The sequence below is a fragment of the Vibrio sp. 1F169 genome, assembly GCF_041439605.1.
Taxonomy (GTDB): Bacteria; Pseudomonadota; Gammaproteobacteria; order Enterobacterales; family Vibrionaceae; genus Vibrio; species Vibrio tasmaniensis_A.
Window position 1 is genome coordinate 1 of sequence record NZ_JBGOOI010000036.1, and the last position, 46,782, is coordinate 46,782.

Consider the following 46,782-nt stretch of genomic DNA (forward strand, 5'->3'; position numbering starts at 1 on the left):
CAGCTGACGCTGTTGGCTTAGTAGAAAAACTGTCAACGTATTTTAGGACGAGACAGGTCAGCTCAACACCAGACCTCGGGTTTCGAGTGTTGTAGGTTTCTTCGATTTAGAACCTGTACGACTTGTCCAAGGGGGAGCGAGCAACTAGTTGGAGTGTTTGAAGCAGAATTGGAAATATGCGCTTTTTCAATTCGTCCCGTGACTTAGTGCTCTTTACTTAGCGTCGTTTTCTTCGTTCACTTTTGCATAGAAGTGCAGCAACTCTGTGAGCTCTTTAACCCAACCAAATGCTTCTGTCGGTGCTTTCGACAAAATCTTCTCGACTTTGTCACAGTGAGTTTCAAGGCTGATCGCTTGCTCAAGGTTGAACGACATTGCATAGAAGTGCCAAAGCAACAGTCGAGTCATGCGCTCGATGTTTTGCTGTGAGTTATCCGACTCACTAAACGCAAGATTCACTTCACTCAGCGCGATTGCTGTCATTCGCAACATCGCATCAAACTTCGCTGATTGCATACGCTCTTCATTGGTCACTTCTTCCTGTTCGAACGTAAACAGTTCCGTCATTGCATCTTCAGGGACAAGGCGATGAATCATTCTTAAACTAAATTCTTCTAGTTCTTCACGAGGCATGTTGTTTAAGCAAGTTAAAGTGTAATCGCGTTGCATGGTGTTCTCTTGGATCTGCAAAAAGGTCAGACAGTTTAATGGAGAAGCGAGTTCAGAAAAAGCAGATTTTAGATAAGCCTACGTTTGTAGGCTTATCTATATACTACAAGCCCTAAAATTGATGTTTAGGGAAACTGTATTTAGGTTTGAACGCAGTATCAGGCTTTGCTATGGCTTGGCGGTTGATATTGCATAGACTGGTCGTTTCTCATGAAAATGTTGCTCGCGACCAGGCTGCCGATGCAAATCGAACCAAGCGCTAACCAAGTCATCGTATCCGGAATTTCGTTGAACAGTGGGATCGCCAACAAGGTTGCAACGGCAGGTGTTGCACTGCCAAAAGCGGCTGAGCGTTCTGCTCCTAGTGTATTAACAGCATATAGATAAGTGAATGCTGCTATTAAGCCTGCACCTACGCCTTGCACCGCAGAATGCACGGCAAGCTCTGCAATTGGCCATTGAGCAATTGGTGTTTCCATTAAATGGCTAGGGAGGGTTCCTGTAAAGATAAGGATCAGCAACAGCAAGGTGGAACAGAATGAAATAAACCCCGCACTGACGAGCGCATTAAGATTGGCAACGCGTGCTGAAATGGTAAACGTCGCCCACATCAAGCTGCCAAACAAAAACAACACGTGACCTTTGGTATATTCAAAGTTGAAGCTGCTTAAGCTACTTCCCAGAAACAACAATATCCCAAGCGAAACCAGACCTAAACCAACGACACGGTGTCGGCTAAGCGGCTGCTTAAAAAAGAGTACCGCGATCCCTGTTACAAATAGAGGAAGCGTTCCCGGAACTAAAGCACTCCCGTGTGATACCGGAACGAACTGCATGGCTGTTCCTGCAACGAGTAAATAAGGTAACCCGCACCCCACAAACATACCGGCCAAGTATCGATTCGGGACAGCAGCGATCGTGCTACGTGCTTTCCACACCAAAGGTAATAGCGCCAATGCTGGTATGAGGAATCGAGTCAGTGCGATGTCTGCAGGTGTTAAATCTGAATTTGCGCCGCCTTTAAGAGAAAGGAAAAAGCTCGCCCAGATGAGCAGAGTGACAGTAATAGATAAATAGCCAAGCTTCATAATAAACAAGGAAAGTGAATGATGATTAATTATGGGGTACTTGGTGTGCCATAGGTTGGCAAGTTTTGTTCTAACTTGAGTTGTAGTTGATGATTTCTGCTAATATCTTGCCAATTGTTAACGAATTTAACCAACAATTGGTATTTGCTATGGATAGGATTGATAGACATCTTCTTGAGTTGCTTCAGAAAGACGGCAGGCTAACCACCGCTGAGTTAGCTGATGAAGTTGGCTTATCGGCTTCACCGTGCGCGAGGCGCATCAAAAGACTGGAAGAAAAAGGAATTATTGATGGTTACCGTGTGAGCCTGTCACGGGAACAGGTCGGCATCGCAATGAGCGTGTTTGTTGAAGTGAGCTTGAACAACCACCAAGAAGTGTCGATCGATAAATTTGAAAGTGCGGTTGTCGAGATGGAAGAGGTCATTAGCTGTCACGTTGTATCCGGAGCTTATGACTATCTTTTAGAAGTTGTCAGCCCAAACCTTATGGCTTATGAAGCATTTACCAGAAAGTTACAGCGACTCTCCAACGTAAAAGACATACATACCCATCTTGCGATTAGGCAAGTGAAAGGCAATGCGCCACTTCCTGTTTATACGGACTGACTGTTTATGCGAGCTAACGGATTATACGAACAAACTGTCTATACGAACTAACAGTTTATACCGACTAAGCCGTAGGTAGGTGACACGCTGCCCGATGACATGAGCTGAAAAAGAAATGATTTTATGACGAATAGGAAGTACGGTCGCTATTAACGGCTATCTGACGAATGCGGATACGCTACAATAAAAAGCGGAGCACCTCGTGAAAGGTACTCCGTATATGATAGGTGCAAAACTTAGTGATACTTAAAGTTAGAGATTGAACAATCCCCGGTTTGAGCGTTGATTCTGAATGAAAAAGCATGTGAATGATAATCCACACCGTCATTCCAAATCGTCTCTCCAAATATCTTACATAGCTCTAGCTCACTTACTGAACCGAACTCTTCCATGTGTTTAGCGACAGATAAAAGTTTACCTCTTATCTCTGCAGTCCCTTCCGTGTTACTCAAGCAGTTGAAAGCCATAGTTTTTTGCATATTACCTAGCCAAAATATTTCTTGTTATTAAGTTATATGAATAATCATGATAACAATTTTCTGGCGTTTGTAAATCTATTTTGTGATGAATATCTCACATAGTCGCTTGCATTGGTCGGAAATTGAACGTCATTGTTGATAGTTACCACATTAGTTTTACAACTTATTGATAAATCTTTGATTGATTATCTTTCTGAATGTGTTGATTTGTTCGAACTATGATTATTGGGATAATCAAGTTGAGCAAGTGAGTAATCATTTTAGTTTTGTACATCGTTTATTGGTTGGTTTGTGTGGCGAGCTTCGTCAATCATCGTCGCTTCTTTACGGTATTTTGAAGAGAGCTGACGAAATTTTTTACTGAGTGTATGAAGATCTTGCGAGAGTGATTGTGAGCTTTGTACGTGTACCTGTGCACTTTCTGTTTGACGGGGTAGTCTTGCTTTAGCGCAGTGTTTAGCTATGGTTTGCCACGAATGCGTTAGAGACTCCGCTCCATCTAGTTCTGTAGACACAATATACGCCTGTTTTAATAGAACCTCAGAGACATCATAAGCGGTATTCATATGACTATTGAGCTGCACATTAAATCTTTGTTCGTACTTTGCCCAAAGCCCAATGATCTGCTTTTCGTTGAAATGTTTAGATAGCAACGTTTGTGATTCATAGGTCGAGAGAACTTGGTTAAATTCTTTAGTGTATTGATTATAGCGTTCTTCAAATGATAGCTGGCGATCTAACAGTGTTTGCCAGTTTTCACGGTCACAATGGTCTGCTAACGCGATATCGGCACTCAGAGGTACACTTATAATGACAACCTTCACCAAAAAATTCATGATTTACCTCTACTTAACTCGCTCTCTATTAAGAGTATAGATGAGCAGCAACATGAGTTGATGTACACTTGAAACATACCTAAAACGGAAGAGCTGGTGGATTTGATGAAAAAAGCGCTGATCGCTTTACTTGTGTTATTAATATTGGGCGGAGGGGGGGCTGCATACTACTTCTTCGTCATGAAAAAAGACCCCACTCCGCCAGAGAAAAAGGAAGCGCCGGCTGTTGAAGTCGCGGCGCAATCTGAATATGACCTTACATCCCTCACTACTCCTCAGCCTGAGCCAGAACAGACTGAGTTCTACGTTTTAGATAGAAAACTTAAAGTAGTCGAGCAGCCCGAAATTGATGGTTTGATAACCGACTATCTTTATAAGGGCGAAAAGGTCGAACTACTAGAGAAGCAAGGTGAATGGGCGCGTATCTCTGACTATATTGTTTTAAAGGAAGGCGGGCCACAGACGGCGGAATGGATTTCAATGTCTGGACTATCTAGTGATGAAGTGATTATCTCTGAGCAAGAAAACAGAGAGATATTAGATTCATACTTGGCTAAATCCGATGATCTGAAGCTCCATCAAGAGAAGTTCCGCAACACGGTAGCTAAGCTTATCTCTGAAGGGGAGTGCGACCCAAGTGATTTTGAAGAGTTAGGCGGTTGGGTTAAATCAGTTAAATACAGCAACCGAGCCGTTTATTTTATTTATTGTGGTGGGTTGTCTCTTGAAAACAAAATTTATCTAGATGTAAATACTAATGAAACATTCACGAAGTATGAGCCGATTCCTATTTAATATGGGTATTCGTCACTGACTTTTAATTACTCTATTTCCCCAAGATATTAACTAAAGCCTACTCATAGATTGAGTGGGCTTTTTTATTCTATCTATAATGCTGGATTTTTCTATTTACCCTGTAATTCATGTTGAATCTTATATATAACCATCATTAAATATTTACTAATGGGTAATAAGATCTTTCCTATTATTCTCATGATCAATCATTTCAAATTCCCACATTGCATTCTTCTTGAAACAAGCTAGGAAGTGTTGGTTTATCTCTAATTAACAAAGGCTTACCTGCTTGTTGATAAAGTTGAAATTAAGTAAAGCTTATTTATTTCAGCGCCTTACGATAATTTACATGTGTGTAATATTTCACTAAAACTGTAAGGCAAGTCACGTTTTTAATCATACTCCCAAATTATTTTCGATTTGTAATAATACTTTTTGATTTTGAGTTGTAGGGTTTAATTAAAGCAAAACGTAAAGTTTAATTATCAACTAAGACATTATCTTATTAACATCATTGTTATTTAATTGCTTGTAAGGGATGGAATCATTAATGAAAAAACTTGCTTTAATTACAGGGTCAAAAGGCGGTATCGGCTCAGCAATTTCCTCTAAGTTAGTTGCAGACGGCTATCGTGTTATCGCGACTTATTTTACTGGGAATTACCAATGTGCCTTGGATTGGTTTAACGAAAAACAATTCACCGAAGATCAAGTGAGATTGTTTGAATTAGATGTTACCAATACTGCGGAATGTGCGCTGAGCTTAAGCAAGTTGTTAGAAGAAGAAGGCACGGTGGATGTGTTGGTCAACAATGCGGGTATAACGCGTGACAGTGTTTTTAAGAAGATGGATGCCGAAGCATGGAAAGACGTGATTGAAACGAACTTAAACAGCCTTTTCAATGTTACTCAACCACTGTTTGCGCCTATGTGTGAAAAGGGCAATTGCCGCGTCATTAATATCTCTTCAGTGAATGGTCTTAAAGGTCAATTCGGACAAACTAACTACTCAGCAGCGAAAGCCGGGATGATTGGTTTTTCAAAAGCGCTTGCCGCTGAAGGCGCTAGGAGTGGTGTGACGGTAAATGTTGTTGCCCCTGGCTACACAGGCACGCCTATGGTTGAACAAATGAAACCTGAAGTCCTTGATTCTATAAAGAATCAAATTCCAATGAAACGGTTAGCGACGCCTGTTGAAATTGCCGATGCAGTGGGCTTTTTAGCGAGTGAGTCTGGGGCGTACATTACAGGCGAAACATTGTCAGTGAATGGCGGCTTGTACATGCACTAATTGGCGAAACTGAAGGGATTGGAATGATGGAAAAAGTATTTATTGTTGCGGCCAAGCGCACTCCTATTGGTGCATTTACTGGGTCGCTAAAAAACGTATCTGCGGGTGAGTTAGCTGGCGTTGCGATCAAAGGCGCACTTGAGTCTGTCGATCTTTCGTTAGATGCGATTGATGAAGTGATCGTCGGCAATGTGGTTTCGACAGGTCAAGGCATGGGGGTTGCTCGTCAGGCTTCCATTTATGCGGGGCTTCCTGAGGAAACGCCAGCATACGGCGTGAACATGATTTGCGGCAGCGGTATGAAATCAGTGATGGACGCAGCGGCGCACATCAAAGCACAAGATGCTGAAGTGGTTATTGCTGCTGGCGTTGAAGTGATGTCCCAAATTCCGTTTGTGGTGCCCGCGAGTGTTCGTAATGGTCACAAAATGGGTGATATCTCAATGAAAGACTTATTGGTTGGTGATGGCTTAACCGATGCGTTTAATCACTACCACATGGGCATGACGGCTGAAAATATCGCCAACACGTTAAATATTTCGCGCCTAGCTCAAGATAACTATGCCCTAGAAAGCCAACAGAAAGCCGTCGCAGCGATTGAAGCGGGTAAGTTTAACGAGCAAATCGTGCCTGTAGAAGTTAAGCAGCGCAGACAAACCGTCATTTTTGATACCGATGAGTATCCGAAGTCAGACGCGACATTCGAAGCTCTGCAAAAGCTTCGCCCAGCCTTTGACCGTGAAGGGTCTGTTACGGCAGGTAACGCTTCGGGCATCAATGATGGCGCAAGTGCAATCATCTTAGCGTCTGAATCGGCGGTCGTGAAATACGGCCTGACACCACTGGTAGAGCTGAGCAGCTACGCGCAATCTGGTTTAGATCCCAAAATTATGGGGTTAGGCCCAGTAGAAGCGGTATCTAAAGCGCTTGATAAAGCGAATCTCACCCTCGAAGAAATAGATTTGTTTGAATTGAATGAAGCGTTTGCAGCACAAGCTCTTGGCGTAATGTACCAATTGTCAGAGCAGCATGATTTACCGCTTGATGCGTTCAAGCCAAAGGTCAATGTGAATGGTGGTGCAATCGCGCTTGGTCACCCTCTAGGTGCGTCTGGCAATCGAATTATTGTTTCACTCATCCATGAAATGCTTGAACAGAAAACGACTTATGGCGTTGCTTCACTCTGCGTGGGTGGAGGAATGGGAACCGCTGTTTTGCTAAAAGGTATTGAAGGTTAGAGCCTAAGGTATCGGTAGCAAGCTTAAACATCGGATCAGCTTTTCAAAGCATCGCGAGCTCATAGATGAATGTTGGCTGAAACGATGATTATACAAATTTATTAAACTATGTATTCATCAGGAGTTACTTATGTACACGGATATTTTCAAAACAATTACTGACCAAACAGAAAAGCAATTTGAACCGTACTTAAAGTTCAACAAGTTGGTTGCTAAGAACATTCAAACGATGACAGAACTGCAAATGAATGCGATGCAGACTTATACGGATATGGGTCTTTCTCAAATGAAGGCAGTAAGCGAAATCAAAGACGTAAACAGCCTGACCGCTTTCAATAGTCAACAACTCACGGCATTAACTCAACTGTCTCAGCAAATGATGAGTGACAGTACAAAATTGCAAGCGGCTGCCAAAGAGTTCAAAGACGATGTTGAAACACTAACAACTGAAAACTTGAAAACAGTCACACCTGCATAAATTTAATCGCCATCGAATGAGGCAGTTTTACTGTGACATTCGGTGGCGATTTTCCGATTATTGGAGTCATGTTATGTTTCAACACTTCTTTTCGGACTACCTTGTTAAACTTCAACAAACAAACCAGCAATGGTGGGATAATTTTGAACAAAACAAGGAAGCCGCGCAATCTCCCCTAAATCAAGCGATGCAAGAATTGAATTTTGATGATGCATCAAAAATCTTCGAGCAAGCCGCCAACCAACCCGCCGTCCTGCTTCAGCTGCAATCTCAATGGTGGGAACAGCAACTGCAAATCTGGCAAAACGCAGCACTGATGGGCAACACTGAAAGTATCATCTCAGAAGAGCGCAGTGATAAGCGCTTTATCGATAATGCATGGAAGAACGACCCTTTCTATAGCTTCATCAAGCAATCCTATTTGTTATTCAGTAAAAGCTACATCGACACCATCAATTCTATCGAAGGCATCGACGAGAAAACCAAAGAGCGTGTGGCGTTCTTTTCTCGTCAGGCAATCAATGCTCTCTCTCCAAGCAACTTTATTGCAACGAATCCAGAGTTGATGAAACTGACGCTTGAGCGAAATGGTGAAAACCTTCTCGATGGGTTAGAGCAGTTACAAGCAGACGTTGAAGCAAGCGCCGATATACTCAAGATCCGCATGACCAACAACAATGCTTTTCGATTAGGTGTGGATGTTGCTAACACCGAAGGTGATGTTGTCTTTCAAAACGAGTTGTTTGAACTGATTCAATATTACCCCAAGACGCCGCAGGTCAATGCGACGCCTCTGCTGATCGTCCCGCCATTCATCAACAAGTACTACATTCTTGACCTTCGTGAGAAGAACTCAATGGTGCGCTGGTTACTTGAGCAAGGACATAGCGTATTCATGATGTCTTGGCGCAACCCAGGTGAAGCGCAGAAGGACACTGAGTTTGGTGACTATGTCACGGAAGGCGTGGTTAAAGCCGTTGCTGCGATTGAAAACATCACAGGCAAAGAACAAATCAATGCGGCAGGTTATTGTATTGGCGGCACGGTACTCGCGTCTACGGTGGCTTACTACGCTGCGAAGCGCATGAAAAAGCGCATCAAAACAGCGACCTTTTTTACCACCTTGTTGGATTTCTCGCAGCCGGGTGAGGTGGGCGCGTACATCAATGAGACAATCATCAATGCTATTGAGAAGCAGAACGATGGCAAGGGCTATATGGATGGTCGTTCGTTGAGCGTGACGTTCAGTTTGCTTCGAGAGAACAGCTTATACTGGAACTACTATATTGATAACTACCTCAAAGGCAGTAGCCCGATGGAGTTTGATCTTCTGTACTGGAACAGTGATAGCACTAACGTGGCGGCTAAATGCCATAACTTCTTGCTGCGAGAGCTTTATCTTGAAAACAAACTGGTTCAAGACAAAGGCGTGAAAGTGGGCGGCGTATGGATTGATTTGAATAAAATTAAGATACCAAGCTACTTCATCTCGACCAAAGAAGACCATATCGCGTTGTGGCAGGGGACTTACCGTGGTGCATTGAACACTGGTGGCAACAAGACGTTTGTTCTGGGCGAGTCTGGTCATATCGCAGGCATTGTTAACCATCCAGAGAAAAAGAAATACGGCTACTGGTTGAACGACAACCTAGACGACTCTGCTGACGAATGGCTAAACAACGCAAGTCACAACGAAGGCTCATGGTGGACACATTGGGATCAATGGTTACAAGGCTTTGAAGCTGACGAGAAAATCGAACCTTTCAATCAAGGTTCCGAGCTACACCCTGTGATTGGCAAGGCTCCGGGTAACTATGTAAAACAGGTACTTCCTATCGTCGATAAAGAAGTCGTTGATGTACAGGCTCCGAAAAGCGACGCTTAGCTTGTTTAACGTGAGTGGTTGATACCTATTTCTACTAGGGTATTAGCCACTTATATCAGAGGTGCACTTATCAAGCGCCTCAATACCCAAACGCCGAATACCACTTGAGGTGTAACAATACAAATCGTCGTAAAAAAAACGGCCGTCTAGAGTTGTTGCATATGCCTTCAGTATGCTCCCACTATGAAATATCTCTATTCACCCTAAATTTACCTTCGAGTTGGCAAACTATTCGCTACTTTCATAAGGAGAAGTAGCGATGAATTACCGCATGTTAATGACTCTAGGGGTTTTGTTTAGTGCAAATGTATTGGCTGAACTTGATGAACCAGGCTGGGGAGGCGAAGTTGGAGTATTGGTCGGCTTTGGTAGTGAAACCGATGACTCAGAGGCTGTAAAAAAAGGCAGCTTGAACAGCAAGGGAGAATCGGATTCGAGTGCGCTTGTTGTACCACTGGGACAGTTGCGCTACACGTTTGGTTCAGATAGCGACCAGCAGGTCTTTATGGGGACCTCGCGTGGCGATATCATTGAAGGTGTTTTTGCTTTTGAATTTGGCTACGCACTGGAATATGGCAATGAATCGGTTGTATCGTTCTCTTACCTTCCAACAATCGCAAATGGTGAAGTATGGGAAGACCCGTTCATAGCCAATACTGCGAGGACTAAAACCGATATCTCTGGTGATACCTTTCGTGTACAACTCGACAACTTATTAGATATTGGTTTATCGGGTGATTTCGCTGTCTACAAGCAAGACATTAAAAATGACAAATCGGGCGTTCACCTAGGAGTGCCAACAGGTGTACTCCAACGTGACGCTAAAGGCTATTATGCAAGCCTATCTATGGAGATGCCTGTTAGTGGGAGCTCTTTTATCGAACCATCGTTGTCTTATCAAAAACATCTTGCAGACGGTGAAGCAGTTTCTTTCTCTTATTACTCTGTCTCGTTGACCTACATAATGATGGTGGATGATCATGCATTCTCGGTCAATGCAGATTACAGCCACCGCTCATATGATGCATCCAATCCAGTATTCAAGAAAACACGTGAAGACAATGGATATAGCGCAACGCTTGGCTATGAATATATGGACGTTATGGGTTGGCAAGACTGGGGATTCAACGCATTAGCGGGTTATTCTAGTAACAATTCCAATATCGCATTCTATGATACCAGCGGATATTTGATGAGTGTTGGTGTTAGCTATCACTTTTAAGTAATTGACTACTTAATCACGATGAGTAGAGGGCTAGCATATTTGTTAGCCCTTTTTACTGTTTACTTTTTCGGCTAGAGGCTGCAACTGAATATGAGTGATGAAGCTTAAATTCAGTCAATGGCGACCAAAAATGTCCGGTCGGATCGCCATGAAGCTTGGTCATTCAACTTAAACGAAGTTAAGCATTGGTATTTGATTTTTCTTCGACCGGCAAATGAAGCCGAGCCAACAAGCCTCCCTCTATTTCCTCTGCTTCAAGATGCCATCCTAGCTTCTTACATATTTTCTCGGTTAAATCCTGCCCAAGGCCAAAGCTATCTTGAAATGGCAGATCAAGTTCCTGTGTGTTTATATTCTTGATGACTATGCTGTTTTCTTCGAAATAGATATGGATAGTGCCGCTATGTGTGTATTGGAAAGCGTTACGAATGAGGTTACCAACGACAATTTTGATTGGAGTCTCTGGAAGTTCCACTGTTGGGGCATGAAGGTAATTGCGGATGATGTCGATCTCTTCACCTTGAATTAAATACTCCAACTCTTCTATCAAATTATCTAATAAAGCGACTACCGAAACTAAGCTCTGATTCGGTGGCGTTTCACTCTTTCGGACTAGCCAGAGCATGGTTTCGGTAATTTGCTGCATGTTGCTGCTCGCGCGGTCGATACGATTGATCGGGCGCTGTAAATCTGAGGGCAGGGAGATGCGCTCTAAGATCTCCATATTTGCTCGTATGATTGCAATAGGCGTTCTCAATTCGTGACTAGCATGAGATAGAAAACGTTGTTCTCTTTCTACCAAATGCGCATTCTTACTGAGTGCCTTTTCTAGATAAAGCGCAACTCGATTGTATTCACTGAATTTAAAGTTGGGAGCGGGGTTCGCCAATAGGTCGTTGGACGCGCTTTCTGACCATTCGACGAGTTGTTCGGTTTTTTTTCCTACTCGGTAACTGTAGAGCCAAAGCGCTAATACAATAAAAAATATATAGCCAAGAGCAATATAGATAATAAGGTTGAAGCGATGATCGAACCACACATCTATTGTGTCACCAATTAGGCGGTAGTCGTACCGAGCGACTCCGAATACCAATCGTCCGTCTTCGAGAGCAAAACGGTAGACACCAAAGACAGCCTCTTTCTTGATGTCGTTGGTCACCGTTTCATCAACGAAGACGACAGTGAACTCATCATTAACAAATGTCACATCCCGAAGTACGTCTTTACCATCGACCTTTATGTTAGGCAATTGGTCATAATAAAATGACACTACGTAAGATTTAGGTAGTTTGGCTTCTGGATTTATAAGGCGTACTTCGTTAAAGCTCAACCATTCACTGGCGAGTCGCATTTTTACTGAATCTTCTATTCCATATTCAAAGTGACGGATTAAAAGTTCTCCGAATAGTAAGGCTGTCAGAAGTGACAAGCCCAAGAAAAAGGTAGTAAGGTGACCCCGTATTGGGAAGCTCTTTTTCATGCTCATGGTTACTCTTTTATCCTCAGACCTTGGCCAACGACGGTTTCAATCAACTTAGATTCAAAAGGCTTATCGATTTTTTGTCTCAGTTGATAAACCTGTACTTTTATGTTGTTACTTTCTGGTGCGTCATTTGGCCACAAACACTCCTCTATTTCTCTACGAGTAACCACTTGCGGACTTCGGCGCATGAGGAGTTCTAAAAGCATTAGGTTGAGTCGATTTAAGTCCAAGACTTGCTCTGATCTTGATACTTGCTGGCTTTCTAGGTCATAGACTAAGTCACCTTGTACTAACCTTTTTTGTTGGCTACTTCTTCGCTTAGAGAGCGCCTTGATACGTAAGGCGAGCTCTTTCATTGCAAATGGCTTGATTAAGTAGTCATCAGTGCCAGCATTGAAGCCAGCTTCTTTGTCTTGCAGCGTATCTTTTGCTGTCAGCATCAAAATAGGCGTATCGTCACCGTCGTCTCGAAGTCTTTCACAGACAGTAAAACCATCTATTTTAGGTAACATTAGGTCAAGAAGAATAACGTCATAGTAGTTTTGTTTTGCGAGTGTAAAACCGCTTAACCCGTTGTAAGCATGATCGCATTTGATGTTTTCAAATTCGAGAAACTCTGCAACAGAAGCGGCGAGCTCCTTGTCATCTTCAACTAATAACACGTTGATAGATAAGTTAGATTTCATTTTTCTTAACCCCAGTTAAAGAAGCGGATCTTTGGGTAATTATGTTGTGATACAGCCGCTTGATATCTTGTTGAACCATTAGCAATACGGGTACCAAAAGAAGTGTTATTACCGTTGCGAATAAGATTCCATACCCCATTGACGTAGCTGCTGGTATTAAAAACTGAGCTTGAGGAGAGGTCTCTGACAGTAAGGGCACTAAGCCAAAATACGTGGTTGCAGAAGTCAGCACAATAGCCCTTAAGCGTCCTGTTCCTGATTCAATTAACGCCTCGTACATGGTATCACCACTCATTATCTTGGTATTAAAGCGTGAGATCAGTAAGAGGCTATCATTCACGACGACCCCGGTTAATGCAAGCATTCCAAACAGAGAAAGTATACTGATGGGTATCCCTTGGATTAAGTGTCCCATCAAGGCGCCCACAATACCAAATGGAATTGTGCACATGATCAGCAGTGGCTGGAAATATGAGTTGAGTGGTATTGCAAGCAATGCGTAGATGCCGATAAGAGCGATAGCAAACACGCTATACAGTGAATTAGATATTTGTTCCTGCTCTTGTTGCTGTCCAGAAAGGACAATGTTTAGGTCACGATATTTATTCTGTAATCTTTTAAACAGGTCGCTATCTAGCTTATTAATGATCTCTTCTGGAGAAGCGATCGTTTTATCAACATCAGCTGTTATCACATTGACTCTGTTACGATTCATTCGTTCAATGTTTTTGGACACATATCGAGTCGATATATTGGCTACCGCATTGAGTGGTACTAACTTACCATTGCTCAAGCGAATTTGTGCGTATTTGAGATTATCCAGTGTTTGTCTTTTTGCCCGTGGATACTGAATTTTGACCTTTATTTCATGCGAACCTTTTTGAAATTGCTGCACTTCATAACCTTGATAGGCCATGTTGAGTTGTTGTAAGAGATTCGATGTAGTAAGCCCCATCGTTAACCCCATTTCGTTAACTTTAATATCAATTTGGGCTTGTGTATTCGCGAGGCTACTTTTTATGCCATGCACACCTTGTACATTATTGAGATGATCAGTCAATTCACGAGTTGCGTTGCTGATCGTTGCTTCATTTTGACTTCTTAATTCTATGCTTATGGCTTTATCGCTGATCATATCGGCTAAGAAATTGGCGCTGTCTATGCCTTCAAGTGTTGGGACCATAGATTGCCATTCTTTAGCGATAGCACCCGCGCTGATTGGGCGTTGAGTGTTGCTCGAAAGGCCAACAATGATTTGCGAACTGTTATTGGTGGTTTCTACCAATACACTTTGGATTGGTGGTACAGACAGCGCATATTGCTTCACCAACGAATCATTCAATGATGCCGCCATTTGTTCAACTTTAAGTGTTTCACGTTGTACTAATCCGTAGCCAGTATCATCTTCGAATGCGAGCTCGATCGTGATGAAGTTAGTAGAAATCTCTGGGAAAAATACCGACTTAAGTTTGCCGGTTATTAGCGAGCCGCCAACTAGAATACACAGGGAAAAAAAGCCACAAATTACAGCATAACGGTAGCGTATAGCCAGTTGTAAACAGGGTTTGTAGAGATGCCAAGTGATGTATTTGAAACCACGTAGAACACGCTGTTGAATATAGTGCCATACAGCAGGAATACCCCATGCTGAAGTCGGTTCCATTTTGACTCGGGCAAGGTGAGCTGGGAGAATTAATTTGGACTCAATGAGTGAGAAAATCAGACAGAAAGTTGCAGCCATGGCAAATTGCGCAAAGATTTTACCGAGTTCCCCTTCGATTAAGCTGAGAGACATAAAAGCGACGATGGTCGTCAACACACCAAATGTGGTTGGTGTTGCAACTTTTTGCGTGCCAGCGATGGTCGACTCAACGGAAGCTCCGTGTTTCTCTCTTTGTTCGTAAATACTTTCACCAATGACGACTGCATCATCAACAACAATTCCGAGGGCCATGATGAAGCCAAAGGTGGTTAATTCATTAAGGGTGAGTCCAAAGAAAGAATCTCCCATAAGGACCATTGCACCGGCAAACGTAACAGGTAGGCCAACGGCAACCCAGAAAGCCACACGTATGTTTAAGAGCAGAGCCAGTAAAATAACAACGAGAGCGATACCTTGAGCACTGTTCTTAAGTAGCAAAGATAAACGGTTTTTAATCGGCTCACTTTGATCATTCCATTGGGTCAGGTGGATACCGTTCGGCAGAGTCAATTGGTAAGCATCAACGATGGATTTGGTCTCTTGGGCTAGCTGGTTGATGTTTGATTGACCATACATTTTCACCTTTAATCCTACTGATGGATGGCCGTTATAACGAGTAATGATGCCGTCGTCGTCAAATCCTAATTCAATATGTGCCACGTCGGACAAGAGTATGGTTTGCCCTGTTGCTGTGCGTTTAATTGGCAGCGAAGCGAACTCTTTCGCGCTTCGGTGTTGCTGGTCCGCTTTAAGAACTAACGTCCCTTGAGAACCTTTGAGCTGGCCGGCCGTTTGGGTTAATGATTCTGCTCTAATTTGGCTGACGATTTGCTCCATCGTAAGACTGAAAGCTTGCAATTTGGCCTCGTCAATTTCAATCGAGACCTGCTGAGATTTTCGGCCAATGTAATCAACCTTTTGTATCAAAGGAGAGTCTAGGAGCTTGTGTCGTAACTCGTCTAAATAACGCTGTAATGCACCGATAGGCACGTCACCAAACAGGTTAATTGAAACTACCTCTTCAAGGTCGGCTTGACGCGTGATCACTGGTTTTTTTGCTTCACTAGGTAAATCGCCAATAGCATCAACCACACTTTTTACATCTTGTTGCAGTTTGTCGAGTGAATAGCCACTCAACTTAGTGATGGTTACCGTTGCACCGTCACTATTTGAACTGCTGTGTATTTGTTTGATGCCTTCTACACCTAACAATGAATCTTCGATTTTTATCGCAATGCTTTCTTCAGCCGAGCGGGCTGAGCCACTTTGATATTCGACACTTACCGTAATATTGGTTGGGGGGAGTGAGGGGAAGCTTTCTACCCGTGATTGGATAACCGAAAAACCACCCGCGACTATGATCAAAACCATTAAAAGATTTGCAGCAACAGGATTGTGAACAAACCATGCGATAACGCCATGAGTTTTTAGGTTATTGTCCATCATTCACCTCTTTAAGTGATTTGTCCCCAGAGGCAGGAGTCGGGAGGCTCCGATTTAATGCGAGTTTTTCCGTGTCGTCTGCGTGAGAGCTATCCGAAAGTGCTAATACTTGCATTCCCTCCACGTAGCTGGACAACGGCTTTACAACCAAAGTGATGTGTTGATTTAGGTTGCCCTGTTCAAAACCAATCGCATCGATATCTTGAAACAGTGATTGAGTCTTGTGACGATGAAGTTGACCTTCTTTGACGTACCAAATATTGCCGTCTGCAGTAATGGAAGAGGATGAAACTACAAAACTATCTGAGTGGCTCTTACCTTGAATGACAACTCTAACAAAGCTCCCGATCAGCAAAGGATCTGGCTGTTGAAGAGGGGAGTCTATTTTTAATATGAGGTTACGCATACGTGTTGATTGTTCCACGAGCAGTGAAAGGTGACTCGCCCGTGCTGCCCATTGTTGCCCTGAATCTAAATCAGATGCTGACTGAATTGTCACCGACAGTGCACTCAAATCGGAGGGGAGCTGTTGCCAGTCGCGTTCTGTGAGCTGAAGATGTACTTCAGCAGTTTCTATGGATTTGATCTGTCCCAACGAGGTTCCGGATGCAACAACACTGCCTGTGGTGACGTTGCTTTGGCTGACAATGGCATCATAAGGAGCATGGATATTCGTGTTATTTAGTTGTTGTTTAGCATCTTCAACTGCTTGTTGTGCGGCGTTTAATCGTGCCTTTGCTGCTTTAAACTGAGGCTCTCGCAAAGCGAGGGGGCTCGGTGCCTCTTCTATACCTGAAGTTTTCCATTCTTTTTGAGCACGTTGATGTTTGCGTTGTTCTTGGAAAAATGAAAGGTGTGCGTTAGCTAGCTCTTTTTCTGCGTTAGCCAGTAGTACTTGGTAACTGGAATCGTCAATGTGAAATAGCAGATTACCTTTAGAGATTTGTTCACCTAGTTGAAATTTTTTTGCTTTTGAAAGAATCACTCCTGAAACCTGGCTCGTGAGCGTTAAAGTTTCTTCTGGAATTACCTGCCCGTAACCTTCAATGGTAGAGCGGTGTTGCCCGGCAGCAATGTCGACTGTGGTGACTTTGATATATTGTCGAGGCTGAGCTTCCAGCGCTAACGTTGTTTCTTCGGGGATTGACTTCATGATGTACATCGCGGTGGCAATGATACTGAGCAAGCCCAAAGCCGTAACAAGTATCTGTTTCATTTTAAACCCCCATTCCTAATGCTAACCCTAAGGTAATTCTGTTTGAGAGCCGAGTACGCTGAGTATTAAGCAACTGGATTTTAGATTGGTAAATAGATTGTTGGGCGATAAGTAGTGCCAAAACGTCACTGGCTCCTTCCTGGTAAAGGTTTTGATAGTTTTTCATACTAGCCTTGGAGAATGTAAAAGCATCTCGATAATGCTGTTCTTGTTGTTTGAGGTAGAACTCTTTGTCTAGTGCATTTCCTACCTCATTGATGGCAACCAATAGTTTCTTTTGGTAATCAACAAAGCTCTCTTCTGCTTGAAGCTGAGCTATTTTGGCTTGGGTTTGTAGTGATGATTGGTCAAGAAGAGGTGCGCTGATCCCCCCAACGAGATTCCACAGGGAAGGATTGTCGATAAGCTGGTTTGGTGTTGAGCCGCTACGATAAACAGAGGCAGACAGCGTGAATTTAGGCAGTAGATCTTTGTAAGCAACTGCCGCGCTTTTGTCGGCGGCGAGCACTTGCTGATAAGCGGCAAGGAGGTCAGGACGTGATCCAATCATTTCTCCGGGAAGACGTAATGGCGGAGCTTCAACTTCTGGGATCGTGAAAATCATTTGGTTAAGCTTGGTGTCGCTCTTACCTCGCAAGGTATTAAGTCCTCTGATTGCGATAAGTTGATCTTGTTCTTTAGCCGCTAAACTCGCTCTTACTCTGGATGTCGCAGCGCGAGCGGTGTCGAGGTCTGCTTGTTCTTTAAACCCATCGAGCACTTGTTCTAGTACAATATTCTCAGTGTTTGAAAGGCTTTGTAGCCAGCGTTGCTCAACCCCTATCACTCTTGCTCTGTAAGCAACATCAAGCCACGTCTCTATTACGCGAGCCGCGAGAGAGTTTTGTGCGTAAACATAATCAAGTTGTGTTGACTGTTGTTTCGCGTTAGCTGCGCTTGCTGTGTCAGCTAAGCGTCCCCAAACATCAAACTCCCAACTTAAATTCAAAGACAGTTTGTGACTGTTCTGAATCTGACTTGTTTTTTGTCTAGAGGCTTGAAAGTCTGTATTTAAAGAAGGTTGAAGGTATTGATCACTTTGAGCCGCTAATAGTTCAGCTTGCTTCAAGCGAAGTGCAGTTTTATGTAGGTCGTGGTTATTGGTGAGGGCTTCTTGAACCAGATCGGCGAGAGCTTGATTGTTGAACAGCGAGAGCAATTGTGTTGACATCGTAGTGTTTACGTATCGTTGAGAGCTTTCCCATTGCTCGGGAATCTGGGTTGTATTGTTCAAACTGGCTTGCGGCGTTGGTGATAGAGAAGCGCAACCCGTGAGATAGGTCAGACTACCCAGTAGTAATAATGCGGATAGGGGGCGGTGTGTGTTCATGCTGTCTTACTCTAAGGTATTTATCTATAGATATACCTAACAGCGAGTAAATTGGAGGTGAAATGAGTGTTTGGTTATTGATTAAAATTGGATATGGATATGGATATGGATATGGGCTAGTAAAGGGTTTATGAAAGAACTTCTGAAAAAATAAAAGCCACTGAAATCAGTGGCTTTCTAGACTTGTCCGTTTTATCTAATCAGGCCATACATGGAATGTGCTGACCTCATACCCCTCGAATAGCAGGCTCTATTAAAAGAAAGGGGTGACATCAATTTCAGCCTTCGTAGGAGAAATTGCTTTTACAATCGTATGCCAGCTGTGTTTTAAATCCACATACTTGACGTCAATGAAACGTTTATTCTTTCGTGAATAGAAGCACTTAACGACAGGCTCAACAGGAGCATCATCATTCGATGACCATACAATTCCAAGATGGCCATTGCTCAGCTCAACGATGGCCCCAATAGGGAAAATACCAATGCAATTAATAAATTTGTACACCAATTGCCGGTCTAAGTGATTAGGTGTCATACCTAACATGATTTTAAACGCTTCCGCTGGGCTCATTCCACGTTTGTAGCAACGGTCAGCCGTCAATGCGTCATAGATATCGACGATACAAGCCATTCGCCCGTGCTGCGGAATTTGCTCGCCACTCAGTCCATTCGGGTAACCTGTACCATCTAATTTTTCATGGTGCATTAAACATACATCACGGCTAATTTGACTTAAGCCTTCGATTTTTTTGATGATAGGTTTAGCAAATACTTGGTGTTGCTTGATGTGAGCGAATTCCTCCTCGGTTAAACGAGAAGGCTTGTGCAAAACATTATCATCGATATGCACTTTACCGACATCATGAATAATTCCACCAATAGCCAATGGCTTTAATCGGTCTTTGCCAAAACCCAAATGCTTGCCAAAAGTGACCAAAAGTGTGGCTACATTAACGGAATGTTCAAGCAAATAGGCATCTTTCTTACGTAATGCAGAAACACATTGCAAGGCATCTGAATTGATCAGTGCTGATTCTATGAGCTCATCCGCCCAACCATCCAATTCATCCGCAACAAACGTATGAGAATCAAATGTTGCAGTAATAATTTTCTGAGCAAGGCCGCGCGCTTCTTTAATAATTCGCTCTGCATTCTTTTGCCTTATTTCTCGAGACGCTAATTTACTTGGAGACGTTTTATTACTCTGTTGTGGCCTATCTGCCGTTTCATCCTCAGGCACGGGATGAAACTCACAACCTTTAGCAGAGAGTTTCTTGTCAACCCAGACATACTTAATGCCTTTATTAACTAATGTATCAATTCCTTTTTTTGAAGACACGCGTCCAGCGTTAGATAAATAAACACGCTCACTTTTCTGAATTGATGTAACAAACATTCCCACAACCAATGTGTTTATGGAAATTTTTACTGAGTCTTTAAGGTCGAACTGCATTAAATTCAATTAAGTGTTGTCAAAAACAGTGTGATTCTAATCCAATTTCGCGACGAATCTAGTCAAATTGTTGATTTATTTACTCAAAACACCTGAAATTAATCGTGAAACACGTGAAATCAATAGCAAAACACATGAAATTAAAAACAAAAGGCCGAAATGTCACAGAGTTATGCTTCGATCTTAGCGATATTGTTTACAACGGTTAAGTGGCAGTGGTGTAGTAATAAGCGTTCTTTTCTAATCGAAGTGTCTATCTAAAGGGCTCTGTAGAAAGGTACTTTGTATTGTGGATGTGACTTAAGAGGTGAGGTAGGGAGGTTGCCACCTATTAATAAAAAGATAAAACGTTAGATATTAAAAAAGCCACTGAAATCAGTGGCTTTTTAGAGTCAACCCATATCAGAATGGATTAAAATTAGCTGATAAAAGTTGACGTACTCTTCGATTTCTAATCGATTTCTTTGTCTTTAGTCATAGATAAAAGCCAAAGAGATACGGCTGCAACACCTGCAAAGCCACCAAGAATGATAACTGGCATAGCGCTGTAACCTAGGATGTGCCAAATTACGTTCTCTAAAGTACTCATTCAATCGCTCCTTATTGCCAGCCTTCAACGCCGTGCATGTCTGGTAGTTTGTGTGCGATACCTTTGTGACAGTCTACACACGTTTTTTCACCAGAAGCTAGCGCTGTCGAGTGTTGTTTCGCACTACGAGGGCTCTGCTCTGAGAAGTCCATGTAATCGAACTGGTGACAGTTACGACACTCAAGTGAATCATTCTTTTTCAATCGAGCCCATTCGCGTTCTGCTAAGTGAGCACGACGTGCTTTGAACTTTTCTTCAGTATTGATGGTTTTCGCAATAAAGTGTGCGTATAGCTCTTTAGAAGCCTGAACCTTACGAACAATTTTATCTGTCCACTCATGAGGTACGTGACAGTCTGAACAGATAGCACGAACACCAGAACGGTTAGAGTAGTGAATTGTTTCTTGGATTTCAGCAACGATAGGTGCGTGACAACCAGAACAGAACTCTTCCGTATTGGTTGCTTCCATACCCGTGTTGAATGCACCCCAGAACAAAAGACCACCCGAGAAACCCAAGAACAAAACAACGCCTACCGCTGCTTTACTTGGTGTCGCGAGTCTTTTCCAAAACGCTTTAAGTAATTTTATCATATATAGCCTCTCTTACAGTCCGGCTACGATTAACGCAGTGAATCTACAGGTTTGAACTCGTTCTCAACTAGCGGTTTAGCATTAGCTTGAGGTACGTGACACTGTAGACAGAAGTAACGACGAGGTGAAACATCAGCAAGTACCGCATCTTCGCGGTTCATGTAGTGAGTTACACTCACTTTAGTTGCACCCATTTCTTTTGCGTTTTTCCAGCTATGACAAGCAAGACACTTGTTAGCGTTAAGAGACACTTCATAGCTACGAATAGTATGAGGTACTAAAGGTGGTTGGTATACGTAGTCACTCTCAAGTACTTGGTCACGAGGAAACTTTTTGAAGTCATCTGCTGCGCGAGTTGCTTCAAGTTCACTTGCACCACGTAGAGATTCTACGCCACCAATGCCGCCTGGGTTATCCAGCTCAGCTTGAGCTTGAACTGCACCAGCTAGCAAAAGACCAGCTGATAGTAGGGCAGTAATCAGTTTTTTCATGGTTAATTTCTCCGCCTAAAGGCTAATTCTTTGAGTGGACTACTTCTTTCAAAAAGTAACGAAAAAAGTAGTCGCAATATTAAATACGTTAGATCTTGTATCTAGGTTCGAAAAGCGCTTGGCTCTTAAGAAACCTTGGTGATCTTAACTGGACACTTCTTGTAATCCGTCTGCTTAGACAGAGGATCCGTTGCATCCAAGATCAACTTGTTGATCAGAATTCTTGCATCAAAGAATGGTACGAATACCAAGCCTTGTGGTGGACGGTTACGACCACGAGTTTCAACACGAACGCGTACTTCACCACGTTTGTTTTCGATAAGAACTTCATCACCACGGCGAAGGCCACGAGCTTTAGCGTCAGCAGGGTGGATGTAACAAAGTGCATCCGGTACTGCTTTGTAAAGTTCTGGTACACGACGAGTCATAGTACCTGTGTGCCAGTGCTCAAGAACACGACCTGTACATAGCCACATGTCGTATTCGTCGCTTGGCACTTCTGGTGGTGCTTCGTAAGGAGCATTGATGATAAGAGCTTTACCATCTGGTTTACCGTAGAAATCCCAACCAGAACCTTTCTTAGCGTATGGATCTGAACCTTCTTTAAAGCGCCACAGTGTTTCTTTACCGTCAACAACAGGCCAACGTAGGCCACGGACTTTGTGGTAAGTGTCGTAAGGTGCTAAATCGTGACCGTGATCGCGACCAAAGGCTGCGTATTCTTCGAATAGACCTTTTTGAACGTAGAAACCTTGAGCTTGAGCATCGTCGTTAAGCTCTTGTGCTTCAGACAGTGGGAATGCATCAACGTTGCCGTTTTTGTACAGCACGTCGTACATCGTTTTACCACGATACTCAGGTGCTTTAGCTAGAAGCTCTTCGCCCCAAACTTCTTCAACAGTGAAGCGTTTAGAGAACTCCATGATTTGCCATAGGTCAGACTTTGCTTCACCTACGGTTTTAACTTGTTGGTACCATGCTTGTGTACGACGCTCAGCGTTACCGTAAGCACCTTCTTTTTCAATCCACATTGCTGTTGGAAGGATAAGGTCAGAAGCTTGCGCTGTTGCTGTTGGGTACGGGTCAGAACATACAATGAAGTTGTCTGGGTTACGGTAACCTGGTAGACGTTCAGTGTTGATGTTTGGACCAGCTTGCATGTTGTTGTTACACATTACCCAGTACGCGTTGATCGTACCATCTTTTAACGCACGGTCTTGCGCAACAGCGTGTTTACCCGGTTTAGGTGGGATAGTGCCTTCTGGAAGCTTCCAGATGTCTTCTGCAATCTTACGGTGTTTAGGGTTAGCAACCACCATATCTGCCGGTAGACGGTGAGAGAACGTACCTACTTCACGAGCTGTACCACATGCAGATGGTTGGCCAGTAAGTGAGAATGGGCTGTTACCTGGAGTAGAAATCTTACCTGTAAGAAGGTGGATGTTGTACACAAGGCTGTTCATCCATACACCACGAGTATGTTGGTTCATACCCATAGTCCAAAGTGACATTACTTTGATGTTTGGATCTGCGTATTGCTTAGCCAGCTTGATAAGGTCATCTTGAGATACACCTGACATTTCAGATGCTTTTTCAACGGTGTATTCAGCAACAGAAGCTTTGTAGTCTTCGAAGCTGATATCAGTCATTTTACCTGAGTTAGGGTTCGCAGCGGCTTTCTGTAGTGGGTCATTGTCACGAAGGCCGTAACCGATGTCTGTTGTTGCTTGCTTGAAGTTCGTGTGTTTGTTCACGAATTCCCAGTTCACCGCATCGTTTTGAATGATGTAGTTAGCAATGAAGTTAGCAATCGCAAGATCTGATTGAGGTTCGAAGATGTAACCTGTGTCTGCAAGCTCGAAAGAACGGTGGTAGTAAGTAGACAGTACGTTTACTTTAACGTGTGGGTGGCTTAGACGACGGTCTGTAATACGAGTCCATAGTACTGGGTGCATTTCTGCCATGTTTGAACCCCACAGTACGAATGCATCTGCGTGTTCAAAGTCATCGTAACAACCCATTGGCTCATCGATACCGAAAGTACGCATGAATGCACCTACCGCAGATGCCATACAGTGACGAGCATTTGGATCGATGTTGTTTGAACGGAAGCCCGCTTTCATCAGCTTAACCGCTGCGTAGCCTTCCATTACTGTCCACTGGCCTGAACCGAACATACCAACGCCTGTTGGACCGTTCTTCTTCAGAGCGGCTTTCCATTTCTCAGCCATTACGTCGAAAGCTTTGTCCCAAGATACTGGTGCAAAATCACCATCTTTGTGGAACTCACCATCTTTCATACGAAGAAGAGGCTGTTCAAGACGGTCTTTACCGTACATGATTTTTGAAAGGAAGTAGCCTTTAATACAGTTAAGGCCTTTGTTTACCGGTGCTTCTGGGTCGCCTTGAGTCGCGACCACTTTACCGTTTTGAGTACCAACTAGTACCGAACAGCCCGTACCACAAAAACGACAAGGCGCTTTATCCCACGTGATTTTTGTTTGATCAGAGCTAGCAATCAGGTTGGTTGCTGTTGCTGGTAGAGTTACACCTGCAACGGCTGCCGCTGATGCAGCTGCGTTTGCTTTCACAAACGCGCGTCTTGTCATTTTCATACTTCACCCTCAAGTTGAGAATTGTTGCTTCCAGTTTCTAAATCCGTTTCGTCTAGTCCAGTCTCGATTTGGTGATAAACCAAAGCTGTCCCTAAAACGTTCGTAATATTATTAATTTCTTCGATGGTGTCCGTAACAAAACCTTGGTTCTCGGTTTCTAGGACCACGATGATTTTGCCTTCAGGGCTACTGCCGTAGATTTCCGCATTATCGTATTGCTCGATTTGTGCTTTGATCTCGTCTAGATGCTCTGGGCTCACATGCACGACTAAACTTGATATATGCACTTCATTTAGTGCCATAAATTGCTCTCGTTATTTTTGTTTTATGCATTACTCACAAGAATAGCCGAAGTAGGGCAAACTGCTACGCAGGCTCCACAACCGCTACACTCATCTAACTCGATTTTTGGTAGAGCAACACTGCCTGCTCTAAGTTGAAATTGAATCGCCATAGGTTCACACATGTCACCACAGCTTCGGCATTCAACATTTTGTTGGGCCAAGCACTTATCAGAGATAGTTGCTTTTGCCAGCCAAGGCGTTTCTTCCTTGGGTTTAAAAATTGGCTCTGGACAAACGTCTGCACATTGATAACAGAATGTACATTCGTCTTTTGAGAAGTCGACAGTAGGAAAACCACCGTCGCCGACAATGATGATGTGTGTCTCGCAACTTTCGATGCATTTACCACAACGTGTACAATCATCTGCGAAGCTTTCTAGACTTTTAATCCAAGGCAATCGAATCTGGCTTGAATCTACTTTGCGCCTAGAAAATAGGCGGCGTCTCGATAGGTCTACCACTAAATGCCTACTAATGTTGCTAAGATGTTGTAATTGTAGATCATTGTTTCGTTAATATCTTGTCATTTATCCTCACAAGTAGTGTAGTTTTAGAAATATTTGTATAAATACCCCTTAAGGGCTAAATAGGATCCTATATTGTCTTAGATCAATAAATTATGAAGCGTTTGGTCACATATTGAATGGAGCTCTGTTTTTTGATGTGTGACAATAGGTTCCCGATAGCCAATTTTATACCTTCAGGATATTAACCTTGCTTATTAAACCTGTTTCATCTGTGACGAGTACAATAGCTAAATCATTGTTATTTATATTGCTCCTTTCAGTTGCCACCACCGGTTTTGCTATTTTTACATTGGCGTCCAGCCTTAATGATGCCGAGGCGGTTAATGTGGCTGGCTCGATGCGCATGCAAAGCTACCGTTTAGCGCATGATATTCAAATAGAATCAGTGGATTACGATTCTCATATTCGTGAATTTGAAAATTCCCTTTATTCCACATCGATGACTAATTTGGTGAGTTGGGAAGTGCCAACTGATATTACAAATGATTATTATTTAATAATTGGCCGTTGGCATGAATTGAAGCAGGTCTTAAATAGCGAAGATAGAAAACACTACCTGGTACTTGTTGAAAATTTTGTTATTGAAATCGACCGCTTTGTTTTTAAGTTACAAGAATTTTCAGAAAATAAATTAATTAAATTGGCATGGGCTGGTGGTATAGGTCTAGGTGGAATACTCGTCATATCTCTTTTTGTTGTTCATTTTGTACGTAAACAAGTTGTTAAGCCTCTACACGCTCTCGTTAGAGCTAGCCAGAGAATAAAAAATAGTGATTTCGAGGTTAAGTTGGAGGTTACCAACAATAATGAACTGGGCATTTTGACCAAAACATTTAACTCGATGGCGAAAGATTTAGGCGTGCTGTATCGAAACCTTGAAGATGTTGTCGATGCCAAGACGGTTGAGTTACAAAATGCCAACCAATCATTGCAAGCACTCTATTATTCTTCTCAAGAACTCACGGTAACGCGTGTTGCACCGGAAAATTTCCGAGCTATTTTGCAGCACTTGGTCAGCCTAGAAGGGATTGAATCGCTAAGGTTAGAAATAGTCGATAATTCGGGACGTTCTTTGATTATGGATGAAGGTTACGACCCGACTTGCGATTATGAAAAGTTTGAAATGAAACTGGATGATAACGAGCTTGTTTTGGGCTATCTGTATTGCTCATATCATCATGGTCATTCAACTAAGACGCTAATTGAGAGTTTTATTCAACTGTTATCGAGAGCTATCTACTATAATCGCGCTCAAAAGAAAGCTGAGCAGCTTATTATTATGGAAGAGCGAGCGACGATTGCGCGTGAACTGCATGATTCATTGGCCCAATCGCTGTCGTATTTAAAAATCCAAGTGACATTGTTAAAGCGTGTTATTGGTAAACTTCCGGAGCACAAACATCGAGAGCAGTCAGAGCAGATAGCATCTGAGCTAGGGAATGGATTAGCGGGTGCTTATACTCAATTGAGAGAGCTACTCACCACATTTAGGTTATCCATCAAAGAGGGTAGCTTTGGAGATGCTTTGAGCACCATGCTAGAGCAACTCAGTGAAAGAACCGATGCGAAGATTAAATTAACTAATAACCTTTCATCGCTCGAGCTTGATGCACACAGTCAGGTTCACTTGCTTCAATTGATTCGTGAAGCAACAATAAACGCAATAAAACACGCCAATGCCGACTTGATAGATGTATGCTGTATCGATGAGGACGGACAAGTATTAGTCGTGATTAAAGATAATGGAGAAGGCTTTGACCCAAGTAGTTCGAAGATGAACCACTACGGAATGAGTATTATGCAGGAGCGTGCGGCAAGACTGAATGGTGACTTAACGATTGAAGCGGCTCAAGGTGAGGGCTGTACAGTCATATTGAAATATAAAAGTTTAAAGGAAGTTAAAGTTGACGATTTGTAAAGTAATGTTGGTTGATGATCATCCATTGATGCGCAGAGGTATAAGCCAATTACTGAGCTTTGAAGATGAATTTGAAGTGATTGCAGAAGCAAGTAACGGTACTGAAGCGGTCGCACTTGCCCATGAAGAAGAACCTGATTTGATCCTATTGGATCTGAATATGAAAGGAATGTCTGGGCTAGATACCTTGAAAGCACTTCGAACTGATGGTTCAAGCGCTAACATCGTTATTTTAACGGTTTCTGATAGCCCTGCGGATATCGAAGCGATTGTTAAAGCGGGCGCTGATGGTTACTTACTGAAAGATACTGAACCCGATGAGCTGATTGAACTGCTTAAGCAAGCACATAGCGGCGATAAGGCATACAGCACTGTGGTAGCTCGCTATTTGAATGATGCTGACAGTCGAAATGATATCTTCGACCAATTGACTGAACGTGAAATGCAAATTCTTCAAGAAGTCGCGAAAGGTTACCGTAACAAGCAGATCGCCGATCACCTGTTTATTTCTGAATCGACAGTTAAGGTACATATGAAGAGTTTGTTGAAAAAGTTGCAAGTGCCTTCTCGTACCGCAGCAACCGTTCTTTATTTAGAACGTTATGGTGACATGAAGTAGGGCTTGTTCTTTTTAAGTAATACTATTTAAAGCCGTGCTGTTTCAATCCCTTGTGACATTTTTAGTGTCATGCTCCAATAGATAGAGTTTTGAATTCTCTAATTAATATGACGCAAAAAAGGCGCTGAACTTATTAAGTTCAGCGCCTTTTTGTTAGGGCATTTTATATCGGCATCTCTATCTTAGCTTGTATCAGTCTAGATAGAGTGTTTCTTTAAGTTAAGCTGCCATTGGAACCAATACCAGCGTACCAAAGATAACCGTGATAAGACCACAGATTACTGGAACAGAAGTACGTTTTACAACTTCAAACGGGCTGATTTTACCCATACCCGATGTCGCAACAATTACGCCAGATACTGGAGAAATGGTACGGCCTAGGTTAGATGCTTGAAGCATAGGGATGATTAGGAACGCTGGGTTCAAGCCCATTTTCGCCGCTAGTGATGGAGCCAGTTCTACGAATGCATAGAAAGGCGCGTTACCAGAACCTGTCGCGATAGCTGCAGCAACCGTTAAACCTGTTAGGATAAGCATCAATGCGATACCGCCTGCGCCTGCAGATTCAGCAAGACCGATTAGGTTATCAATCGCACCGATAGACATTAGACCTTGAGCAAATACGCCCGCCGCAACCAACAACATTACCACGCCTTTGAACGCGTCAGCCATGCCTTGGTAGCAAGAATCTAAGTCTTCTAATGTTTTCTCGCCGTCAAACTTCTTAACAACGTAATCGATAACTGCGCCCACGAAGATAGAACCTACAACAATGGTGTAGATATCAAGTGAAAGCCCTGGAATCGTGCGGCCGTTGAATAGGAAAACGCCGATGATAGGTAGGAATGGCAGTGCAGCGTAGAAAGCCGGTGCTGTTGTTTCGATTTCAGAAACGTCTACTTTTTCCATTGGCGTGTTTTCTTTTTTATCTAGGTATTTGTTCCAGAAGAAAGCCGCGCCAGCCATCACGATGATTGCACAGATAGAAACAGGCAATACTGTTTGAACAGCAAACACATCAAGAGACATGCCTGATTTTTCAGCTGCGATAACCACATCACCAGAGGTTGGTGAAAGAATGATTGCTGCAGGTGATGCACAAACGGCAACCGCTGCTGGGCGTGAAATACCCATCGCCGTCATCATTGGGAATAGGGTCGCCATCAGTAACACACCAAGGCCTGTTGCAGAACTTACCGCTAGAGACATTAGACACGCTACGATGTAAGCCGCAACAAGAAGTACATAGGGAGATTTAATAGCAGCAAGCGGTTTAGAGAACTGTTTCACTACTACGTTGTTAGCACCAATGTGCGTCATGTAAGAAGCAAAACCACAAAGAAGCATGATTTGCATGCCTAGGCCGCCTCCACGGTACTGAAGCATGTACTTAACAAATTCGAGTGAGTCGGTAACCATGTTACCTGTTGAAGCGACCTTAGCTGGTAAGACTGTGTGACCAATAAGGCCAGTAATAAGAAGTAGGGCAAGGCCAGCAGTTAGTAATACGCCTGCCGCTTTATAACCTTTCACAATAAAGTAACCAACAGCGATGGTAATTACTAATCCGATCAAGAGCTCTAACATAGAAATCTCCACAAAGTTTAAAAAATATAAGAAAGTGTTTCAGAATATGACAATGAATGTACAGAAAACTGCACTGTGGCACGAGGCATAGTTGAGGTTGGTATGATCTAAGACAAACATTATTTTCGATGTTAATTGTGGTTGTAAATATTGATTAACCACTGTTGTTTGGATGTTAATAAACAAATTTTGTGACTCCCTAGAATATAACTTGGATCACCTTTGCTTGTTTTAGTTTCATATGATGGGATTGTTTTATAAGGCGTGGGTGTTTGTTGTGTTGAAAAGAAACGTGTAACGAAATGGGTGTTTATCTGAGAAAGGCGGTGAAAGTGGCGGTTTTTTATAAGTAGAATGAGCAGATATAAGTTTGTACAAAAGACAAACCCTGCGTTGAGAGCAGGGCTTTTATTGAATCAGTAATGAGTGACTGGTTAGGCGATGTGCGTCATTTTATTAAGTACAAAGGTTTCGATACAGTCTTCAGTCGCAGCCATGTACTGAGCGATGTGTTGGCTCGCTAAGTGTTTCTCTAGATGAGCTTCAGATTCCCAGTTCTCATGAAAAATGAAGTGGGCAGGGTTACTGTTATCTTGGTGCAGATCGTAATTAATACAGCCGTCTTCAGCACGGGTTTTATCGATCAATTTAATCATCTCTGATTTAACAAGCTCAGTTTTGTCTTCTTTAGAGACGATCGTTGCAATAATAGTCAGTTTGCTCATTTTCAATTCCTTAGATTTAAACTCAGTAAGTTAGAGTAATATAAGTATAAATTCAGGTTGAAGAAAGAGTTCTGGAATCCAATAACTATGGTGCTTAGCGTCCACAATTTAAATCCGAGATCATAACGTTGGGGTGATCGGTTGCGCTCATAAAAAAGCCCTCATAGAAATATGAGGGCTTCAAATAAGAGTTAAGCAGTGTCGTTACTGGTACATTAAGCGGACTACTAAGCCTTAAGTATATTGTTCTACCTTAAGCATACTGTTCCACTGTCATTGCCCAATTTTTTTTCTGTTGCTCAAAATTCATTTTGATTTGTTGGTAACGAACTTTAAGTAGAGAGTGTTCGTACTTCTTCACAACATCTTCGCGTTTGCTTTCAAGTAGCTGCTTTTTGACTTCGTAATACTCGTTCATGTTTGATACTAGAGCATCGAATTCTTGTTGAAGTTTGTCCGCGATTTGCTGCTTGTCGGCACGATGCATGATCTTTTGCTGCGTGCGTTTAAGTAACATTGATGCTTCTGCTTTTTCGATACGAGCTTGAGGGGTTTTCTTAAGCTTGCTTGCCAATCCCATCAAAGAAGCACTCTTGATCAACCATTTTGTAGGATCGTATTGCCACCAGTAGATGCCGTTGCGGTAATCGTTCTCAAAGATGTGGTGGAAGTTGTGGTAGCCTTCGCCAAAAGTTAGAACCGCTAACACACCGTTATCACGGGCCGTGTTTTTGTCGGTAAAAGGTTGGCTACCCCAGATGTGAGCAAGAGAGTTAATGAAGAATGTCGTGTGATGGTTAAGCACCAAACGAACAGCACCTACGATTAACAACATGCCAAGTACGTCACCGTAAATAACGCCTAAAGCGATAGGAACGCCGAAGTTCATGATCAACGCCAGAAGAACATAGTGCTTGTGCTGCCACATTACGATCTTATCTTTCTTCAGGTCACGACAGTTTTCATAGTTTTCATACATTGAGGTACTGTAGTTACGAATCATCCAACCAATGTGCGAGTACCAAAAGCCGCGTTTTGCAGAGTACGGGTCTTTGTCATTGTTATCCACGTGCTTATGATGCACACGGTGATCAGAAGACCAGTGTAACGCGCTGTTCTGCAGGGCAAATGCGCCACCTAATGCAAATAAAAATCTTAGGCTCGAATGCGCTTCAAACGCTTTATGAGACCATAAGCGGTGATAACCCGTTGTGATTGAAAGGTTACAGAACGTAAAGCAGATTGCTAGCCATATCCAGTGCTCCATACCATAGCCAAAAAAGTAGCCATAAACGGGAGCCGCAACAACAGCAAGCAGCATACTAAAAGAGAATACAAAAATATTGAGCCAGATTAATGGCGGCTTTTTTGTAGATTGTTTGTCGGCACTATTCATGAGCAAATTTCCATTGAGCTTACATCTGTGCGCTAGAATATCAGCGTACACGTGTAAGTCAATATTGAAAGTGTAAACGTGTATTAGTATGTTTTGCTTAAATATTGTATAAAGGTAGTGTGAAATGTAGTAGCAAGTCATAAATGGAAGTACTAAGGGCTAATAAATGGAAATTAAGGTAGCTGAATATAAAGATTATGAGCGGATTGCCCAATTACACGCGGATAGCTGGAAGCTATATTACCGTGGCATTCTTGCTGATGATTACTTAGAAAATGATGTTTTGGAGGACAGATCTGTTATTTGGCAGACTCGTTTGATTAATCCTCCTTTTAACCAACATGTTTTATTGCTTGAAGAGGGCGGTTTACTGGTTGGTTTCGTCTGCGCGTTTGGTAATCACAACTTTGAGCGTGGCACGTTCATCGATGCGTTACATGTAGATAATGCCTATCGCGGTCGTGGTGTTGGTAAGCGTTTATTGTCTGAATTATCGAAGTGGTTGCAGCAATACTATTCGGATTCAGGTCTGTACCTAGAGGTGATGTCTGAAAATCACCAAGCCATTGCTTTTTATCAAGCGATTGGTGGTAAAGAAGAGCTAGAGCAAGTTTGGAATGCACCATGTGGAAGTCAAGTGAATGAGAAGGTGATCTCTTGGAGCTCTCCCGTTGAACTTGAACAGAAAACAGCAAGCATTGTGTATTCTTAGTCACTTCAAGTTGAATAATGGTTCCTTGCTCAACAGCGACCTCTTACTGAAGTTGCTTTAAAGCAGAAGAACAAACTAAAAAGCCCCGAGCATTAAATTGTTCGGGGCTTTTTTGATTAGAGTAGACGCTTCAATTATTTGGCGTTTAGTCGCACCATGTAATTTTTTTCATAAAACGAAGAGGGATTAACGCTTGTTCTTCAAGTAACGTTTACGACGCTCTTCTTTTTTCTTAATCTGTTGTTCGGCTTTCAGCGCAGCCGCTTCTTCAACTTCGATCAACTCTTGTGTGATCATTTCTGGTAGCTCTAACGTTACTTTACCTAAAGTACCATTACGCAGTTCATGAAGTAGGATTTCAGAACATTTGTGAATGTCTATATGACCACCAGCACGAAGTGCGCCACGCTTACGACCAATCGCTTCCATCAATTCGATGTCAGACTCTGGAAGCTCTTCAATTTGGTAGCGTTCTTGCAAAAGATTAGGGTATTGCTTTGCAAGGTACTCGACTGTGTAGAATGCCACTTCATCGTATTCCATTGCCGTATCTTTTACAGCGCCTGTTGCAGCCAAGCGGAAGCCACTGTGTGGGTTTTCTACTTTAGGCCATAGGATTCCAGGAGTATCTGAAAGGATCACGCCATTTTGTAGATTGATACGTTGTTGACGACGAGTTACCGCAGGTTGGTTACCAGTAACCGCGATCGTACGTCCCGCTAAACAGTTGATGATGGTCGATTTACCCACGTTCGGGATGCCCATGATCATTGTACGAATGTTCTTACCCATCTGTTCACGGTGCGGTGCTAACTTACGCACGAGCTCCATAACGTGGTTAACTTCTTCTTTAGCGCTAGTAGTAATCGCAATCGCTTTAACGCCTTGCTCTTTCTCGAAGTGCTCAATCCAACGCTCAGTAAGCTCAGGATCCGCAAGATCGCGCTTGTTCAACACTTTTACACAAGGCTTATCGCCGCGCAGTGAAGAGATCATTGGGTTTTCACTACTGAACGGGATACGAGCGTCCAGTACTTCGATGATCACATCAACCTGTGGGATAACTTCTTCGATTTCTTTACGGGCTTTATGCATGTGACCCGGAAACCATTGAATAGACATAGAGATAAACCTTGATAAATATATTTGCTGCACATTGTAAGGGTTGGATGATACGTGTAAAGGTATATCTCTCCCGACCTTCAATGAGCTCAGTGAGTTTGCTTGAAGTATAGGCGACTTAGTGATGTTTATTTAACTTAGACTGATCTAATGAAGGTGAAATCCATTATTGTTGTGAAGCATAAAAAGCCGCAATATCTTTCAAGTCTTGATCATTGAGTTTACTCAGTTGTGTTTGCATCATCTCAGCGTAAGCGCCTTGTCTATCACCGTTTTGGTAAGCTTTCATTGTGTTATAGAGGTAAGTTGAATCTTGGCCAGAAAGTTTTGGGTAAGCAGTGTTACTTGTTTCACCCGTGGGGTTATGACAGAAAATGCAACTTGGTGACTTCATTTTACCCAGTTCAGGATCGCCAAAATTAGAGGCATGAAGGCTAGGGGAAAGAGTGAGTAATAGTAAAGTGAAGGAACGGTAAGTCATGCTTTTGCTCCGGTAAAAACATAACAATAAAGCTTACCCTAAGGGGAAGCTCAAGTCCGAATTGCTTTAGATGCTTTATGCTTTAGATATTTTAGAAGCTAATAGTGTTAACAGTTACAATTGACTTCGCTCTGTTAGGCGAGTAGAGGGTTTCAGAAGTGATGTTTTGTGAGTTCAAAAATTCTACTCGTGTCTTAGAGGATAGAATGTAATTAAGTCACTGATGATATGATTTAAACTTCTTTGTTCAGTCTAACTGTGATTCTATGATGGAGGGGGATAATAGAAGCACACCTTTTTAAGGGCCTAAATTATAATACGATCTATTATAAAAATAACTGCAATCCGCTGTCTCTATATTTGTGACTCAAATATTAACTACATGCCTGGTTGTATAATAGTCTCTAAGCTATTGATAAAATTTGCTTTTCTTATTGCTTCTTTTCGGTTGGTTACGTTTATTTTTTTATATATATTATATACATGCGTTTTTACTGTACTTTCTGAAATAAATAGTTCACTTGATATCTCTAAATTTGTATCTCCTCTGATAACTCGTTTAAATATTTGAGCTTCTCTTTTTGTAAGGGTAGATAATATTACCTGTGACTTGAATGTTTGGGAGCGCGCATTGGATAAAATATGCGACATTAACTTCCTCGGTAACCATAGGTCGTCATCACAAACCGTTTTCAAGCAACGTGTAAGGTGTTCTACAGGAGCATCTTGATATATTATGCCCTTTATATTAAACATGTTGAATAGTTGCATTACGGTAATACTCTGTCCGGTAATATCAGAGGGAACGTCATAGATTACCCATTTGTTGGACTCTACTTTTGATAAGGTGATGTAAACATCTTTGATGTCAGCTAAGAGTAAGTAACTAATGAGAATGACATCAAACGTCTTGCGATGATTCGAACGTTCAATACCTGAAATACATTCACGACTAAAACAAAAGTCACTGTATTTCTCTATTTCTCGTTGAATAAACTGGTTATTTATACCGTTATCGCCAATTAGGAGCATGTGCTTTAAATTATTTTTACTGTTATGCATACTTTACTCCGAAACTGACAAATCGTGTTGTGATTATATGATACTAGGTTTTATATAATTGCGTTGCATATCTCATGATTTATATAATTACATATTTAAGGCTGCTGTGAAAGTAGAGGTTCTATAGAAATTTGTAATGTATCGTCATATATTCCTCCCGGTTTGTTCTCTGTTTCCCCAATTACAAAACTCAAAGGAATAGGTTGACCGATCGTAGCCGAAATACGCTGAATTTTTGCATCAAGTTGACCGAGGTTTACTCTATCGTTATCTAGGGAAAGTTCGTATGGAATATCCCATTTTGTCTCATCAGATTCATGACGTAGCATCCCTTGATGGGATGATTCCAATACGATGGTATACGCTGTATTACTTTGCACCCATAGGTTCGGTGCAGAACGAATAATCTTGTTTGAATATAATGTTCCTAGATCAAGGTCATAATGCTGTTGAGTTAATCCATAAAAGTGAACTTTTGCAGCTGGTGGCACGGTAACGGATACTGGGAGTGAGGTAGGGCTGATCTCTATTTGTTGGTTGTCTGAGGTATAAGAGGGCGAGACTTCTAAAAGCCCTCGGTAGGCTCCTGACGCTAGCCACTGTTTGCTTGGGAAACGCATTTGTATGGTTGTTGAAGGTTGACTGTCGGTTAATGATACATGCCACTGATTGGCGATTGGCACACCCACTTGTCCACTCCACTCGAAGTTGAGTTTGTCTTGGTTTACCCCTTTTAACGTCCGACTAGTATCATTAAGTTGTAGAACCAAACTCAATTTGCAGTCTTCGCCAATTATATTCGCATCGATCCTATAAGTATTAATTGTTGCGTAAGTACCAGTGTTGAAAACGTCGTATTGCGACTGGGATGAGACGGGTTGAATCGTCAATGCACTAGCTTCACATGCTAATACAGAGGATACAGAATTTATGGCGATGAGGAACCATCCTCCCCACCGAAGTTGTTTAATCCACATACACATCTCCTAGTCTGATCAAGTTGTCACTGCGCTCGCTGAGAGTAATGACGGCTGACTCTTGTCCTTTAGTGTCAAGAATCAGTTGATATCTCCCTGGCTTTAACCCAGATATCGCAAATATGCCGTTCCGATTGGTAAAGAAGTCAATCGGTAACTGTTTAGCTTCACCAAGGTAATGTGCTACACCAGCGACAAGTGAAATTGGATTGTTACTTTGACGGTCGTATAGCTTACCAATCACGGTTAAGACAGCATCGGAACCAATTTGTAGTTGGAAGCCCCGCTTGTAATCAGGCTTAACCCAAAAAGCACCATCCCCCAAATCATATCCCGGTGGTAAGTTATCGACCTCATAACCGATGACTTGGCTATTATAAGCAACAAGATCAGGGACCATGGCACTGGCATCTCCGTTAAGGTAAACGCGTGCGTACTCTCCATCTTTTGTTGGGTCTAATGCCACGTCATTCTCTGCGAGGCTTTCGTGCTTGCTGACAATAGCGAATGCTTCTCGGACTGGTCTGCCGATCGTTACCGATGAACCTGCAAACGCAAGTGCACTGCTGATGGTCACGTCGGTACTGTGGTTTCTTGTGTCACCACTAATGTCGTCAAGTCGCGAGGCATGGGTGGCACTCAATTCGTAACGGTTTGCTGTATAGTTAATACCAGCGTCCATATCGGCGTCCGTTTCTTCATTCGTAATGACACTCGCAAAGCCTGATATCCCTCCGGTGTTACCTATATTATTCTGATAGCTGTAATCTAAGGCGGCTTCTCTTAGCTCTGTACTGTAACGACCGACGACACGAGTTTGTCGGCTAAGAGGCCAACTTATGGTGAGCGTAGTGCTGATGTCATCGTCTTTACTGGCGTGATCTTGATAGCTAACACGGGCACTCCAAGTCGCGTGAGTATCAAACAGTCCGTCCGATAAACTCGGGCTAATTAGCCAATAGTCGTTCTCTTTGTCTATTCCTAAACGGTAATTGACTGTCATGGCGGCACGTAATGATCGACTTAGATAAATCGAACCGAATGCAGAAGCATAATGAGTGGTTAAGTTGATGTCTTTATCGGAGGCGTCAAACCCAGCAACACCAGTAAAATTGTTGCTCAGATACTCATAACTAACACTCAGTTGTGGAGCCAGTGTATTCTTGCTGGAAAATTCCGCATCGAATGCAAATTTGTAAGCATCGCCGTTTCCTAATACAGGATGTTCGCTACGTGAAGCATTGAGTTCAGTGACTCCCCATCTAGAAGCGATGAGTGCGGTAGTACCATATTGGTATAAATCTTCACGGGTTTGAAAGTTGGTACCTAACGTTAACCAAGGGTTAATCCCCACATCAACATAACCATGGAAAATACGCTCATCGGTTAGGTATTCTAATTGTCCATTTTGGAGTTCAGAGGGTGCTCCATACATAATGCTATATTCAAACTCACCGCTATTGAGTAAGTCGTTACCCGTCGCAATAGAAAACTCGATACGCTCTTCATTCCCAGAACGATCGGTAATGACGAGTACAATATCGTTACTACCTTGCGCAAGAGGTATATCACTCAGGTTGTAGCTACCAGCGCCTAAGGTCAATCGTTGGACTGCAATCCCATCTATATAGACATCGACATTCGAGGCTCTTTGAAGTGTGAATGATTGATTGGCTCGTGGTCGTGCATTTCTGGTTGGAATCAGTGTGAAATCTCGAGTTAAGCCAATACCAAGTATGTCGGTACTGTCCTGAAAAGATTGGCCACTGTTGTACATATCGCCGAGCACAAGTCGTGTACCTTGCTGTGCAAAGTCAATATTAAGACGAGTTCCTTCTCTCACATATTGTGACTTTTTCGATGAACCATTTTCTAAATAGGATTCATATTCAAAATTGAAAAAACCAATGTTAAGTGCAGAATCGAATTGACTGCGATAAAGATCTTGCCTTGACGATTTTTGATCGACATATTGGCTCTCATTGGCGGAAAGGGCGACGTTAACGTATCCGCTTAACAGACTTGGCTCAGCATAGTTATAAAAATCATCTGCGCCGTTCATCGAGAGTTGTTGGGTTAAGCTAAATTCTGGCGGAACCGTCACGATACATTCCAACGAAGAAAAGTCGAAATTAAGTCCCAGCCCTACGCTCATAAAGTGGTGCTGCGACAGCATCTCATCGTCTGTCGTGTCATGGAGCTTACCAATACCTTCTTGAGTGACGACAGACGAAAGGAGAGACAGCGTACTTTCCTTTGGCAAAAGAATTTCGTTGTTTGCGGTAATGATAATGTCCGCTTCACCAAGAATGGTGTCACTTATCCTTAGTAAAGAGGTAAGTTGAATGTCGCGTCCTGTCGGGTTCAATACCATATCCTGGCCCCAAGCTACAGGGCTTAAGGCGGCACAATAAAACAGTACTAATCCCAAGACATAGAAAACTTGCCACATCTTGTGAGAGGTTTCAGTTTTCATATCCATGATAAGTGCCTACTGGTAAGTAATTTAAAGAAGAAGGCAAAGTAATAGTCGAGCGTGGTGGAATAAACTGTTCACCTAAAGCCTCATGTACCTTTTGGTTCTGAGATTCGAGCCCCTTAAAATGAAGTAACGATGTATAGGTAAATCGCGACCCTGAATTAGTAAGTGTTAGTTTTCCTTGTTCATCTATATGTAAGTTCACGTCAGGCTCTAGCGAGGATGAGTGAATGTGCAACAACGCATTGTAGTGAACTTGCAAATTGATACCGGTTGTTAAACTGGTAGGACTGTCCATTTTTTCGTTGTTTTGACCAATATTTAAGGTACTGAAACGAACAAAGTAACTTTGGGAAGTTTCGAGTTGGCGGTTTCCCAACCATTGTATACGGAATACTTGACGTTCACCGGGTGCCAACATAGCGGCAGGTGGAAACACAAACATCACCTCACTCGATAGATCTATTGTTTGGAACGTACCATCAGGTAAGAATTTCAAACGACGAACGTTAGCTTCAAGTGGGAGATCCCGCGTTGAGTTGTTAGTCACAACCAGTTGCGATGTTGCCCTGTGATCGGTATTGAGTTCAATGACGGTTGGAAACAGTGTTATGCCAAGCGCTTGTCCACACAGAAAACAAGAAATGAACCCACCAAAAATATAACGTCTCATTGCTACTGATCCTGCTCGATTTCAATCGATAGCGTCTCTACATTGTAATTTTCAAGTGGCTGCATTTCGAAAAAACGAGTGGAATAGGGAAGAACTAAAGTTCCTGGAATACGTTTGGCGATTTCTACGCCTTTTAAATAGGTTGATTTTTTGCCGTCAGAAATTTTCCATGTCGTATTGGTTAACCGACCATAACTATTACCGCTGTTCAGTACTTCAAGGACCCATTTGTTATTCTTGTTATTTGGTTCGATACTTTTAATTTCTAGTTGAGAGGCAGTGTTCTGAGGTCGCACGTTGATAAGCGTATTAAACTGAAGTAACAGACTCACTTGCCCTTGGTTGCTACTTGCTCTTTGAACTTTCACTTGCTTAACCGCAATACGAAAAGCTTTTGACTCTGTAATGGACGGATCGCCTAAATATCGGACCATAATAGATTGCGAACGTCCAGGCTCTATAATTGCAGTTACTGGAATCACTAATAGCTCGTCATCTGCAGGCGTCGTGGTCTCTTTTCCGTATTCATTCATAGTCATAAATACTGGAGACAGTTCGACTGTGAGTGGTTCGGTAGACGAATTCTCAACCCTCATTGTCATTTGAGCTCTTTTACCAAGTGGCGTCATCTCCATAGACATCGGCTCTACTTTGAACGCATGAGCTGACAAACAAGTGAGTGACAATAATAAGAGAACAGTCCATTTATGCATGATCCATTTATACATCGCGATGAGCTCCAAATTAAACTAGAGTCGTAATACAACTGAGGTTAAGTTTTAATACAACAAAGGCTTAGATGAAGTCGGAGGCCAAATAATAGCCCCCGACTTATTCAACCTCTAATTTGAGGTGATATTTACGGTTAACGTATCTGAATAACCACCTGCCCATGGGGAGGTTTCTGTTGTCACAATATCAATGGACGCGGCAACACCAGTCGCCAATACCCCTGAACCACCATAAGAGTTACTGATTGAAACGTCATTTAGGCCTGGGCCTCCTGGCGCATTAAGCGTGAAAGGAGCTAAGCCTGAAGGGTTAAATGTTGCTTCGTATGTAAGAGCGTAGTCTTCGCTATCATCGGACTCTAGACCACCCTCAGCACTCGTCAGTGTTACAGTTGCACCATCGACGTCATTACACTTCATGTTAAGGCCACTAACAGAAAGGTTTTGAATTTGAGATACATTACCAAAGTCCATCAGTTGTGTTGAAAGACCAGTAACTTCACATACAGGTGAAACAAAACCAACTAGCTGGACATCACCAGGAGCGGCTTGAACTTGAGCACCAAAAATAGCTGTGACTGTTGCTGCGTAGAGTGTTAGCTTTTTCATTAGAAATTCCTTTATCTTAAATGATTGGCTCGAATACTGCTGAGCGTATGTTGTTCTGCAGATACATTGCAGAGCTTTTACTTGGTCACGCTATGAATCGAAGGGTAAACTTCGATCTCAATAACGTCTTGATAATAACCCGCGAAACGCAAGCTATTTTCGAGTGCTACCCTAAGGCTCCCCTGTTGAGAGAAAGGAATAACACCAGAACTGTTTATCATTACTGGTGAAGTAAGTTGGCTGCTGTGCCTACTTTCATAAAGACGAAGCTCGTCTATTTGTAATGACAGATTATAAGTTTCAATAATATCAACCCCTTGGTGTTGATATTTTAAGCCTCCATATTTTGAATTAATCGTTATACCCAACGGACGGTTACAATACATATTAAAAGGCAATAGTTGCACATCACGGCGTTCCGTAAACTTCATGACATTGCCAGAAAAGAAATTTATTTCGCATCGATCTTTGATCTGGCCATTAATTCCTAACGTTAAGGTGTTAGCACTGGTGTAGAATGAAAGTGACAGACTAAAAATTAACGTTGAGACGATGAATTTGTGAATAAATACGAATGCTCTAATCATCATTTCACCTCTCATTGATTGAATGTAACCTGTTGCTTAACTTTCAAAACTATAAGTGCTTTAAAAAATGGTGAAGTAGTAAAAAAAGTTTATTATTTAGACGAAGTATGAGTTTTAGTATGAGTTTAAGGTAAGGTATAAATAGTACATTTTTAGATAATAATTTTGTTTTCAATTAGATAGGCAGTTTTTGACCCACAGTTAAATTTACGAGTGGATTTTTATTAATTGATAAAATTAGAACTATGGTCTACGGCGTTATTTTTAGTGAATTTTTCAATGGATTATTCTTCCAGGAATATTTTATTTTTAGTTTTATTCACTGGTTTATAATTTGAATGTGACGATTTTTAATTGTAATAGTGAAAAGTGGCTATCTATATTAGTTGGTAATTTCTATTTAAATTAGCCTCTTACGATGTTTTTTTAGAATTGGTGTGTTTTATTCTTAAATACCGTACGCGTGGCAAGTGAAAATTAAATTATTACGATTAAATTATTTGATTTTATCGTGCATGAAAAATTTAATCTCACAAATGAAAATCGAAATTTAACGATAATTTAATACTTAAACGCAGGTTTAATACATAGAAGGTATTCACATAGGCCAAAACAAGATTGCGTTCTGTTGCAGTTAATTTAGTTGAGTCTATTAGGCAGATTAGTCGGTATAGGTATAGGTGAGGTGGCTATTTTTCGGTGGAAGAGGTGAATGATTTTTTTAAAAGACTAAAGCTTCGTAAGGGAAGCTCTAGTCTTAATTGCTTTAATGCGAATCTTGTTCAGCGTTAAAGCGCACTTTCCAACTTAGTTAGGAAAGTCGCGATGTCTTTTGAACTGATATCTCTATGAGTAACAAAACGTACAGGGTTACCTGGTGACATTGTAATGCCTTGCTCTCCTAACTCCCGTGCGATACGGTTAATATCAATCGACTGATCTAACTTCGCAAACACAATATTAGTCTGAATGAAATCAGGGTTAACTGAGAAACCTTCTAACTTGCTTAAACCAATCGCTAGTTTTTTTGCGTTTTCATGGTCTACTTTAAGTTGAGCCACGTTCTCCGTGAGCGCCATTTTACCTGCTGCAGCAAGAATACCAGCCTGACGCATACCACCACCGACCATTTTACGCAATCGACGAGCTTTAGCGATGTACGCTTTGCTACCAAGAAGTAGAGAGCCAATCGGAGCACCCAAACCTTTTGATAAACAAATTGTCATCGAATCGAAGTGTTGTGCGATCTCTTTAATGTGAACATCTAGTGCAGCCGCCGCGTTATAGACACGCGCGCCATCTAAGTGCATTTGCAGGCCGTGTTGGTTTACGAACTCACGCGCTTCCGCTAGGTAAGAGACTGGCAGCACTTTACCATTGATTGTGTTTTCTAAACTAAGAAGCTTAGTACGAGCAAAGTGGCTGTCGTCTGGCTTAATCGCTGCAGCAAGCTTTTTAAAATCTAACGTGCCGTCAGGGTTGTTCTCGATTGGCTGAGGTTGAATCGAGCCTAATACTGCAGCGCCGCCAGCTTCGTATTTGTAGTTGTGCGCTTGTTGGCCACAAAGGTATTCGTCACCACGTTCACAGTGCGCCATTAAACCCAGTAGGTTGGCCTGTGTGCCGGAAGAAGTGAACATAGCCGCTTCAAAACCGGTTTCATTTGCAGCCCATTGTTCCAGTTCGTTGACGGTTGGGTCATCGCCATATACATCATCGCCTACTTCTGCATTTGCCATTACATCACGCATAGCTTGCGAAGGTTTAGTTACGGTGTCAGAACGAAAGTCCATGTTTATCTCCTAGAGTACTATTAGGTAGTCATATAATTGGCTATAGATGGCCACATAGTTGGGCTTTGCTTAAACAAGCGATGGTTTTGGTATCGGTAATTTGATCGTTGCGAATTTTATGTTGCAGTTCTTCCAAGCTAAGTTCGATAACCTCTATTACTTCATCTTCATCACATTCAAAGCGGGTAGTAAGGCTTAAGTCTTTTGCGATGAACAAGTGTTGGATCTCATCACAGAAGCCAGCTAAAGGGGTAACTTGTCCCAAGCTCTGGAAATAAGTTGCACTGTAACCCGTTTCTTCTTCGAGTTCGCGTTGTGCACATTGAAGAGGTGTCTCATCAATTTCCATCGTGCCAGCAGGGAGTTCCAAAAGCCATTTTTTAAGAGAAGGACGAAACTGGTTAATGAGGATGATTTTTCCAGATGAAGTGATAGGAAGAATAACGGCCGCGCCGGGGTGGTTTATTGTTGTATGTTTTACCACGACGTTCGTAGGGAGCGTCACGTTCTCTTCTATAAGAGAAATACTTTTCCATTGATGGATAACTTTACTCATGCAATCTGGCCACTTTCCTTGCCAATTTTTCTTATAACTGAAGACGTGTACCACCATAGCGTCTATGGTGTCGAAAATAAAAGAAAAATTAGGGTTAACAATAGATTTAGTTTCACACCATTCGTGATGCTACTCTCATAATTGGAATCTATGATTGCGCGAAAATTGCAGCTTAACCATCTGATATAAAGGCAACTCAATAATAAAAGATACTTGTAACAAAGTGCTAACAAATGTATAAAAACGTATCTACACTCTCAACTGTTCAAAGATTTTCGGAGTAACGCATGAACCCTTCTATTTCCTCACATGCTGACAAGGCGCTACTCTCTGAAAGAATCAATAAATTAGCGCATGCTCTCTCTGATGGCGTTTATGAAAGAGAAGACACCATTAAGCTTTGTTTACTGGCGGCTCTGGCTGGCGAAAGTGTGTTCCTATTGGGCCCTCCGGGTATCGCAAAAAGCCTTATCGCTAAACGCCTCATCCAGGCTTTTGACAACAGTAGCTACTTCGAATATTTGATGACACGTTTCTCTACTCCTGAGGAAGTGTTCGGCCCACTAAGCATTCAAGAATTAAAAGACAACGGTCGTTACGTAAGGCTGACCGAAGGCTACCTACCAACCGCGCAAGTTGTATTCCTTGATGAGATCTGGAAAGCAGGCCCTGCCATTCTCAATACGTTACTGACTGTGGTTAACGAAAAGACATTTAAAAACGGCGCAGACATTGAGCGTGTGCCGATGCGCTTGTTGGTTTCAGCGTCTAATGAACTTCCAGACGAAGACAGCGGCCTAGAAGCACTTTATGACCGAATGTTAGTTCGTGTGTTCGTCAACCGTATTCAAAACAAACAAAACTTCAAATCGATGCTAACGACAGGTACTTCTCAAGAAGCCGTCATTCCAAAAGGGTTAGCGATTACAGACATTGAATATCATCAATGGCAGAAAGAACTCGATAATCTGGAGTTGACGGATAATTCGTTTAACAAGTTATTTGAGCTAAAAACCATGCTTGAAGACACGGTTAAGAAGCAAGGCTCAGCATCCGAGTCGGATTTGTATGTTTCGGACAGACGCTGGAAGAAAGCGGTCAAACTATTGAAAGCGAGCGCATTCTTCAGTGGTCGTGATAGCGTTAACCCGCTGGATATTATGCTTTTACAGGATTGCTTGTGGCATAGCCCTGAATCTCGCGATGTGGTTCGTAGCGTTGTAAAAGATTTTGCGTTGAACCGAGCGTTTGATCAGCAAGAGTCTAAATCTCAAATCGAAATGTCTCGTGAAGAGCTAGAAGAGATTCAAGATGATGTTGAATCGACTCTCTCGGTGTCGCTCTCTGTGGAGTCAACCAGTGGCTTACGACGTAAAGACGTTTACCAACATGATATCAAGAACGCGAAAATGTACAGCGTCGGTAGCGCATACAATCTTATTAAATTGGTTATGCTGCAAAGCAATATGTCGGTGTCTGAATCTGAGAAAGGCGATAGTCGTTGGGTGTATGTAGCCAAAGATGATTTTGACCGCGTTTTAAAAGAAGGTCATGGCGACATTTATGGTTACGTAAACGAAAACAAAAATCTATGCCGCTTAAAGCTTGACTTGGATGCATCGAATCAATTAGTGATCAAAGATATTGCTAATCGTTCTGTATTGGTGAGTGTGGTGACTACTGACGGTTTAGATCAAGAACTGTATAACAAGTGGTTGAACGGCGCTGAGAAAGCCCTAGAACAGTTAACTGCAGCTGAATTCAAGTTAAAAAGAGTACGCACTGAATTCCATGACGCATTACCGCATAACTATATTGACCCTGATTTACCGAAAGCGATGGAATCAAGCTTACAGGCGGTAACACAAGAGCTTGAAACGACAAAAGTGAAGAGTAGCAAGATCGCGCAACGCATTAAGTTCATGAGTCAGTACTTTGAGTAAGAGGGGGAGCATATGTTAGGAGCTGACGGCTTAAACCTCGCTTTGATGGTGGCTGACTCAGGTATCATTGATACCGCGATGAATGATCTTATCGCTCGTTCTCAAGTGATGATGGCTGCTGAGAATAAAGGTGTGAAAACATCAGTCAAAAACCACTTAGTTAAATGGCGCGGTAAAGTAAAAAAACGCGTCACTAAAGTGTGTGAAACCGACCGTTTCCAAGAGGAAATCGCACTTTACCAAGAAGTGATTTACTGGGATGAATCTCAGTTTTTTGACGAGATTGATCGCGTTATTAAGAAGCTGGAGTGGCACTCAGCATTTTATCTACAAGCAAGACGTTTGATGGAAAACAATAAAGGTGTTTATAACGCGATGTTTCCACATTACTTTTGTGATCAATGGTACCAATCGCTGTCAGATGCCATCAAACAAGCTCAAGTCACCGAACTCGAAACAAGCAAAGAAAAAGTCTTAGCTGATCTTTATCAGCGCATGGAAACCATGAAAAACATGGACAAAGTGACAGAGTCGGGCGATGAAGGCAGTGTAGGGCGTTTGTGGGACATGGCATCGGCCAAATTAAGCAAAACAGACCTAACCATCATGAAGCGCCACGCTGAGTTTCTGAATAAGCACAAGGGTTTGCAAGAGATCGCAGAAAAACTAGGACGTATGGCTGGTGAGGAAGATGATCCTTCGCTACACAAAGCTCCTGTAGAAGAACTGCAGATGGTTGAAGAGAAAAGCGATGAAGCGGTCGATGATATTGTTGGGATTCACGAAAGTGATGATCTCAACAAGATGCTGCCAAACGAAACCATGTTCCTCGCTTACCCTGAACTTGAGGTTATCTTTTATAAGCACTTGGCCGACAAGCGTTTATTGAGCTATCGTTCGCAAGGTAAATCACGGACATTACGTAAAGTAAAAGCGCAAAAGCCTGATAGCAAGAATATCGATATTGAAAAAGGCCCGTTTATCGTCTGTGTCGACGCTTCGGGTTCTATGAGCGGTTTCCCAGAGCAGTCAGCCAAAGCTATGGCTTATGCTTTGATGCAGATAGCTCTAGCCGAAGAGAGAGACTGTTACGTGATTTTGTTCTCTTCTGAGCAGATTACCTATGAATTAACAAGGCAAGATGGCCTACGTGAAGCGAGTGACTTTTTAAGCTACTCATTCCATGGCGGTACAGATTTAGAACCTGTTCTGATGAAGTCGATTGATTTGATGACGGGTGACAAATACAAGAACGCAGATTTGATCGTGCTTTCTGACTTTATTGCTCCTAAGCAGTCTGATGAAATGATTGCTCAGGTCGAAAAATTGAAAGAGCACAAAAACCGTTTTCATGCGGTTAGTCTTTCGAAATATGGCAACCCACAACTTATGACGATGTTTGACCATTGTTGGGCTTACCATCCAAGCCTAGTCGGTCGTTTTATGAAGAAGTGGTAACGTCGAATTCCTTAATTTGCTCCATTTTGCTGCGTGTTTATTGATTGAAGAGATCGAACATGCAGCAATTTGATTTAAATGTCAGCAAACGGAATTGAAATTCATTTTTTTGTTTGACTATCTCCCCTCGATCCGTAAAGTAGGCACCCGAACACAGTGGTGCTAACGTTTAGTCGGTGCTAACGTGTTGAAAAATGGCGCCTTGGCAGAGTGGCTATGCAGCGGATTGCAAATCCGTGGACCTCGGTTCG

Annotated in this window: 42 protein-coding genes; 12 read left to right on the forward strand and 30 right to left on the reverse strand. The window is 42.3% G+C overall.

Annotation, left to right across the window (positions count from 1 at the left end; translation table 11 throughout):
* Positions 1-213: 213 nt before the first annotated feature.
* Both ACED53_RS14255 and ACED53_RS14260 read right to left on the reverse strand, forming a co-directional pair.
* The gene (locus ACED53_RS14255; protein WP_029222913.1) at positions 214-669 is read right to left on the reverse strand and encodes a hypothetical protein; all 456 of its coding nucleotides are present in this window, start codon (positions 667-669) and stop codon (positions 214-216) included.
* Positions 670-827: 158 nt separating this feature from the next.
* On the reverse strand, positions 828-1,757 hold the full coding sequence (locus ACED53_RS14260; protein WP_029222912.1) for a DMT family transporter: 930 nt from the start codon (positions 1,755-1,757) through the stop codon (positions 828-830).
* Between the two features lie 149 nt (positions 1,758-1,906).
* Here ACED53_RS14260 and ACED53_RS14265 point away from each other — a divergent pair, with 149 nt between their 5' ends.
* The gene (locus tag ACED53_RS14265) at positions 1,907-2,365 is read left to right on the forward strand and encodes an Lrp/AsnC family transcriptional regulator (RefSeq protein WP_009845472.1); all 459 of its coding nucleotides are present in this window, start codon (positions 1,907-1,909) and stop codon (positions 2,363-2,365) included.
* Positions 2,366-2,601: 236 nt separating this feature from the next.
* On the opposite strand, the gene ACED53_RS14270 is transcribed toward ACED53_RS14265, so the two are convergent.
* Both ACED53_RS14270 and ACED53_RS14275 read right to left on the reverse strand, forming a co-directional pair.
* Positions 2,602-2,844: a hypothetical protein gene (locus ACED53_RS14270; RefSeq protein ID WP_009845471.1), complete on the reverse strand. Its 243-nt coding sequence runs from the start codon at positions 2,842-2,844 to the stop codon at positions 2,602-2,604.
* A 260-nt stretch (positions 2,845-3,104) separates the two neighbouring features.
* Positions 3,105-3,680, reverse strand: a complete 576-nt coding sequence (locus tag ACED53_RS14275; protein ID WP_017101824.1) for a hypothetical protein — start codon at positions 3,678-3,680, stop codon at positions 3,105-3,107.
* A 96-nt stretch (positions 3,681-3,776) separates the two neighbouring features.
* On the opposite strand from ACED53_RS14275, the gene ACED53_RS14280 reads away from it, so the two are divergent.
* From ACED53_RS14280 to ACED53_RS14305, 6 genes are all read left to right on the forward strand, one after another.
* Complete coding sequence (locus tag ACED53_RS14280) at positions 3,777-4,475, forward strand: SH3 domain-containing protein (protein WP_017101825.1); 699 nt, start codon at positions 3,777-3,779, stop codon at positions 4,473-4,475.
* A 550-nt stretch (positions 4,476-5,025) separates the two neighbouring features.
* Entirely contained in the window at positions 5,026-5,766 is a 741-nt protein-coding gene (locus ACED53_RS14285) for an SDR family oxidoreductase (protein WP_012600512.1), read from the forward strand.
* Positions 5,767-5,792: 26 nt separating this feature from the next.
* On the forward strand, positions 5,793-7,004 hold the full coding sequence (locus ACED53_RS14290; RefSeq protein ID WP_102580020.1) for an acetyl-CoA C-acetyltransferase: 1,212 nt from the start codon (positions 5,793-5,795) through the stop codon (positions 7,002-7,004).
* A gap of 130 nt (positions 7,005-7,134) precedes the next feature.
* Entirely contained in the window at positions 7,135-7,482 is a 348-nt protein-coding gene (locus ACED53_RS14295) for a phasin family protein (RefSeq protein ID WP_012600514.1), read from the forward strand.
* 73 nt (positions 7,483-7,555) lie between these two features.
* Entirely contained in the window at positions 7,556-9,367 is a 1,812-nt protein-coding gene (phaC, locus tag ACED53_RS14300) for a class I poly(R)-hydroxyalkanoic acid synthase (protein WP_017101827.1), read from the forward strand.
* Positions 9,368-9,626: 259 nt separating this feature from the next.
* Entirely contained in the window at positions 9,627-10,589 is a 963-nt protein-coding gene (locus ACED53_RS14305) for a DUF2860 domain-containing protein (RefSeq protein WP_102580019.1), read from the forward strand.
* Between the two features lie 181 nt (positions 10,590-10,770).
* Here ACED53_RS14305 and ACED53_RS14310 read toward each other — a convergent pair whose 3' ends face one another.
* The 12 genes from ACED53_RS14310 to napF form a co-directional block, all read right to left on the reverse strand.
* Positions 10,771-12,078 carry a HAMP domain-containing sensor histidine kinase gene (locus ACED53_RS14310; protein ID WP_017101829.1) on the reverse strand — a complete coding sequence of 436 codons (1,308 nt, stop codon included), beginning with the start codon at positions 12,076-12,078 and terminating at the stop codon, positions 10,771-10,773.
* A gap of 2 nt (positions 12,079-12,080) precedes the next feature.
* Entirely contained in the window at positions 12,081-12,761 is a 681-nt protein-coding gene (locus tag ACED53_RS14315; protein WP_017101830.1) for a response regulator transcription factor, read from the reverse strand.
* Entirely contained in the window at positions 12,751-15,906 is a 3,156-nt protein-coding gene (locus ACED53_RS14320; protein ID WP_102580018.1) for an efflux RND transporter permease subunit, read from the reverse strand. The genes ACED53_RS14315 and ACED53_RS14320 overlap by 11 nt, the downstream gene beginning before the upstream one ends.
* On the reverse strand, positions 15,896-17,122 hold the full coding sequence (locus ACED53_RS14325) for an efflux RND transporter periplasmic adaptor subunit (protein WP_017101832.1): 1,227 nt from the start codon (positions 17,120-17,122) through the stop codon (positions 15,896-15,898). The genes ACED53_RS14320 and ACED53_RS14325 overlap by 11 nt, the downstream gene beginning before the upstream one ends.
* Position 17,123: 1 nt before the next feature.
* The gene (locus tag ACED53_RS14330; protein WP_017101833.1) at positions 17,124-18,332 is read right to left on the reverse strand and encodes a TolC family protein; all 1,209 of its coding nucleotides are present in this window, start codon (positions 18,330-18,332) and stop codon (positions 17,124-17,126) included.
* Positions 18,333-18,744: 412 nt separating this feature from the next.
* On the reverse strand, positions 18,745-19,944 hold the full coding sequence (locus tag ACED53_RS14335; RefSeq protein WP_029225594.1) for an HD-GYP domain-containing protein: 1,200 nt from the start codon (positions 19,942-19,944) through the stop codon (positions 18,745-18,747).
* A 451-nt stretch (positions 19,945-20,395) separates the two neighbouring features.
* The gene (locus ACED53_RS14340) at positions 20,396-20,533 is read right to left on the reverse strand and encodes a TIGR02808 family protein (protein ID WP_009845457.1); all 138 of its coding nucleotides are present in this window, start codon (positions 20,531-20,533) and stop codon (positions 20,396-20,398) included.
* 11 nt (positions 20,534-20,544) lie between these two features.
* Positions 20,545-21,126, reverse strand: a complete 582-nt coding sequence (locus ACED53_RS14345) for a NapC/NirT family cytochrome c (protein WP_009845456.1) — start codon at positions 21,124-21,126, stop codon at positions 20,545-20,547.
* Between the two features lie 29 nt (positions 21,127-21,155).
* A complete protein-coding gene (locus tag ACED53_RS14350) occupies positions 21,156-21,617 on the reverse strand; it encodes a nitrate reductase cytochrome c-type subunit (RefSeq protein WP_009845455.1) in 462 nt (153 codons plus the stop codon).
* Between the two features lie 125 nt (positions 21,618-21,742).
* On the reverse strand, positions 21,743-24,232 hold the full coding sequence (napA, locus tag ACED53_RS14355) for a periplasmic nitrate reductase subunit alpha (RefSeq protein ID WP_009845454.1): 2,490 nt from the start codon (positions 24,230-24,232) through the stop codon (positions 21,743-21,745).
* A complete protein-coding gene (locus ACED53_RS14360; RefSeq protein ID WP_009845453.1) occupies positions 24,229-24,534 on the reverse strand; it encodes a chaperone NapD in 306 nt (101 codons plus the stop codon). Before ACED53_RS14360 ends, napA begins: the two co-directional genes overlap by 4 nt.
* 23 nt (positions 24,535-24,557) lie before the next feature.
* The gene (gene napF / locus ACED53_RS14365; protein ID WP_017101835.1) at positions 24,558-25,037 is read right to left on the reverse strand and encodes a ferredoxin-type protein NapF; all 480 of its coding nucleotides are present in this window, start codon (positions 25,035-25,037) and stop codon (positions 24,558-24,560) included.
* Positions 25,038-25,290: 253 nt separating this feature from the next.
* On the opposite strand from napF, the gene narQ reads away from it, so the two are divergent.
* Entirely contained in the window at positions 25,291-27,021 is a 1,731-nt protein-coding gene (gene narQ / locus ACED53_RS14370; RefSeq protein WP_017101836.1) for a nitrate/nitrite two-component system sensor histidine kinase NarQ, read from the forward strand.
* Positions 27,008-27,640 (forward strand): response regulator, encoded by a 633-nt coding sequence (locus ACED53_RS14375; RefSeq protein ID WP_017101837.1) that lies wholly within the window; start codon positions 27,008-27,010, stop codon positions 27,638-27,640. The genes narQ and ACED53_RS14375 overlap by 14 nt, the downstream gene beginning before the upstream one ends.
* A 219-nt stretch (positions 27,641-27,859) precedes the next feature.
* On the opposite strand, the gene dcuC is transcribed toward ACED53_RS14375, so the two are convergent.
* The 3 genes from dcuC to ACED53_RS14390 all read right to left on the reverse strand — a co-directional run bounded on the left by dcuC (position 27,860) and on the right by ACED53_RS14390 (position 31,348).
* The gene (gene dcuC, locus ACED53_RS14380) at positions 27,860-29,227 is read right to left on the reverse strand and encodes an anaerobic C4-dicarboxylate transporter DcuC (RefSeq protein WP_009845449.1); all 1,368 of its coding nucleotides are present in this window, start codon (positions 29,225-29,227) and stop codon (positions 27,860-27,862) included.
* A gap of 434 nt (positions 29,228-29,661) precedes the next feature.
* The gene (locus ACED53_RS14385) at positions 29,662-29,952 is read right to left on the reverse strand and encodes a putative quinol monooxygenase (RefSeq protein ID WP_017101838.1); all 291 of its coding nucleotides are present in this window, start codon (positions 29,950-29,952) and stop codon (positions 29,662-29,664) included.
* A gap of 253 nt (positions 29,953-30,205) precedes the next feature.
* On the reverse strand, positions 30,206-31,348 hold the full coding sequence (locus ACED53_RS14390) for a fatty acid desaturase (protein ID WP_029225595.1): 1,143 nt from the start codon (positions 31,346-31,348) through the stop codon (positions 30,206-30,208).
* Positions 31,349-31,514: 166 nt separating this feature from the next.
* Between ACED53_RS14390 and ACED53_RS14395 the strand changes: the two genes are divergently transcribed.
* Positions 31,515-32,060, forward strand: a complete 546-nt coding sequence (locus tag ACED53_RS14395; protein WP_009845441.1) for a GNAT family N-acetyltransferase — start codon at positions 31,515-31,517, stop codon at positions 32,058-32,060.
* A gap of 186 nt (positions 32,061-32,246) precedes the next feature.
* On the opposite strand, the gene ylqF is transcribed toward ACED53_RS14395, so the two are convergent.
* From ylqF to ACED53_RS14450, 11 genes are all read right to left on the reverse strand, one after another.
* Entirely contained in the window at positions 32,247-33,182 is a 936-nt protein-coding gene (ylqF, locus tag ACED53_RS14400) for a ribosome biogenesis GTPase YlqF (protein WP_009845440.1), read from the reverse strand.
* A gap of 166 nt (positions 33,183-33,348) precedes the next feature.
* Entirely contained in the window at positions 33,349-33,663 is a 315-nt protein-coding gene (locus ACED53_RS14405) for a cytochrome c (protein WP_009845439.1), read from the reverse strand.
* A 378-nt stretch (positions 33,664-34,041) separates the two neighbouring features.
* Entirely contained in the window at positions 34,042-34,725 is a 684-nt protein-coding gene (locus tag ACED53_RS14410) for a helix-turn-helix transcriptional regulator (RefSeq protein WP_009845438.1), read from the reverse strand.
* Positions 34,726-34,820: 95 nt separating this feature from the next.
* Positions 34,821-35,702: a hypothetical protein gene (locus ACED53_RS14415; protein ID WP_029225596.1), complete on the reverse strand. Its 882-nt coding sequence runs from the start codon at positions 35,700-35,702 to the stop codon at positions 34,821-34,823.
* Entirely contained in the window at positions 35,692-38,184 is a 2,493-nt protein-coding gene (locus tag ACED53_RS14420; RefSeq protein ID WP_017101842.1) for a fimbria/pilus outer membrane usher protein, read from the reverse strand. The genes ACED53_RS14415 and ACED53_RS14420 overlap by 11 nt, the downstream gene beginning before the upstream one ends.
* Entirely contained in the window at positions 38,168-38,854 is a 687-nt protein-coding gene (locus ACED53_RS14425) for a molecular chaperone (protein ID WP_012600554.1), read from the reverse strand. Before ACED53_RS14425 ends, ACED53_RS14420 begins: the two co-directional genes overlap by 17 nt.
* Before the next feature lie 2 nt (positions 38,855-38,856).
* Positions 38,857-39,582: a molecular chaperone gene (locus ACED53_RS14430; protein WP_009845434.1), complete on the reverse strand. Its 726-nt coding sequence runs from the start codon at positions 39,580-39,582 to the stop codon at positions 38,857-38,859.
* Between the two features lie 114 nt (positions 39,583-39,696).
* Positions 39,697-40,194: a hypothetical protein gene (locus tag ACED53_RS14435; RefSeq protein WP_009845433.1), complete on the reverse strand. Its 498-nt coding sequence runs from the start codon at positions 40,192-40,194 to the stop codon at positions 39,697-39,699.
* A gap of 77 nt (positions 40,195-40,271) precedes the next feature.
* Positions 40,272-40,796, reverse strand: a complete 525-nt coding sequence (locus tag ACED53_RS14440) for a hypothetical protein (RefSeq protein ID WP_012600556.1) — start codon at positions 40,794-40,796, stop codon at positions 40,272-40,274.
* Positions 40,797-41,569: 773 nt separating this feature from the next.
* A complete protein-coding gene (gene ltaE, locus ACED53_RS14445; protein WP_009845431.1) occupies positions 41,570-42,574 on the reverse strand; it encodes a low-specificity L-threonine aldolase in 1,005 nt (334 codons plus the stop codon).
* Positions 42,575-42,614: 40 nt separating this feature from the next.
* Positions 42,615-43,130, reverse strand: coding sequence for an NUDIX hydrolase (locus ACED53_RS14450; protein WP_009845430.1), 516 nt, complete (start codon positions 43,128-43,130; stop codon positions 42,615-42,617).
* Positions 43,131-43,417: 287 nt separating this feature from the next.
* Here ACED53_RS14450 and ACED53_RS14455 point away from each other — a divergent pair, with 287 nt between their 5' ends.
* Entirely contained in the window at positions 43,418-45,073 is a 1,656-nt protein-coding gene (locus ACED53_RS14455) for an ATPase RavA domain-containing protein (RefSeq protein WP_012600558.1), read from the forward strand.
* 12 nt (positions 45,074-45,085) lie between these two features.
* Positions 45,086-46,531 carry an ATPase RavA stimulator ViaA gene (gene viaA, locus ACED53_RS14460; protein ID WP_009845428.1) on the forward strand — a complete coding sequence of 482 codons (1,446 nt, stop codon included), beginning with the start codon at positions 45,086-45,088 and terminating at the stop codon, positions 46,529-46,531.
* Positions 46,532-46,782 lie beyond the last annotated feature (251 nt).

Bases quoted from the DNA above. Each gene is read 5' to 3' on its own strand.
- ACED53_RS14255 (WP_029222913.1), bottom strand. From the start codon at position 669: ATGCAACGCGATTACACTTTAACTTGCTTAAACAACATGCCTCGTGAA.
- ACED53_RS14260 (WP_029222912.1), bottom strand. From the start codon at position 1,757: ATGAAGCTTGGCTATTTATCTATTACTGTCACTCTGCTCATCTGGGCG.
- ACED53_RS14265 (WP_009845472.1), top strand. From the start codon at position 1,907: ATGGATAGGATTGATAGACATCTTCTTGAGTTGCTTCAGAAAGACGGC.
- ACED53_RS14270 (WP_009845471.1), bottom strand. From the start codon at position 2,844: ATGCAAAAAACTATGGCTTTCAACTGCTTGAGTAACACGGAAGGGACT.
- ACED53_RS14275 (WP_017101824.1), bottom strand. From the start codon at position 3,680: ATGAATTTTTTGGTGAAGGTTGTCATTATAAGTGTACCTCTGAGTGCC.
- ACED53_RS14285 (WP_012600512.1), top strand. From the start codon at position 5,026: ATGAAAAAACTTGCTTTAATTACAGGGTCAAAAGGCGGTATCGGCTCA.
- ACED53_RS14290 (WP_102580020.1), top strand. From the start codon at position 5,793: ATGGAAAAAGTATTTATTGTTGCGGCCAAGCGCACTCCTATTGGTGCA.
- ACED53_RS14295 (WP_012600514.1), top strand. From the start codon at position 7,135: ATGTACACGGATATTTTCAAAACAATTACTGACCAAACAGAAAAGCAA.
- phaC (WP_017101827.1), top strand. From the start codon at position 7,556: ATGTTTCAACACTTCTTTTCGGACTACCTTGTTAAACTTCAACAAACA.
- ACED53_RS14305 (WP_102580019.1), top strand. From the start codon at position 9,627: ATGAATTACCGCATGTTAATGACTCTAGGGGTTTTGTTTAGTGCAAAT.
- ACED53_RS14310 (WP_017101829.1), bottom strand. From the start codon at position 12,078: ATGAGCATGAAAAAGAGCTTCCCAATACGGGGTCACCTTACTACCTTT.
- ACED53_RS14315 (WP_017101830.1), bottom strand. From the start codon at position 12,761: ATGAAATCTAACTTATCTATCAACGTGTTATTAGTTGAAGATGACAAG.
- ACED53_RS14320 (WP_102580018.1), bottom strand. From the start codon at position 15,906: ATGGACAATAACCTAAAAACTCATGGCGTTATCGCATGGTTTGTTCAC.
- ACED53_RS14325 (WP_017101832.1), bottom strand. From the start codon at position 17,122: ATGAAACAGATACTTGTTACGGCTTTGGGCTTGCTCAGTATCATTGCC.
- ACED53_RS14330 (WP_017101833.1), bottom strand. From the start codon at position 18,332: ATGTCAACACAATTGCTCTCGCTGTTCAACAATCAAGCTCTCGCCGAT.
- ACED53_RS14335 (WP_029225594.1), bottom strand. From the start codon at position 19,944: ATGCAGTTCGACCTTAAAGACTCAGTAAAAATTTCCATAAACACATTG.
- ACED53_RS14340 (WP_009845457.1), bottom strand. From the start codon at position 20,533: ATGAGTACTTTAGAGAACGTAATTTGGCACATCCTAGGTTACAGCGCT.
- ACED53_RS14345 (WP_009845456.1), bottom strand. From the start codon at position 21,126: ATGATAAAATTACTTAAAGCGTTTTGGAAAAGACTCGCGACACCAAGT.
- ACED53_RS14350 (WP_009845455.1), bottom strand. From the start codon at position 21,617: ATGAAAAAACTGATTACTGCCCTACTATCAGCTGGTCTTTTGCTAGCT.
- napA (WP_009845454.1), bottom strand. From the start codon at position 24,232: ATGAAAATGACAAGACGCGCGTTTGTGAAAGCAAACGCAGCTGCATCA.
- ACED53_RS14360 (WP_009845453.1), bottom strand. From the start codon at position 24,534: ATGGCACTAAATGAAGTGCATATATCAAGTTTAGTCGTGCATGTGAGC.
- dcuC (WP_009845449.1), bottom strand. From the start codon at position 29,227: ATGTTAGAGCTCTTGATCGGATTAGTAATTACCATCGCTGTTGGTTAC.
- ACED53_RS14385 (WP_017101838.1), bottom strand. From the start codon at position 29,952: ATGAGCAAACTGACTATTATTGCAACGATCGTCTCTAAAGAAGACAAA.
- ACED53_RS14390 (WP_029225595.1), bottom strand. From the start codon at position 31,348: ATGAATAGTGCCGACAAACAATCTACAAAAAAGCCGCCATTAATCTGG.
- ACED53_RS14395 (WP_009845441.1), top strand. From the start codon at position 31,515: ATGGAAATTAAGGTAGCTGAATATAAAGATTATGAGCGGATTGCCCAA.
- ylqF (WP_009845440.1), bottom strand. From the start codon at position 33,182: ATGTCTATTCAATGGTTTCCGGGTCACATGCATAAAGCCCGTAAAGAA.
- ACED53_RS14405 (WP_009845439.1), bottom strand. From the start codon at position 33,663: ATGACTTACCGTTCCTTCACTTTACTATTACTCACTCTTTCCCCTAGC.
- ACED53_RS14410 (WP_009845438.1), bottom strand. From the start codon at position 34,725: ATGCATAACAGTAAAAATAATTTAAAGCACATGCTCCTAATTGGCGAT.
- ACED53_RS14415 (WP_029225596.1), bottom strand. From the start codon at position 35,702: ATGTGGATTAAACAACTTCGGTGGGGAGGATGGTTCCTCATCGCCATA.
- ACED53_RS14420 (WP_017101842.1), bottom strand. From the start codon at position 38,184: ATGGATATGAAAACTGAAACCTCTCACAAGATGTGGCAAGTTTTCTAT.
- ACED53_RS14425 (WP_012600554.1), bottom strand. From the start codon at position 38,854: ATGAGACGTTATATTTTTGGTGGGTTCATTTCTTGTTTTCTGTGTGGA.
- ACED53_RS14430 (WP_009845434.1), bottom strand. From the start codon at position 39,582: ATGTATAAATGGATCATGCATAAATGGACTGTTCTCTTATTATTGTCA.
- ACED53_RS14435 (WP_009845433.1), bottom strand. From the start codon at position 40,194: ATGAAAAAGCTAACACTCTACGCAGCAACAGTCACAGCTATTTTTGGT.
- ACED53_RS14440 (WP_012600556.1), bottom strand. From the start codon at position 40,796: ATGAGAGGTGAAATGATGATTAGAGCATTCGTATTTATTCACAAATTC.
- ltaE (WP_009845431.1), bottom strand. From the start codon at position 42,574: ATGGACTTTCGTTCTGACACCGTAACTAAACCTTCGCAAGCTATGCGT.
- ACED53_RS14450 (WP_009845430.1), bottom strand. From the start codon at position 43,130: ATGAGTAAAGTTATCCATCAATGGAAAAGTATTTCTCTTATAGAAGAG.
- ACED53_RS14455 (WP_012600558.1), top strand. From the start codon at position 43,418: ATGAACCCTTCTATTTCCTCACATGCTGACAAGGCGCTACTCTCTGAA.
- viaA (WP_009845428.1), top strand. From the start codon at position 45,086: ATGTTAGGAGCTGACGGCTTAAACCTCGCTTTGATGGTGGCTGACTCA.